The 55,155-nt window shown below is 70.0% G+C and carries 59 protein-coding genes, 1 tRNA gene and 1 pseudogene (1 of these 61 only partly in view); 19 read left to right on the top strand and 42 right to left on the bottom strand.

Annotation, left to right across the window (positions count from 1 at the left end):
• From HFP15_RS30805 to HFP15_RS30780, 6 genes are all read right to left on the bottom strand, one after another.
• Positions 1-118: the beginning of a helix-turn-helix domain-containing protein gene (locus HFP15_RS30805; RefSeq protein WP_168520293.1), read on the bottom strand. Its footprint begins 359 nt before the window's first position; only the first 118 of its 477 coding nucleotides appear in the window; its start codon is at positions 116-118; its stop codon lies beyond the left edge, outside the window.
• Between the two features lie 126 nt (positions 119-244).
• Entirely contained in the window at positions 245-1,207 is a 963-nt protein-coding gene (locus HFP15_RS30800) for a bifunctional riboflavin kinase/FAD synthetase (RefSeq protein ID WP_168520292.1), read from the bottom strand.
• Between the two features lie 10 nt (positions 1,208-1,217).
• Positions 1,218-2,060: a tRNA pseudouridine(55) synthase TruB gene (gene truB / locus HFP15_RS30795; RefSeq protein ID WP_246272188.1), complete on the bottom strand. Its 843-nt coding sequence runs from the start codon at positions 2,058-2,060 to the stop codon at positions 1,218-1,220.
• 116 nt (positions 2,061-2,176) lie between these two features.
• A complete protein-coding gene (locus HFP15_RS30790) occupies positions 2,177-3,496 on the bottom strand; it encodes an MFS transporter (protein ID WP_168520312.1) in 1,320 nt (439 codons plus the stop codon).
• 150 nt (positions 3,497-3,646) lie between these two features.
• Entirely contained in the window at positions 3,647-4,957 is a 1,311-nt protein-coding gene (locus HFP15_RS30785; protein ID WP_168520290.1) for an MATE family efflux transporter, read from the bottom strand.
• 114 nt (positions 4,958-5,071) lie between these two features.
• Complete coding sequence (locus tag HFP15_RS30780) at positions 5,072-6,040, bottom strand: DHH family phosphoesterase (RefSeq protein WP_168520289.1); 969 nt, start codon at positions 6,038-6,040, stop codon at positions 5,072-5,074.
• A 25-nt stretch (positions 6,041-6,065) separates the two neighbouring features.
• On the opposite strand from HFP15_RS30780, the gene HFP15_RS30775 reads away from it, so the two are divergent.
• Both HFP15_RS30775 and HFP15_RS30770 read left to right on the top strand, forming a co-directional pair.
• Entirely contained in the window at positions 6,066-7,088 is a 1,023-nt protein-coding gene (locus tag HFP15_RS30775; RefSeq protein ID WP_168520288.1) for a TRM11 family SAM-dependent methyltransferase, read from the top strand.
• A 96-nt stretch (positions 7,089-7,184) separates the two neighbouring features.
• Positions 7,185-7,694 (top strand): nitroreductase family protein, encoded by a 510-nt coding sequence (locus HFP15_RS30770; protein ID WP_168520287.1) that lies wholly within the window; start codon positions 7,185-7,187, stop codon positions 7,692-7,694.
• A 10-nt stretch (positions 7,695-7,704) separates the two neighbouring features.
• Here the strand turns inward: HFP15_RS30770 and rbfA are convergent, their stop codons facing one another.
• The 6 genes from rbfA to rimP form a co-directional block, all read right to left on the bottom strand.
• The gene (rbfA, locus tag HFP15_RS30765; RefSeq protein WP_168520286.1) at positions 7,705-8,166 is read right to left on the bottom strand and encodes a 30S ribosome-binding factor RbfA; all 462 of its coding nucleotides are present in this window, start codon (positions 8,164-8,166) and stop codon (positions 7,705-7,707) included.
• Between the two features lie 25 nt (positions 8,167-8,191).
• Positions 8,192-8,485, bottom strand: coding sequence for a DUF503 domain-containing protein (locus HFP15_RS30760; protein WP_168520285.1), 294 nt, complete (start codon positions 8,483-8,485; stop codon positions 8,192-8,194).
• A 69-nt stretch (positions 8,486-8,554) separates the two neighbouring features.
• Entirely contained in the window at positions 8,555-11,491 is a 2,937-nt protein-coding gene (gene infB, locus HFP15_RS30755; protein ID WP_168520284.1) for a translation initiation factor IF-2, read from the bottom strand.
• A gap of 155 nt (positions 11,492-11,646) precedes the next feature.
• Positions 11,647-11,886, bottom strand: a complete 240-nt coding sequence (locus HFP15_RS30750) for a YlxR family protein (RefSeq protein ID WP_168520283.1) — start codon at positions 11,884-11,886, stop codon at positions 11,647-11,649.
• Positions 11,887-11,969: 83 nt separating this feature from the next.
• Positions 11,970-12,995 carry a transcription termination factor NusA gene (gene nusA, locus HFP15_RS30745; RefSeq protein ID WP_168520282.1) on the bottom strand — a complete coding sequence of 342 codons (1,026 nt, stop codon included), beginning with the start codon at positions 12,993-12,995 and terminating at the stop codon, positions 11,970-11,972.
• Entirely contained in the window at positions 12,992-13,531 is a 540-nt protein-coding gene (gene rimP / locus HFP15_RS30740) for a ribosome maturation factor RimP (RefSeq protein ID WP_168520281.1), read from the bottom strand. Before rimP ends, nusA begins: the two co-directional genes overlap by 4 nt.
• Positions 13,532-13,640: 109 nt before the next feature.
• On the opposite strand from rimP, the gene HFP15_RS30735 reads away from it, so the two are divergent.
• Positions 13,641-14,570 carry a DUF4439 domain-containing protein gene (locus HFP15_RS30735; protein WP_168520280.1) on the top strand — a complete coding sequence of 310 codons (930 nt, stop codon included), beginning with the start codon at positions 13,641-13,643 and terminating at the stop codon, positions 14,568-14,570.
• Between the two features lie 15 nt (positions 14,571-14,585).
• Here the strand turns inward: HFP15_RS30735 and HFP15_RS30730 are convergent, their stop codons facing one another.
• Entirely contained in the window at positions 14,586-15,218 is a 633-nt protein-coding gene (locus HFP15_RS30730) for a hypothetical protein (protein ID WP_312871827.1), read from the bottom strand.
• A gap of 33 nt (positions 15,219-15,251) precedes the next feature.
• The gene (locus HFP15_RS30725) at positions 15,252-16,271 is read right to left on the bottom strand and encodes an aminotransferase class V-fold PLP-dependent enzyme (protein ID WP_168520279.1); all 1,020 of its coding nucleotides are present in this window, start codon (positions 16,269-16,271) and stop codon (positions 15,252-15,254) included.
• An 81-nt stretch (positions 16,272-16,352) separates the two neighbouring features.
• On the opposite strand from HFP15_RS30725, the gene HFP15_RS30720 reads away from it, so the two are divergent.
• Together HFP15_RS30720 and HFP15_RS30715 are read left to right on the top strand one after the other, a co-directional pair.
• Positions 16,353-17,078, top strand: coding sequence for a rhomboid-like protein (locus HFP15_RS30720; RefSeq protein ID WP_312871826.1), 726 nt, complete (start codon positions 16,353-16,355; stop codon positions 17,076-17,078).
• Positions 17,079-17,089: 11 nt separating this feature from the next.
• A complete protein-coding gene (locus HFP15_RS30715; protein ID WP_168520278.1) occupies positions 17,090-17,866 on the top strand; it encodes a tyrosine-protein phosphatase in 777 nt (258 codons plus the stop codon).
• A 44-nt stretch (positions 17,867-17,910) separates the two neighbouring features.
• On the opposite strand, the gene HFP15_RS30710 is transcribed toward HFP15_RS30715, so the two are convergent.
• From HFP15_RS30710 to cysD, 3 genes are all read right to left on the bottom strand, one after another.
• Complete coding sequence (locus HFP15_RS30710; protein ID WP_168520277.1) at positions 17,911-18,414, bottom strand: pyridoxamine 5'-phosphate oxidase family protein; 504 nt, start codon at positions 18,412-18,414, stop codon at positions 17,911-17,913.
• A gap of 2 nt (positions 18,415-18,416) precedes the next feature.
• The gene (cysC, locus tag HFP15_RS30705) at positions 18,417-20,237 is read right to left on the bottom strand and encodes an adenylyl-sulfate kinase (RefSeq protein ID WP_168520309.1); all 1,821 of its coding nucleotides are present in this window, start codon (positions 20,235-20,237) and stop codon (positions 18,417-18,419) included.
• Positions 20,238-20,312: 75 nt separating this feature from the next.
• Entirely contained in the window at positions 20,313-21,224 is a 912-nt protein-coding gene (cysD, locus tag HFP15_RS30700) for a sulfate adenylyltransferase subunit CysD (protein WP_168520276.1), read from the bottom strand.
• Positions 21,225-21,284: 60 nt separating this feature from the next.
• Here cysD and HFP15_RS30695 point away from each other — a divergent pair, with 60 nt between their 5' ends.
• From HFP15_RS30695 to HFP15_RS30680, 4 genes are read left to right on the top strand one after another with little or no spacing between them, the layout of a single operon-like run.
• Positions 21,285-21,761: a nuclear transport factor 2 family protein gene (locus HFP15_RS30695; protein ID WP_168520275.1), complete on the top strand. Its 477-nt coding sequence runs from the start codon at positions 21,285-21,287 to the stop codon at positions 21,759-21,761.
• The gene (locus HFP15_RS30690; protein ID WP_168520274.1) at positions 21,758-22,915 is read left to right on the top strand and encodes a hypothetical protein; all 1,158 of its coding nucleotides are present in this window, start codon (positions 21,758-21,760) and stop codon (positions 22,913-22,915) included. The genes HFP15_RS30695 and HFP15_RS30690 overlap by 4 nt, the downstream gene beginning before the upstream one ends.
• Entirely contained in the window at positions 22,915-23,691 is a 777-nt protein-coding gene (locus HFP15_RS30685; protein ID WP_168520273.1) for an SDR family oxidoreductase, read from the top strand. Before HFP15_RS30690 ends, HFP15_RS30685 begins: the two co-directional genes overlap by 1 nt.
• The gene (locus tag HFP15_RS30680) at positions 23,688-24,851 is read left to right on the top strand and encodes a sulfotransferase family protein (RefSeq protein ID WP_168520272.1); all 1,164 of its coding nucleotides are present in this window, start codon (positions 23,688-23,690) and stop codon (positions 24,849-24,851) included. Before HFP15_RS30685 ends, HFP15_RS30680 begins: the two co-directional genes overlap by 4 nt.
• On the opposite strand, the gene HFP15_RS30675 is transcribed toward HFP15_RS30680, so the two are convergent.
• From HFP15_RS30675 to HFP15_RS30650, 6 genes are all read right to left on the bottom strand, one after another.
• Complete coding sequence (locus tag HFP15_RS30675; RefSeq protein ID WP_168520271.1) at positions 24,821-25,399, bottom strand: hypothetical protein; 579 nt, start codon at positions 25,397-25,399, stop codon at positions 24,821-24,823. The two genes, HFP15_RS30680 and HFP15_RS30675, sit on opposite strands and share 31 nt — an antisense overlap.
• 325 nt (positions 25,400-25,724) lie before the next feature.
• Positions 25,725-26,435, bottom strand: a complete 711-nt coding sequence (locus tag HFP15_RS30670) for an SDR family NAD(P)-dependent oxidoreductase (protein WP_168520270.1) — start codon at positions 26,433-26,435, stop codon at positions 25,725-25,727.
• A gap of 10 nt (positions 26,436-26,445) precedes the next feature.
• Positions 26,446-27,201 (bottom strand): SDR family NAD(P)-dependent oxidoreductase, encoded by a 756-nt coding sequence (locus tag HFP15_RS30665; protein WP_168520269.1) that lies wholly within the window; start codon positions 27,199-27,201, stop codon positions 26,446-26,448.
• On the bottom strand, positions 27,201-28,520 hold the full coding sequence (locus HFP15_RS30660; protein WP_168520268.1) for an MFS transporter: 1,320 nt from the start codon (positions 28,518-28,520) through the stop codon (positions 27,201-27,203). Before HFP15_RS30660 ends, HFP15_RS30665 begins: the two co-directional genes overlap by 1 nt.
• Positions 28,521-28,588: 68 nt before the next feature.
• Positions 28,589-29,467 carry a polysaccharide deacetylase family protein gene (locus tag HFP15_RS30655; protein ID WP_168520267.1) on the bottom strand — a complete coding sequence of 293 codons (879 nt, stop codon included), beginning with the start codon at positions 29,465-29,467 and terminating at the stop codon, positions 28,589-28,591.
• Between the two features lies 1 nt (position 29,468).
• Positions 29,469-30,494, bottom strand: coding sequence for an asparaginase (locus tag HFP15_RS30650; RefSeq protein ID WP_168520266.1), 1,026 nt, complete (start codon positions 30,492-30,494; stop codon positions 29,469-29,471).
• 154 nt (positions 30,495-30,648) lie between these two features.
• On the opposite strand from HFP15_RS30650, the gene HFP15_RS30645 reads away from it, so the two are divergent.
• From HFP15_RS30645 to HFP15_RS30635, 3 genes are read left to right on the top strand one after another with little or no spacing between them, the layout of a single operon-like run.
• Positions 30,649-31,674 carry a LacI family DNA-binding transcriptional regulator gene (locus HFP15_RS30645; protein ID WP_168520265.1) on the top strand — a complete coding sequence of 342 codons (1,026 nt, stop codon included), beginning with the start codon at positions 30,649-30,651 and terminating at the stop codon, positions 31,672-31,674.
• The gene (locus HFP15_RS30640; RefSeq protein WP_168520264.1) at positions 31,671-32,447 is read left to right on the top strand and encodes a class I SAM-dependent methyltransferase; all 777 of its coding nucleotides are present in this window, start codon (positions 31,671-31,673) and stop codon (positions 32,445-32,447) included. Before HFP15_RS30645 ends, HFP15_RS30640 begins: the two co-directional genes overlap by 4 nt.
• 60 nt (positions 32,448-32,507) lie before the next feature.
• Positions 32,508-33,542: an AI-2E family transporter gene (locus HFP15_RS30635; protein ID WP_168520263.1), complete on the top strand. Its 1,035-nt coding sequence runs from the start codon at positions 32,508-32,510 to the stop codon at positions 33,540-33,542.
• Here the strand turns inward: HFP15_RS30635 and HFP15_RS30630 are convergent.
• A protein-coding gene (locus HFP15_RS30630; RefSeq protein WP_376768907.1) for an IS5 family transposase occupies positions 33,539-34,436 on the bottom strand; the annotation gives its coding sequence in 2 pieces (ribosomal slippage) (positions 33,539-34,088 and positions 34,087-34,436; 900 coding nt in all). The two genes, HFP15_RS30635 and HFP15_RS30630, sit on opposite strands and share 4 nt — an antisense overlap.
• A 156-nt stretch (positions 34,437-34,592) precedes the next feature.
• On the opposite strand from HFP15_RS30630, the gene HFP15_RS30625 reads away from it, so the two are divergent.
• Positions 34,593-34,666: transfer RNA gene (locus HFP15_RS30625), tRNA-Ile, on the top strand.
• 436 nt (positions 34,667-35,102) lie between these two features.
• Here HFP15_RS30625 and HFP15_RS30620 read toward each other — a convergent pair.
• From HFP15_RS30620 to HFP15_RS30540, 17 genes are all read right to left on the bottom strand, one after another.
• Positions 35,103-35,318, bottom strand: coding sequence for a ferredoxin (locus HFP15_RS30620; protein ID WP_312871825.1), 216 nt, complete (start codon positions 35,316-35,318; stop codon positions 35,103-35,105).
• Complete coding sequence (locus tag HFP15_RS30615; protein ID WP_168520262.1) at positions 35,315-35,845, bottom strand: VOC family protein; 531 nt, start codon at positions 35,843-35,845, stop codon at positions 35,315-35,317. Before HFP15_RS30615 ends, HFP15_RS30620 begins: the two co-directional genes overlap by 4 nt.
• A gap of 77 nt (positions 35,846-35,922) precedes the next feature.
• On the bottom strand, positions 35,923-36,630 hold the full coding sequence (locus HFP15_RS30610) for a TetR/AcrR family transcriptional regulator (protein WP_168520261.1): 708 nt from the start codon (positions 36,628-36,630) through the stop codon (positions 35,923-35,925).
• Between the two features lie 48 nt (positions 36,631-36,678).
• Positions 36,679-37,839: an acyl-CoA dehydrogenase family protein gene (locus tag HFP15_RS30605; protein ID WP_168520260.1), complete on the bottom strand. Its 1,161-nt coding sequence runs from the start codon at positions 37,837-37,839 to the stop codon at positions 36,679-36,681.
• A gap of 25 nt (positions 37,840-37,864) precedes the next feature.
• Entirely contained in the window at positions 37,865-39,016 is a 1,152-nt protein-coding gene (locus HFP15_RS30600; protein ID WP_168520259.1) for an acetyl-CoA C-acyltransferase, read from the bottom strand.
• Positions 39,009-39,773: an LLM class flavin-dependent oxidoreductase gene (locus HFP15_RS30595; RefSeq protein ID WP_168520258.1), complete on the bottom strand. Its 765-nt coding sequence runs from the start codon at positions 39,771-39,773 to the stop codon at positions 39,009-39,011. The genes HFP15_RS30600 and HFP15_RS30595 overlap by 8 nt, the downstream gene beginning before the upstream one ends.
• The gene (locus HFP15_RS30590) at positions 39,770-40,729 is read right to left on the bottom strand and encodes an LLM class flavin-dependent oxidoreductase (protein ID WP_168520257.1); all 960 of its coding nucleotides are present in this window, start codon (positions 40,727-40,729) and stop codon (positions 39,770-39,772) included. Before HFP15_RS30590 ends, HFP15_RS30595 begins: the two co-directional genes overlap by 4 nt.
• A gap of 3 nt (positions 40,730-40,732) precedes the next feature.
• Positions 40,733-41,167 (bottom strand): MaoC family dehydratase, encoded by a 435-nt coding sequence (locus HFP15_RS30585; RefSeq protein ID WP_312871824.1) that lies wholly within the window; start codon positions 41,165-41,167, stop codon positions 40,733-40,735.
• Positions 41,164-41,628, bottom strand: coding sequence for a hypothetical protein (locus tag HFP15_RS30580; RefSeq protein WP_168520256.1), 465 nt, complete (start codon positions 41,626-41,628; stop codon positions 41,164-41,166). The genes HFP15_RS30585 and HFP15_RS30580 overlap by 4 nt, the downstream gene beginning before the upstream one ends.
• Entirely contained in the window at positions 41,625-42,386 is a 762-nt protein-coding gene (locus HFP15_RS30575; protein ID WP_168520255.1) for an SDR family NAD(P)-dependent oxidoreductase, read from the bottom strand. Before HFP15_RS30575 ends, HFP15_RS30580 begins: the two co-directional genes overlap by 4 nt.
• The gene (locus HFP15_RS30570; protein ID WP_168520254.1) at positions 42,383-43,618 is read right to left on the bottom strand and encodes a cytochrome P450; all 1,236 of its coding nucleotides are present in this window, start codon (positions 43,616-43,618) and stop codon (positions 42,383-42,385) included. Before HFP15_RS30570 ends, HFP15_RS30575 begins: the two co-directional genes overlap by 4 nt.
• Entirely contained in the window at positions 43,611-44,741 is a 1,131-nt protein-coding gene (locus HFP15_RS44000) for a thiolase family protein (protein WP_168520253.1), read from the bottom strand. Before HFP15_RS44000 ends, HFP15_RS30570 begins: the two co-directional genes overlap by 8 nt.
• Positions 44,738-45,121, bottom strand: coding sequence for a Zn-ribbon domain-containing OB-fold protein (locus HFP15_RS30560; protein WP_168520252.1), 384 nt, complete (start codon positions 45,119-45,121; stop codon positions 44,738-44,740). Before HFP15_RS30560 ends, HFP15_RS44000 begins: the two co-directional genes overlap by 4 nt.
• A gap of 17 nt (positions 45,122-45,138) precedes the next feature.
• The gene (locus HFP15_RS30555) at positions 45,139-45,717 is read right to left on the bottom strand and encodes a nuclear transport factor 2 family protein (RefSeq protein WP_168520251.1); all 579 of its coding nucleotides are present in this window, start codon (positions 45,715-45,717) and stop codon (positions 45,139-45,141) included.
• Positions 45,714-47,177, bottom strand: coding sequence for an aldehyde dehydrogenase family protein (locus tag HFP15_RS30550; protein WP_168520250.1), 1,464 nt, complete (start codon positions 47,175-47,177; stop codon positions 45,714-45,716). Before HFP15_RS30550 ends, HFP15_RS30555 begins: the two co-directional genes overlap by 4 nt.
• Positions 47,178-47,203: 26 nt before the next feature.
• On the bottom strand, positions 47,204-48,784 hold the full coding sequence (locus HFP15_RS30545; RefSeq protein WP_168520249.1) for a class I adenylate-forming enzyme family protein: 1,581 nt from the start codon (positions 48,782-48,784) through the stop codon (positions 47,204-47,206).
• 148 nt (positions 48,785-48,932) lie between these two features.
• Positions 48,933-49,439, bottom strand: coding sequence for a nuclear transport factor 2 family protein (locus HFP15_RS30540; RefSeq protein ID WP_168520248.1), 507 nt, complete (start codon positions 49,437-49,439; stop codon positions 48,933-48,935).
• Positions 49,440-49,622: 183 nt separating this feature from the next.
• Here HFP15_RS30540 and HFP15_RS30535 point away from each other — a divergent pair, with 183 nt between their 5' ends.
• The 6 genes from HFP15_RS30535 to HFP15_RS30510 all read left to right on the top strand — a co-directional run bounded on the left by HFP15_RS30535 (position 49,623) and on the right by HFP15_RS30510 (position 54,801).
• Positions 49,623-51,011 (top strand): MFS transporter, encoded by a 1,389-nt coding sequence (locus HFP15_RS30535; RefSeq protein WP_168520247.1) that lies wholly within the window; start codon positions 49,623-49,625, stop codon positions 51,009-51,011.
• On the top strand, positions 51,008-51,463 hold the full coding sequence (locus HFP15_RS30530) for a MaoC/PaaZ C-terminal domain-containing protein (protein WP_210718085.1): 456 nt from the start codon (positions 51,008-51,010) through the stop codon (positions 51,461-51,463). The genes HFP15_RS30535 and HFP15_RS30530 overlap by 4 nt, the downstream gene beginning before the upstream one ends.
• Entirely contained in the window at positions 51,460-52,215 is a 756-nt protein-coding gene (locus HFP15_RS30525) for an SDR family NAD(P)-dependent oxidoreductase (RefSeq protein WP_168520245.1), read from the top strand. Before HFP15_RS30530 ends, HFP15_RS30525 begins: the two co-directional genes overlap by 4 nt.
• Before the next feature lie 20 nt (positions 52,216-52,235).
• Complete coding sequence (locus HFP15_RS30520; RefSeq protein WP_168520244.1) at positions 52,236-53,375, top strand: NDMA-dependent alcohol dehydrogenase; 1,140 nt, start codon at positions 52,236-52,238, stop codon at positions 53,373-53,375.
• The gene (locus HFP15_RS30515; protein WP_168520243.1) at positions 53,368-54,138 is read left to right on the top strand and encodes an SDR family NAD(P)-dependent oxidoreductase; all 771 of its coding nucleotides are present in this window, start codon (positions 53,368-53,370) and stop codon (positions 54,136-54,138) included. The genes HFP15_RS30520 and HFP15_RS30515 overlap by 8 nt, the downstream gene beginning before the upstream one ends.
• Before the next feature lie 432 nt (positions 54,139-54,570).
• Positions 54,571-54,801 (top strand): hypothetical protein, encoded by a 231-nt coding sequence (locus tag HFP15_RS30510; protein WP_168520242.1) that lies wholly within the window; start codon positions 54,571-54,573, stop codon positions 54,799-54,801.
• A 23-nt stretch (positions 54,802-54,824) separates the two neighbouring features.
• On the opposite strand, the pseudogene HFP15_RS30505 reads toward HFP15_RS30510, so the two are convergent.
• Positions 54,825-55,046 (bottom strand): annotated as a pseudogene (locus HFP15_RS30505) (IS3 family transposase); the annotation flags it as partial.
• Between the last annotated feature and the right edge of the window lie 109 nt (positions 55,047-55,155).

Below are 55,155 nucleotides of genomic sequence, written 5' to 3'. Positions count from 1 at the left end.
GGTAGGCCTGCGACACGTCGAACGCGACCACGAGCCGGCGCACCCTGTCCCCCAGGGGCTCGCCGTACCACTCGCGCTGCAACGCGATGTTGCGCTGGACGATCTTGTGGTCCTCCACGTCTGTCCGCTCTCCCCTGTCCTTCACTCCCCGGTCAGGCCCCGCCACTGCGGGTGCTCTGCCATCTTGCCAGGCGGGACCGGACGAACGGGTTCGATTCACCCAGTGATTCGCAATCGCACTCGTTCAGCGGACGACGCCGAGGATTTCCCTGGTCCTGGCCACATCGTCGTCGATCTGCTCGACCAGTTCGCCCGGCGAGGAGAACCGGATCTGGTCACGCAGCTTGCTCACGAAATCGAGCGCGACGTGCTGGCCGTAGAAGTCCTCGTCCACATCGAGCACGAACGCCTCGACGGTGCGCTCGCGCCCGGAGAACGTCGGGTTGGTGCCGACCGAGACCGCCGAGGGCAGCCGTTTGTGCGGATCGGAGGCCTTGACGAACCAGCACGCGTACACCCCGTCGGCCGGCACCGCCGCGTACCGCGTGGTGGACAGGTTCGCCGTCGGATAGCCCAGGTCGTGGCCGCGGCCGTCGCCGCGCACGACGATGCCCTCCAGGCGGTGCGGCCTGCCCAGCGCCTCGGCCGCCGCGCTCATGTCGCCGGCGTCGATGCAGGAACGCACGTAGGTGGAGGAGAAGGTGAACTCGGCGTTGTCGGCGCCGCTCTCGCCGTGACCCTGAAGTTCCGCGCCGTAGGTGACGAACCCGAAGCGGCGCCCCAGGTCCTGCAGCAGCGCCACGTCACCGGCCGCATGCGCGCCGAAGGTGAAGTTCTGGCCCACCACGACGGCGGCCGCGTGCAGCCGGTCGATAAGGATCTCGTGCACGAACTCGTGTGCCGTCAGCCGCATCAGCTCCGGGGTGAACGGCAGCACCGCGAACACGTCGATGCCCAGCTCCTCGACCAGCTCGGCCTTGCGGCGCAACGTGGTCAGCTGCGCGGGGTGACTGCCCGGCCGGATGACCTCGGAGGGGTGCGGGTCGAAGGTCAGCATCACGCTGGGCAGGTTCCGCTGCTTGGCGATCTCCGCGGTCTTCGCGATCAGCGCCTGATGCCCGCGATGCACGCCGTCGAACACGCCGATGGTGACCACGCACCGGCCCCACCCGCTCGGGAGATCTTCCAGACCACGCCACCTCTGCACGTGCCCCACCTTATGCCGGATCCAGCACGACGACCGAACGGGCCACGCCGCCGGCGTCGACCGCGAGCGCGATCACCCGCCCGTCCGGATCGAACACGCCGAACGTGCCCTCGATGCCCGACGCCCGGACCTGTTGTCCATATTGGACGGCCTTGGCGGTCGCGGCGTCCACGTCGTAGCGGGGAAACGCCTTGGCCACGGCGGAGCTCAGGTCGTGCGAGAGCTCCGGCTTGTCCTCCAGCTGCTCCAGCGTGCGCGCGACGGCGAGCGTGAACGGGCCCACGGTGGTGCGCCGCAGCGCCGCGAGATGCCCGCCGATACCGGTCGCGGCGCCGAGATCCCGTGCCAGCGCACGGACATACGTGCCCGAGGAACACTCGATCACCGCGTCGAGTTCGATGCGGTCCTTTTCGCGCCGGGTGGCCAGCAGGTCGAACCGGTACACGCTCACCTTGCGCGGCGGCAGCGCCACGTCCTCGCCGGCGCGCACCCGCGCGTAGGCCCGCTTGCCCGCCACCTTGACCGCGCTGACGGCGCTGGGCACCTGGTCGATTTCCCCGGTGAGCGCCGCGATCCCGCCCGCGATGTCCTCGTCGGACACCGCGGCGACGGCGGCCGGGTCCGCGGTGGACAGCGGCTCGCCCTCGACGTCGTCGGTGCTCGTGCTCGCGCCGAGGCACAGCGTCGCCAGGTAGGTCTTGCGGTCCAGCGCGAGATGCCCGAGCAGTTTCGTCGCACGCTCGATGCCGAGCACGAGCACACCCGTCGCCATCGGATCGAGCGTGCCGGCGTGGCCGACCTTACGGGTGCCCATGATGCGGCGCACCCGGGCGACCACGTCGTGCGAGGTCATCCCCGGCGGCTTGTCGACGACGAGAAGTCCGGGCGGTGGTGACGTTTTCTGCACCCGGGCACTCTAGACGGACGCGGGCGTGGCCCGGTGAAGCGACCACGCCCGCGGGAACTTCACTAGGCGGCCGCGGGAATCCGCGCGGGTTCGGGCATCGGCGCGTCCCACGGGCGCCGCCGCACCTGCACCGGGATCTGCTCGCCGCGGGCCTGTGCCACGAACAGCGCCACGCGCGCGCGGCGCCACCACACCAGCATCCGGAACGTGCCCAGCGCCAGCACGCCCACCACGGACAGCAGCGCGAGCCGGAAGTCGCCGCCGCTCACCTGCAGCAGCACGCCCACCGCGAGCGCGGTGATCGTCGTGGCGACGAAGCCACCGCAGTTGACCACCCCCGTCGCCGTGCCGACCCGCTGCAGCGGGTTGTAGTCGCGGGCAAGCGCGAACCCGATCATCGACGCCGGGCCGCCCATCGAGAGGAAGGCGAAGGCCGGGATCAGCACCGCCAGCGGGATGTGGCCGGGCCAGCCCAGCAGCACCGCCCACACGGCCGCCGCGCCACCGAGGTATCCGCCGACCATCGGCATCCGCCAGCCGGGGTGCCGCGAGATCAGGCTACCCACCAGCGGGCCACCCGCCATCGACCCGAACACGAACACCGTCAGCAGCGCGCTCGCCGTCTCGGCCGCGATGCCCTGTCCCTGCACCAGGAACGGCACACCCCACAGCAGGGTCAGCACGTTGGGCGCGAACATCGTCGTGAAGTGCACCCAGAAGCCCAGGCGGGTGCCGGGCACGCGCCAGGCGGAGGCGATCTGCGTGAGCAGTTCGCGCTTGCGCACCGCCGGGGCCTTCGGGGCGGGGCCGGCGGGCGTGTCCTTGACGCGGGCGGCGACCACGGTCACGTAGACCGTGGTCATCAGGCCGGCCACGAGGAACGTCGGCGTCCAGCCCGGTCCCCGCAGCAGCAGGGCGAGCGGAACGGTCGCGGCGAGGTTGCCGAGGAAGCCGATCGCCGAGGTGAACGACATGACCAGGGCGTACTGGCGGCCCGGGAAGTGCGCGGCGATCAGGCGCAGGACGCTGACGAAGGTGAGCGCGTCACCGAAGCCGAGCACACCGCGGGCGACGAGGCCGAGCGGATAGGACTGCGCCACCGCGAGCAGCATCTGGCCGGTGCCGAGGAACACCAGGGCGGTGATCAGGACCCGGCGCGGACCGAAGCGGTCCACGAGCACGCCGGTGGGAATCTGCATCGCGGCGTACACGCCGACCTGCAGGACGGTGAAGGTGGACAGTGCGGCGGCACCGATGCCGAACCGGCTGGCGGCTTCCAGCCCGGCCACTCCGAACGAGGCGCGGTGGAAGACGGAGAGTAGGTAGACGATGACGGCTGCGGACCAGATGAACCACGACCGGCGACTGGCTTTCGCGATCATGGGTGCCTGCGCGGGCGGCACGAAGGAAGCCTCCTTGAGACAGGTGGGCGGATCAGGGCACACGGGAACGCCACCATCGCCGCCCCCGGTATTTGTATCGTCAACGTAACGAGAAAACTTACCGATGATCGCCGTGCTCTTGCCCACACGTCAGCGGACAGCGCCGACCACGGCCCACGCGCCCGAGCGCCAGCGCGCCACCACCGCGACCAGGCGCAGCAGCATGAACAGCGACAGCCCCGTCCAGATCCCGGCCAGGCCCCAGCCCAGCGCGAGCGAGATCCAGATCAGCGGCAGGAACCCGATCGCCGCGCAGGCCAGCGTCGCGGTGCGCAGGAAGGCCGCGTCACCGGCGCCGAGCAGCACCCCGTCGAGTGCGAACACGACTCCGGCGACCGGTTGCAGTGCGACGAAGAACCACCAGGCGTGCGGTACCTCGCCGAGCACGCCCGGGTCGGAGGTGAACGCGTGGGGCAGCACCTGCGACACGGCGGCGAACACCACGCACAGCACGCAGCCGAAGATCAGCCCGTAGCCGGTGATCTGCGCGGCCACCCCGCGAGCCTGCCGCCGCTCCCCCGCGCCCAGTGCCGCGCCGACGAGCGACTGCGCCGCGATCGCGACCGAGTCGAGCACCAGCGACAGGAACGTCCACAGCTGCAGCACGATCTGGTGCGCACCGACCGCCGTGGTCGACGTGCGGGCGGCGACGGCGGCCGCGGAGACGAAGCACGCCTGGAACGCGAGGCTGCGCAACACCAGGTCACGGCCGAGGCCGAGCTGGGCGCGCATCACCGGGGGCCGGGGCCGCAACGGCACCTTCTCGGCGACCAGCGCCCTGAGGAACAGACTCGCCGACACGACCTGCGCGACGACGTTCGCGGCCGCCGAGCCTTCCAGCCCCCAGCCGGCCCCGTACACCAGCACCGGGCACGCCACCGCCGAGATTCCGTTGCCCAGCAGGACATAACGCAGTGGGCGGACCGCGTCCTGCACGCCGCGCATCCAGCCGTTGCCCGCCATCGTGACGAGGATCAGCGGCGCCCCGAACAACGCGATCCGCAACCAGGACACGGCCGCCGCCGCGATGTCGTCGCTGCCGGACAGCGCCCGCGCGATGGGCCCGGCGAGCAGCTGTCCCGCGACGAGGATGACGAACCCGACGGCCAGCGCGAGCCACGTCGCCTGCACGCCCTCGCTCACCGCCTCGTCGCGGCGCCCGGCACCGTGCAGGCGGGCCGTGCGGGACGTCGTGCCGTAGGACAGGAACGTCAGCTGGGTGGAGATCTGCGACAGCACCACCCCGCCCAGCGCGAGCCCCGCCAGCGGCAACGCGCCGAGATGCCCGACCACGGCGGTGTCGACGAGCACGTACAGCGGTTCGGCCGCGAGCACCCCCAGCGCGGGCACCGCCAGCCCGAACACCCTCTTGGCGGGCACCCGGTCGGAGACGATCTGCACCTCAGCAGGCTATCGGCCCGGGGAGGGACCCGACGGCGAAGCCGAGCAAACAGCAGACCTCCCCCACCCCGATCCCCAGCCGAACAACGTCCGGCGCCGGTGCCGCCAATGTCCCTACAGCAGCGGCGCCTCGCGCAGGGCCGCGCGCACCGCGGCCAGGCCTTCCTCGGCGGTGCCGGTGACCGTGCAGCCTGCGGCCAGGCGGTGTCCGCCGCCGCCGAGGCTGCGGGCCGCGACCGAGACGTCGATCTTGCCGACGGCCCGCAGCGACACCGTCCACTCCCGCGGTCCCTGCTGCTTGAGCACGGCGGCGACCTCGGCCTCGCGAGTGGTCCTGATGACATCGACCACGCCCTCCACCTCCTCCAGCCGCACGTCGGCGGCGGCCTCGAGGGTCACCACGGCGTGCACGAGCCCGAAGCCCTGCGCCTCGTCCGGTTCGAGCCGCGCGGTGCCCAGCACCTGCGCGAGCATCGGCAGCCACGCGAACGGGCGGTCGTCCATGACCTCGCGGGCCAGTTTGTCCGGATCGACCCCGGCTTCCAGCAGCCGCGCCGCCGCCTGGTGCGTCGACGGCCGCGCCCGGCGGAAACCGCTGGTGTCGGTGACCAGCCCGGCGTAGAGACACCGCGCGATGGGCTCGTCCAGCGGGGCACCCAGCTCGTCCAGCACGCGCAGCACCAGCACCGCGGTCGCCTCGGCCGTGTCGTCGACGAGGTTGTGCGTGCCGTAGCGGGTGTTGGAGGCGTGGTGGTCGATCACCAGCACCGCGTCCGCGCCGTCCAGCCTGGCGGCGAGCGCACCGAGCCGCGCCGGGGCCGGTGTGTCGAGGCAGATCACCAGCCCGGCCCGCTCGGGAACCTGGTCGGCGGGCACGACCAGGTTGCCCGCGTCCAGGCCGCGCAGGCTTTCCGGGATCTCGTCGGGAATCGCGAACGACACCCGCACGGTCGCGCCGCGCTGGTGCAGGGCGCGGCCGAGCGCGAGTGCGCTGCCCAATGCGTCGGCGTCGGGACGGACGTGCGCGAGCAGGGTGACATCGCGCGCGTCACGCAACAGGTCTAGCGGCGAGGAAGGGCTCATAGGTGGCAAGCTACGCTTTTGCGCGATGTTCGACTATGGAATCCTCCTCTACCCGTCGGCCAACCGCGTTTATGCCGACACCGCGCCCGCTCTGCTGCGCGCCGAGCTGGCGGTGTTCGCGCACGCGCTGAGCACGGCGCCGACCGGTGTCGAGGAGCGGCGGCTGGGTGGCGTGCCGTACCTGACGTTCACCACCGAGGCCCGGCTGTCCGAAAAGGACATCGCACTGCTGTCCAACCTCTCCTCGCTCTACGCGCTGTTCGAGCTGGCCGGGGATGCGCTGCGGCCGCTGGAAGTCGCCCCGCTGGAGAAGTTCGACTCCGACCTGCTCACGATCCAGAAGTACGCGGGCAAGACCAACGAGCTGTTCACCAAGCTCCTGCTCAACGTCACCCTGCTGTCCACTTCGGACCCGGCCGCGTTCCTGACGCGGCCGCTGCACGTGCTGGATCCCCTGTGCGGCAGGGGAACCACGCTCAACCAGGCGATGATCTACGGCCTGGACGCCACCGGGGTGGAGCGCGACGGCCGCGACTTCGAGGCCTACGAGCGGTTCATCAAGACGTGGCTGCGCGGCAAGCGGATCAAGCACACCGCCGAATCGGGCCAGCTGCGCCGCAACAAGGTGAAACTCGGTCAGCGACTCGAACTCGGGTTCGGGGTGACCAAGGAGCAGTACAAGGCCGGCGATATCCGCCGCGTCAGCTACCTCAACTGCGACACCGTGACCGGCACCGAACTGCTGAAGACCTCCTCGGTCGACGCGATCGTCACCGACGCGCCCTACGGGGTGCAGCACGGCAGCCACCGCAGCGAGGACCTCTCGCGCAGCCCGCTGGACCTGCTGGACGAGGCGATGCCGCACTGGGTGCGCACGCTGCGCTCCGGTGGCGCCCTGGGCATCGCGTGGAACACGCACGTCGCGAAGCGGGACGAAATGGCCGCCGTGCTCGGCGCCGCCGGCCTCGAGGTGATCGAGACGCCGGACTTCGCCCACCGCGTGGACCAGGCGATCCTGCGCGATCTGATGGTGGCCCGCAAGCCCTGACCCGCGCACCGGTCGCCGCGACACCTGACGGCGCCACCTCGGCCATCCGCTCGACGGCTTCTGCAGGCGATGCTGCGCGGGCGTACGGTCGAGGCCGTGGAGTTCTGGAACGTACTCACCGCGCGGCGCAATGTCCGCTCCTACGAGGATCGCCCGGTTCCCCAGGAGGATCTGGACCGGATAGTGGAGGCCGGCAGGCGCGCGCCGTCCTCGCGGAACACACAGCCGTGGGACTTCGTCGTGGTGACCGACCGCGATCAGCTGAGCAGGCTGGCCAAGGTGTGGCAGGGCGCCCAGCACGTCGCCCACTCCGCGGCGACGATCGCGCTGATCGCCCCCGCCGTCGAGAGCGAGGGCGAGCGGGTGCAGTTCGACCTCGGCCAGGCGACGGCGAACATGATGCTCACCGCCGCGGACCTCGGTGTCGGAAGCGGCCATTCAGCGGTTCTCGACCAGGTTCTCGCGCGGGAACTGCTCGGCTTTCCCGAAGACCGGGTGTGCGCCTACCTCATCGCGCTCGGCTACCCGGCCGACCGTCCGCTCAAGCCCGTCCGCAACCCGGACCGGCGCCCCTTCGACGAGGTCATGCACCGCGGGCGCTGGTAGCCGCCGCGGCTCAGTCCTCGTCTTCGTCGTCCTCTTCGGACTCACGAGGCGCGCGATAGGGGTCCGGGTCGCCGGCATGCGTGGCACCGGCCGATCGCCGGGCCACCTCCGCATCGGCCTCGCGGGCCTTCGCCAGCAGATCCTCGATGTGCCGCGCGGTGTCGGGCACGGTGTCCGCGACGAACGTCAGGGTCGGGGTGAACCGCACGCCCGTGCCCTGGCCGACCTTCGTGCGCAGCACCCCGCGCGCCGACTCCAGCGCCGCGGCCGCGCCGGCGAAATCCGGTGCCGCGTCGAGGTTTTCACCGAGCACGGTGTAGTACACCGTCGCGTCGTGCAGGTCCGCGGTCACCTTCGTGTCGGTGATCGTGACGTAGGTCAGCCTCGGGTCCTTGATCTCGTGCTCGATCGCGGACGCCACGATCTGCGAGATCCGCTTGGACAGCCTCCGCGCGCGTGCCGGATCGGCCATCGCTTCGCACCCCTTACTTTCTTTTCTAGTCTTCCGGTCCGAGCAGCCTGCGGTGCGCGGACAGCAATTCCAGCTCCGGCCTGCCCGCGACGAGGCGCTCGCACTCGTCGAGCACGTCACGAACGTGCGCGCCGTCGGCCGCCACGACCGCGACCCCGATCAGGGCACGCCGGTGCAGATCCAGGTGCCCGGCCTCGGCCACCGACACCTCGAAACGCTTGCGCAGGTCCGCGAGCAGCGGCCGCACCACCGAGCGTTTCTGCTTCAGCGACCGGACGTCGCCGAGCAGCACGTCGAACTCCAGCGCACCAACGAACATGTGTGTCCTTGCGGAAAGAGCGAGGCCGGGGCCAGCCCAGAAGGGCTGGCCCCGGAACGTTACCCGCTGTCAGACGCGAGGCTTCTCGCGCTGCTCGTAGGTTTCGATGACGTCGCCGACCTTGATGTCGCTGTAGGAGCCGAGCGTCAAACCACACTCGTACCCGTCGCGAACCTCGACCACGTCGTCCTTGAACCGCCGCAGCGAGGACACCGGCAGGTTCTCCGCGACCACGACATTGTCACGCAGCAGGCGCGCCCTGGCGTTGCGCCGGATCTCGCCCGAGGTGACCAGGCAACCGGCGATGGTGCCGAACTTCGAGGACTTGAAGACCTCGCGGACCTCCGCCTTGCCGAGCTCGACCTCTTCGTACTCCGGCTTGAGCATGCCCTTGAGGGCCTGCTCGATCTCCTCGATCGCCTGGTAGATCACGGTGTAGTACCGGACGTCGACGCCCTCGCGGGTGGCCCGCTCGGTCGCCTTGCCCTGCGCCCGCACGTTGAACCCGAGCACGATCGCGTCCGACGCGGTGGCCAGGTCGATGTCGGACTCGGTGACGCCACCGACACCGCGGTGCACCACGTTGAGCTCGACCTCTTCGCCCACATCCAGCTGCAGCAAGGCCGCCTCGAGCGCCTCGACGGTACCCGAGTTGTCGCCCTTGATGATCAGGTTGAGGGTCGAGGTCTCCTTCAGCGCGGAGTCCAGGTCCTCCAGGCTGACCCGCTTCCGCCGCGCCGCGTTCTGGGCGTTGCGAATCCGGGCCTGCCGCCGCTCGGCGATCTGCCGTGCGACCCGGTCCTCCTCGACGACCAGGAACGTGTCGCCCGCGCCTGGCACCGACGTGAAGCCGATGACCTGCACCGGACGCGAGGGCAGCGCCTCGGTGACGTCCTCGTTGTACTCGTCGACCATCCGGCGCACGCGGCCGTAGGCGTCGCCCGCCACGACCGAATCGCCGATCCGCAGCGTGCCGCGCTGCACCAGCACCGTGGCCACCGGGCCGCGGCCGCGGTCCAGGTGCGCCTCGATCGCGACGCCCTGGGCCTCCATGTCGGGGTTGGCCCGCAGGTCCAGCGCCGCGTCCGCGGTCAGCAGGATCGCCTCGAGCAGCCCCTCGATGTTGATGTTCTCGCGGGCGGAGATGTCGACGAACATCGTGTCGCCGCCGTACTCCTCGGCGACCAGCCCGTACTCGGTGAGCTGCTGCCGGATCTTCTGCGGGTTCGCGCCTTCCTTGTCGATCTTGTTGACCGCCACCACGATCGGCGTCTTCGCCGCCTGCGCGTGGTTGATCGCCTCGACCGTCTGGGGCATGACGCCGTCGTCGGCCGCGACCACGAGCACCGCGATGTCACTGGACTGCGCACCGCGAGCACGCATGGCGGTGAACGATTCGTGGCCGGGGGTGTCGATGAAGGTGATCGGCCGTTCGACGCCCTCCAGCTCGGTGACCACCTGGTAGGCACCGATGTGCTGGGTGATGCCGCCGGCCTCACCCTCGCGCACCCGCGTCTTGCGGATGGTGTCCAGCAGGCGCGTCTTACCGTGGTCGACGTGACCCATGACGGTCACGACCGGCGGCCGCACCTGGAGGTCCTCCTCGTCACCGGCGTCCTCGCCGTAGGTGATGTCGAAGGTCTCCAGCAGTTCGCGGTCCTCCTCCTCGGGGCTGACCACCTGCACGTTGTAGTTCATCTCGGAGCCGAGCAGCTCCAGGATCTCGTCGGACACCGACTGCGTGGCCGTGACCATCTCGCCGAGGTGGAACAGCACCTGCACCAGCGAAGCCGGGTTGGCGTCGATCTTCTCCGCGAAGTCGGTCAGCGAGGCACCGCGCGGGAGCCGGATGGTCTCGCCGCTGCCCTTGGGCAGCCGCACCCCACCGACGCTCGGCGCCTGCATGTTGTCCATGTACTCCTGGCGCTTCTGCCGCTTCGACTTGCGGCCCTTGCGCGAGGGGCCACCGGGACGGCCGAAGGCACCGGCCGTGCCGCCGCGGCCACCGCCGCCGCGCGGGCCGCCACCACGGAAACCGCCGCCACCGGCCGGGGCACCGCCACCGGGACCGCCGCGGAAGCCACCGCCGCCGCCACCGCCACCGGGGCCGCCGCGGAAACCGCCGCCGCCGCCACCACCGGGACGACCGCCACCGCCGGGACCGCCACGACCGGGCGCGCCGGTACGGCCACCGCCGCCACCGGGACGACCGCCACCGGGCGCGGGCCGCTGCGTGCGGCCGGGCATCATGCCCGGGTTCGGCCGCGGCGGCATGTTGCCCGGGCTCGGCCGGTTGCCGCCGCCGGGACGCGGAGCCTGCGCCGGACGCTCGCCACCGCCGGAACGCTCGCCACCGGAGGGGCGCTCGCTGCCGGGACGCGGGCCGCGGTCACCGGGCGGGCCGGGACGCGGCGCGGGCGGACGCGGCGCCGGAGAACCGGAGCCGACGCCGAACGGGTTGTTGCCGACGCGCGGCGTACGCGGGCCGGGCTTGGGACCGCCGGGCTTGGGGCCCTGCGGCTTGGGCGGTACGACCGAACCGCCGCCGCCCGGCGCGGCGGGCCCCGGCTTCGGGGCCTGCTGCTGGGGCTTCGGCTCCGCCTTGGCCGCGGGCACCTCGGGCCGCGACTGCGGCTGTGCGGGCTGCTGCTCCGGCTCCGCCGGAGGCTGCTGCTGCGGAGGCGCCGACGGCGCGGGGCGCGGTCCCGGCTTCGGGCCGGGCACGGCGCTGGGACGCGGCCGGTTCTGGCCGGCGTCGCCGGGCTTGGGTGCGGCCGGAGCCGCTCCGTTGCCGGGGCCGGGAACCGGCTTGCGGCCGCCGGAACGTCCGCCGGACCTGCCGTCCTTGGCGGAGAAGGCGTCACGCAGCCGCCGGGCAACGGGTGCCTCGACGGTGGATGACGCGGACTTCACGAACTCGCCCTGCTCCTTGAGCTTGGCGAGAACTTCTTTACTCGTGACACCGAGCTCTTTCGCGAGCTCGTGCACGCGGGCCTTGCCTGCCACTGCTCTCCTCAACTGGTGAGGCCAGCCAGGCTAGGCACCCGCTGACCTCGTCCTATCGTCGCGCGTTCATGGCTTCAGCTTCACGGCTGACTCATGACGGGTCGACCTGCTTCCTTCATTCCGGCTCAGGCGGAGGGGGATCCCCCGCCTGTAGTTCACCCGGCGTGCTGCTCGAGGTGCCGCCGCAACGCCGTGACGTCCAGTGTTCCAGGCGCCCGTAACGCTCTGGAAAACGCCCGCCGTCGTTCGGCCTTGGTGAGACACTCCGGTTCGGGATGCAACCACGCACCCCGGCCCGGCAGCCGTCGACGTTCATCGACGACCACGTGCCCCTCCTTCGCGACCACCCGCACCAACTCACCGTGCGAAGCTCGCCTCCGGCATCCCACGCACATCCGGACCGGTGCCTCCCGGTGTCCGGTACGCGTGTCATCCCGACGCGGGCCTCGAACCACGTTCGAGTTTAACCCGTCGCCTGTCACTCAGACGAACCGGTTGTTGCCGCGCGTGGCGACTCCTCGTGCTCGGCCACCGCGGCGTCGCTGCGGATGTCGATCCGCCACCCGGTGAGCCGGGCGGCGAGCCGCGCATTCTGGCCTTCCTTGCCGATGGCCAGGGAAAGCTGGAAGTCCGGCACCACCACGCGGGCGGTCTTCGCGCGCTCGTCCACCACCCGTACGGACACAACCTTCGCCGGGGACAGCGCATTCCCCACGAACCGGGCCGGATCGTCCGAGTAGTCGATGATGTCGATCTTCTCGCCGGCCAGCTCGCTCATCACGTTGCGCACTCGCGCGCCCATCGGGCCGATGCAGGCGCCCTTGGCGTTGACGCCGGGCACCGTCGAGCGGACCGCGATCTTGGAGCGGTGCCCCGCCTCGCGGGCGACCGCGGCGATCTCCACCGTGCCGTCGGCGATCTCGGGCACCTCGAGCGCGAACAGCTTGCGCACGAGGTTGGGATGCGAACGCGAGAGCGTGATCTGCGGGCCGCGCGCGCCGCGGGAGACCGTCACGACGTAGGCCTTGATCCGGCTGCCGTGCTGGTAGCTCTCCCCGGCCACCTGCTCGGCGGCGGGCAGGACGCCCTCCGAGTCGCCGACCTGCACGACGACCATCCCGCGCGCGTTGGCGCGGGCGTCGCGCTGGATGACGCCCGCGACGATCTCGCCCTCCTTGGTGGAGAACTCGCCGTAGGTCTTCTCGTGCTCGGCGTCGCGCAGGCGCTGCAGGATGACCTGGCGGGCGGTGGTCGCGGCGATGCGGCCGAACCCCTCCGGCGTGTCGTCCCACTCCTCGTCGACCTCGCCGTTCTCGTCCAGCGTGTGCGCGAGCACCCGGACGACCCCGGTCTTGCGGTCGATGTCGATCTTCGCGTGCGGCTGATGGCCGTCGGTGTGCTTGTAGGCGGTCAGCAGTGCCGACTCGATGGCCTGCAGCACCGTCTCGAAGGGGATGTCCTTGTCCCGCTCGATCGCACGCAGTGCGGCGATGTCGACGTTCACTTCGGCTCCTCCTCCGCGGTCCCGGCGGCGTCGATCTTCCCCGAAGCGTCGGATTCCAGCAGCTTCAGGTCCTCCGTCGGAGGTTGCTTGAACTCGATTTCGATCACGGCCTTGGCGACGTCGGCGTAGCGGACGTCGCGGATCTCGCCGTCGGTGAGCACCCGTACGGACTTCTCCCCCGCGTGCCCGACCCTGCCGACGAAGCCGGCGCCTTCGTGCGGGCTGATCCGGACCAGGCGGTAGCGGGCCCGGCGCCAGTGTCTCGGCATGGTCAGCGGGCGGTCCACCCCTGGCGACGTGACCTCGAGTGTGTAGGCGCCCGCGATGAGGTGCTCGTGCCGGTCGAGCGCGGCGGACACCGCGCGGCTGATCTCGGCCACCTCGTCGAGCCCCACGCCGTCGTCGGAGTCGACGACGACCTTCACCAGCTTCCGGCGCCCGGCCTGCTGGACGTCGAGGGCGTCGAGGTCGAAACCCGCGCCGGCGACCGCCTCGGCCACGACGGGCTCGAGTTTGCCGGCGAGTTCTCCTGGCACCTTGGCGCTCTCCTGTTTGTGTTGTCTTTCCTCTGGTGAGGGTCAAGCTTATCTTGTTCGCCCCCGTCACCGCCCGTGGTCACTCCCCCGCCTGGCAGGATGGCGCGACGTGACATCCCGTACTCGCCGTGAGGTCCTCCGGATGGGCGCGCTGGCGGCACTGGCCGTCCCGCTCGCCGCGTGCGACACCGGCTACTCCGACGAGCCCGATCCGCTGGCCCCGCTCGCCGAGCAGGCACGGGCCGACGCCGAAGCCGCGAACACCACCGCGGGCAGCGCCTCGGGAACACAGGCGGACATCGCGCGGCAGGTCGCCACGGCCCGCACCGCGCACGCGCAGGCGCTGCAGGCCGAGGTCGACCGGCTGAACCGGCCGAAGTCGCAGGCGCAGGCCACCAATCCGGCGCAGACCGGATTCGCCGGGCTGAAGGCGCGCCTGGCCACGGCGCGCGAACAGGCCGAGAAACTGGTCCCGCAACTGGAGCCCTACCGCGCCGGGCTCGTCGCGGCCGTGGCCGCGGGCTGCGCCGGGCTGCAGGAGGTCGGCGACCAGCTGGGGCCGGGCGCCGATCCCGCGCCGGTGGCGGCGACGAGTTCGGTGATCCCCTCGGACGCGGTCGAGCCGCTGCAGAAGGCGCTGGATGCCGAGCACGCCGCGGTGTGGATCTACTCGCTGGTGAGCGCCTTCCTGCCGGGCAACTACACCGCGGGCGTGAACGAAGGCGCGACCGAGCACAAGGACCGCCGCGACGCGTGCGTGCGGATGCTGACCGCCGCGGGCGCGACACCCGACGGCGCGGAACCCGCCTACGTCACGCCGAAGCCGGTCACGGACGCGACGTCGGCGAAGAGCGTCGTCGCGACGGCGGAGTCGGACGCGGCCGCGGCCTGGCGCGGCGTGCTCGACCGCACCACCGGCACCGACCTGCGCCAGGTCGCGCTCAACGCGTTGCTCGGCTCGGCCCGCCGGGGCACCCGCTGGCGCGAGGCCGCGGGCGAAACCCCCACCACCATCGCGTTGCCCGGCTCCAGCGCCTGAGCCCGCGGGTGGTGGCTACTTGCCGGGCTGAGCCGGAAGCTCCAGTGCTTCGCCGGCGACCCGGGTGAGGGTGGGCGGGTCGGTGTGGCCGCCGTAGAACCCGGCCAGCACGATCGTCACCTGTGAGCCGGTGACCCGTGAGGCGTATTCGCCGCCCGGGAGCTTGGGCGCGTCCGGCAGTTTCGCGGTGCCGTCGGCGACCAGATCGCTCACGTTGCCGGTGCCGTCGGTGTCGACGAGCTTCTTCAGCTCCTGCGCGTCGGCCTCGCTCGGCATCGTGACCACGGCGACCGACACCAGCGCCCGCGCGCTGCCCGCCGACGTGGCGTAGAGCGACCGCGACAGCCGCTGGCACGGGTGCGAGCCGAACCACCGCTTGACCGAGTCGGAGGATTTGGCCGCGCAGTCACCGCTCACCACGGGGCCCGCGGTCGCGACGAAGGAGAACTCCTTGGCCGGCGCCTGCGCCACCGGGGCATCGCCGGAATCGTGGCGCACGAGCCACCAGACCAGCCCGGCCACGACCGCGACGGCGACCAGGCCGAGTCCCTTGAACACGGCGGCACGGCCACCGTGACTGGGCGCGGACGCGATCCGGGGCAGCGGCGCGGTGTCGCCGCGCCCCGGCGGATATTGGGCACCAACCACGGGGAAACACCGTACTGGACCACCGGATCGCACTCACTCCAATGCGTGAAGAATCCGTTCGACATCACTCGCGGTGTTGTAGACGAAGAAGCCGGTGCGCGCCTTGCCCGCCCTGGCTGCGGCCCTGATCCCGGCCGCCGCGAGCCGCTCCACGTCGGCGTCGAACGAGACGATCGCGCTGTTCGCCTCGGGCAGCCCGAGGCCGCGGCGCAGGGAGTTGGCGAGCCCGACGCAGTGCGCGTGCACCGCCTCGAGGTCGAGTTCGCCGAGATAGGACAGTGCGGCCGCGGCGCCGACCTGAGCCAGCCAGACCGGGGACAGATCGAACCGTCGCGCGCTGTCCGCCAGCCGCAGCGGCAGCCCGTAGGTGGCCTCCCACGGATCCTGCGCGCCGTACCAGTTCGCGGCGACGGGCACCGTGCGCTCCAGCGCGCGCGGGTGCACCGCCATCCACGCGGCCCCGCGCGGCGCGAGCAGCCATTTGTATCCGGCCGCGACGACCCAGTCCGCCCAGTCCAGGCGCAGCGGCAGCCATCCGGCGGCCTGGGTCGCGTCGAGCAGGACGGGCACACCCGCGGCGCGCAGCGCGTCGAGGTCGGCCAGCGCACCGTCGGCGGACTGCGCCACGCTGACCGCGACGAGGTCGTATCCGGGCGCTTCGGCGGGCAGATCGGCGAGAGCGGTCTCGGTGACCGTGATCCCGCGGTGCGCCTGTGCCGCGAACGGGAACACCACACTGGTGAAGTCGTTCTTCGCGGTCAGCACCCGCGCGCCGTCCGGCAGGCCGGCGGCGACCATGCCGATGAGCGAGGACGCGGTGGCTCCGATCGCGACGGTGCCGGCCGGGACGCCGACCATCCGGGCGAAGCCGTCGCGGCCGAGGTGCACGGCCTCGTCGAATTCCGGCGCCCCGTTCGCCCCGGTGCGCCAGCGCTCGACCGCACGGCCGACGGCCTCGGCGGCGTGCGCGGGCGGGATTCCGATGCTCGGCGTGTTGAGGTAGGTGCCGGACACCTCGAAAACGCCGCTCCCCCACGATCTTTCCGTTGTCATGGCTCCAGCCTTACCCGGATTCTCAGAGGATTCACAGCAGAAGAATGGTTGGCTGACAGGGTGAGACCGGAGACTGGGGGCGTGCCCCAGGAAGCCCTACGCCCCAGCTGGCGGGTTCGCGCCGCGGTACTACTGCCCAGTCCCACGCTCACCCCGTTCACGTTCTGGTATCTCGCGTTGCTGCTCGTCACCACCGTCGTGCAGCGGCTGGTGGGCCAGACCGTCTCGGCGAAGCTGCTGGCGATGGCCAGCACCGACGCGCAGAACCTGTGGCACCGGCCGGTGCTCAGCCTGATCAGCAGTGCACTGTGGATCGAGGACTCGGGCTGGCTGGTCTACGTGCTGATCTTCGCGCTCGCGGTCGCCCCGCTGGAGCGGCGGATCGGCGCGGGCTGGACCTTCCTGGTGTTCGCCAGCGGGCACGTGCTCGCGACGCTGGCGACCGAACTTCCGGTGATGTGGGCGCTCTCGATGGGTCTGCTGCCGCATTCCGACGCGCGGTGGCTCGACATCGGGGTGAGCTACGGGTTCTTCGCCACGGCGGGCGCGATGGTGCCGGTGCTCGCACCGCGGCTGCGGCTGTGGGCGGTGGCCGCGATCGAGGCCTGCATCGCCGTGATCTATGTCACGGACGACCCGGGCTCGCTCGACGCGCTGGTGACTGTCGCGGGACACCTGATCGCCGCGCACATCGGGATGGTGGGCTGGCTGGGATGGTTGCGGCGCCGCGGGCTCGTGGGCACACTGCGGCTGCCCGATCGCCGGCCGCGCGAACCCGCGCCCTTGGCGCGTTCCGTCACGCCGTGAACTATGGGGGCATGCGATGGCTCGAACTCGAAGGGGCGGTCAACGCCCGTGACGTGGGTGGGCTTCCCACCGAAGACGGCAAGCAGATCGCGGACCGGAGGCTGTTGCGCTCCGACAACCTGCAAGGCCTGACTCCGGCGGACGTCAAGCTCCTGATCGAGGACTTCGGGCTGAGCACGGTGGTCGATCTGCGCGGCACGCCGGAGGTCACCTCCGAGGGCCCGGGCCCGCTGGCCGCCGTCGAGTCGGTGCGCCACGTGCACCATTCGGTCCTGCCGGAGCGCGGCAACGCCACCGACGCCGCCGCGGACGCACTCTTCCTCAGCGGCCGCCGCCGCGACCGCATGGCGCAGTTCCCGGAAGACCCGATGTGCGCGCTGTATCTGGGATATCTGGAAGACCGGCCGGAAAGCGTCGTCGGAGCGCTGCGCTCGATCACCGATGCGCCCGGCACGGTGCTCGTGCATTGCGCCGCGGGCAAGGACCGCACCGGGGTCGTGGTCGCGATGAGCCTCACGGTGGCGGGCGTGCGGCGTGACGCGGTGATCGCGGACTACGCGGCCAGCGGCAACCGGATCGGCGCGATCCTGGCCCGCCTGCGCGCGTCGCCGACCTACGCGCGAGACCTGGAGAAACGCCCCGACGACGACAACCGCCCCCGCGCGGAGACGATGGCGCACTTCCTGGAGCAGGTCGACACCCGGCACGGCGGGGTGCTGCCCTGGCTGTCGGAACACGGGTTCGGGGACCACGAGGCCAAGGCGCTACGGGAGAAGCTGGTGCTGTGAGGTGCTGGGCGGGACGAGCGGCTCCGCTCGTCCCGCCCGGCGCCTTAGCTTTCCAGGTACTGAGCGGTGGTGCCCGCCAGCGGCACCGGGCCCATGCCGAGCTTGCGGTGATCCCAGGTCCGCACGCGCTTCGGGTCGACGCGGACCACCACGCGCTTGTTCATCATCATCTCCACCGCGGGCTTGACGTCCTCGGTGTACGGGCCGTTGTAGCGCTCCCACACACTCACCCCGACGCGCCAGATCTCGTCCGCGTCGTCGCTGATCACGGCGTGGCCCTCGACCGACACGCCACGCAGCTGGTCATAGGTGTGCCCGGCCTCGATCAGCACCGTGATGCGGTCGTCGCGGCGCAGGTTGACGACCTTCTGCGATTTGACCTTCGTCTCGAACCAGATCTTGCCGTCCACCACCGCGTACCACATCGCGACCAGATGCGGCATGCCGTCGGGGCCGAGCGTGGCCATCGTGGCCGTGCGGCTCCGCTCCACGAACGTCGCGATCTCGTCGTCGGTCATGCGGATCTGCGCCCGCTGGTTCACACCCATGATCACCGGTCCAACAGGTTGAGGATGGCCGAGGCCATCGCGGCGGGGTCCCCGTCGCCCGGCCGGAGCACGAGGTCCGGCGCTTCCGGCGGCTCATACGGATCGTCGATGCCCGTGAACCCGCGGATCTCACCGGCGCGCGCCTTGGCGTACATGCCTTTCGGGTCACGTGCCTCGCACACCTGAAGCGGTGTGTCCACGTAAACCTCCACAAAGGCCAGCCCGGCCGCCTCGTGCGCGGCTCGCACCTTCTCGCGATCCGCACGATAGGGACTGATCAGCGATGCTACCGCCACGATCCCGGCGTCCGCGAACAGCCGTGCGACCTCCCCGGTGCGCCGCACGTTCTCGGCCCGGTCCTCGGCGCCGAAGCCGAGGCCGGCGTTGATCCCGTGCCGCAGGTTGTCGCCGTCGAGCAGGTAGGCGGGCCGTCCCGCCGCGATCAGCCGCCGCTCCAGCTCCACCGCGACCGTGGACTTGCCCGACGCGGACAGCCCGGTCAGCCACACCGTCAGACCGCGCGTCGGACGCTCGTCACGGGTGACCGCCGCGGAGTGCCACACCACGCGCGACGCGACACCGGTGATCATGCCCGCGGCGACCGTGTTGTTCGTGGCATCGTCGACCAGGATGAAGCTGCCCGTGGCCCGGTTGCGCCGGTACGGGTCGAACATCAACGGCTGCCGGGTGCGCAGCCGCACGCGGCCGATCTCGTTGAGCGACAAGGATTCCGCGGTCTCGTCCCGGTGCAGGGTGTTGACGTCCAGGCGGTATTCCAGGCCACGCACTTCGGCCGTGGTGGCGCGCGTGGTGTGCCGCAGCGTGTACGTCGAGCCCGGCGTCAGCGCTGTGGCGGCGTCGAACCAGCACACCATCGCGTCCAGGTCGCCGTTGCTCTGCGGCCGGTTTCCCGGGCGGCACAGCAGATCCCCGCGGGCCACGTCGAGATCGTCGGTCAGCTCGACCGTCACCGCCTGCGGCGCGAACGCCTCCTCGACCGGTTTCCCGCCGGGGCCCCAGATCGCGCGCACACTAGACCGGAACCCCGAGGGCAGCACGAGCACCTCGTCCCCCGGCTTGAACACGCCGCCGGACACGGTTCCCGCGTAGCCGCGGAAGTCCCGCGCGTGCTGCCGGATCACGTACTGCACCGGAAACCGCGCGTCGATGAGGTTGCGGTCGGAGGCCACGTGCACCTGTTCCAGGTGGTGCAGCAGCGGGGCGCCCTCGTACCACGGCATGCTCGCCGAGCGGTGCACGATGTTGTCCCCGTGCAGCGCCGAAACCGGGATGAACGTCAGGTCCGGCACGTCGAGTTTCATCGCGAAGCGCCGGAACTCCTCGCGGATCTCCTCGAACCGTTCGGCCGACCAGTCCACCAGGTCCATCTTGTTGACGCACAGCACGAGGTGCGGGATGCCGAGCAGGCTCGCCAGGAACGCGTGCCGCCGCGACTGTTCGAGCACGCCCTTGCGCGCGTCGACGAGCACGAGCGCGAGGTCGGCGGTGGAGGCGCCGGTGACCATGTTGCGGGTGTACTGGATGTGGCCCGGCGTGTCGGCGATGATGAACTTCCGGCGTGGGGTGGCGAAATACCGGTGCGCCACGTCGATCGTGATGCCCTGTTCGCGCTCGGCGCGCAGGCCGTCGGTCAGCAGCGCGAGGTTCGGATACTCCTCGCCGCGGTCCCGGCTCGCCCGCTCCACCGCGGCGAGCTGGTCGGTGAACAGGGTCTTGGAGTCGAACAGCAGACGGCCGATGAGGGTGGATTTGCCGTCGTCCACGCTGCCTGCCGTGGCGAGGCGGAGAAGCTGCTGCGCCATCTGTGTTTCGCGGGACACCCGCCCCCGCTCGGCCCGCACGATCGGGGCTCCGCCATCGTCGATCATGCCGGCCTCCTAGAAGTAGCCTTCCCGCTTGCGGTCTTCCATTCCCGACTCGGAAATCCGGTCGTCGGCGCGGGTCGCGCCACGCTCCGTGAGCCGGGTGGCGGCCACCTCGGCGACCACGTCCCGCGGGGTGGCGGCGGTGGACTCGACGCAGCCGGTACAGGTCGCATCGCCCACGGTCCGGAAGCGAACCGTTGCCTCGTAGGGACTTTCGCCCTCGAGCAGGGTCAGGAAACGGGTGCGGGCGAGCAGCATCCCGTCACGCTGCACGACCTGCCGCCGGTGCGCGTAGTAGATGGAGGGCAGCTCGATGCCCTCGGCCAGGATGTAGGACCAGATGTCCAGCTCGGTCCAGTTCGACAGCGGGAAGACCCGGATGTGCTCACCCTTGCGATGCCTGCCGTTGTACAGGTTCCACAGCTCGGGCCGCTGATTACGCGGATCCCACTGGCCGAACTCGTCGCGGAAGCTGAAGACGCGTTCCTTGGCCCTGGCCTTCTCCTCGTCGCGCCGGGCGCCGCCGAAGACCGCGTCGAACCCGTGCTCGCGGATCGACCGCAGCAAGGTGACCGTCTGCAACCTGTTCCTGGACGCACGCGGACCGGTCTCCTCGCTCACCCGGCCCGCGTCGATGTCGTCCTGCACGCTCCCGACGAGCAGCCGCACGCCGAGCTCACGCACGGCCCGGTCGCGGAAGGCGATCACCTCGTCGAAGTTGTGCCCGGTGTCCACATGCAACACCGGGAAGGGCAATGCGGCGGGCCAGAACGCCTTCGCCGCCAGATGCAACATCACCACCGAGTCCTTGCCGCCGGAGAACAGCAGCGCGGGTCGCTCGAAGGTCGCCGCCACCTCCCGCAGGACGTGCACGGACTCGGCTTCGAGCGTCTCGAGGTGAGACAGCTCGTACACGCTGGTCACCCGAAGAAAATTAGAACACGTTCTTGCTATCGGTCAACCGATGAGAGCATTCTGATGGGCATGGACCTCGTCGCGCTCGAAGAGATCAAACGCGTGAAGCACGCCTACCTGCGGTGTGTGGACCTGAAGTTGTGGGACGAGCTGGCCGACACGCTCGCCCCCGAGGCCACCGCGCACTACGGCACGCCCACCTACGGCGATCCGCTCAGCCTCACCGGCCGTGAGGAGATCATCGGGTTCCTGCGCGAGCGGCTGGGCCCCGGCCTCATCACGACCCACTTCGCGACCCAGCCGGAGATCGACATCGACGGCGGCACCGCGACCGGGACCTGGGCCTTCGAGGACAAGGTGATCGCCACCGAGCACCAGGTGGTGATCGCGGGCGCGGCCTTCTACGAGGACACCTACCGCCGCTGCGAGGACGGCCGCTGGCGCATCACGCACACCGGCTACACCCGCACCTACGAGGTCATGTACTCGCTCAAGGACGTGCCGTCGCTGAAGATCACCTCGAACCGCTGGACGGCCGCCACATGATCACCGAGTCCTTCGCCGAAGCCGTCCGGGAAGCCGAGAAGGTCATCGAGGGCGCCGAGTTCATCGCCGGGGAGCAGGACCTCGTCGAGGGCTACGACTACCTCGCGGGCAGCATCCGCGGCTCGCTGCAGCTGGCCTGGGCCTACGAGCGCGACTTCCCGTATTTCGTGGCCTCCACCGGCCCGTACACCAAGATGGGCCTGGACAACCCCGACACGCTCTACTTCCACTCCTACCTGCGCCCGGACGCGGAGTACGTGGTGACCGGAACGCGCGGCACCACACGGGATCTGAGCTTCCAGATCCTCGACGGCGACTACTCCCCCGTCGACGTCCCGGACAGCCTCACCGCGTTCGACGACCGCGAGTTCGAGATCGCCCCGGACGGCAGCTACGAGATCAGGTTCGGCCCCGGCAAGGCGGGGCCGAACTACTTCACGCTCGGCCCCGGTTCGGCGATGCTGGTCGTCCGTGAGGTCTACAGCGACTGGGCCCGCGAGCAGCGCGGCACGATCCGTATCCGCCGCGCGGACCGGGCCGGCCAGGCGCCGCCGCCCCTGGCGCGGGACACGCTGGAGAAACGCTACGGCGTCGCGGGCAAGATCCTGCTGTCGCGGCTGAAGACGTTCCTGGCGTTCCCGAAGTGGTTCTATCTCGATCTTCCGGTGAACACGATGACCGAGCCGCGTTCGACACCGGGCGGGCTGTCCACGCAGTTCTCCTCGGTGGGGCACTACGACCTCGACGACGACCAGGCGATGATCATCACGGTCCCGAAGTCCGACGCGCCGTACCAGGGCATCCAGCTCGGCAGCATGTGGTACGTCTCGCTGGACTATCTCAACCACCAGACCAGCCTCACCGCCGACCAGGCGCACACCGACCCCGACGGCAAGATCCGGTTCGTGGTCAGCGAGCGCGATCCCGGCGTGACGAACTGGCTGGAACGCACCGGGCACCGGCGCGGGATCCTGCAGATCCGCTGGCAGCGTCTCTCGCGTGACCTCAAACCGGACGACGGTCCCGAAGTCGAGATCGTGCCGGTCTCCGAGGTCGCCGCCCGGCTGCCCTACGACCAGACGATCACGCGCGAGGAGTTCGCGAACCGGATCGCGGCCCGGCAGGCCGCCGTGGCGACGAGGATGCTCGGCTGATGTTGTTGCGCGACAAGGTGGTCGTGGTATCCGGCATCGGGCCCGGGCTGGGCCGCGCGCTCGCGGTGCGCAGCGCGCACGCGGGCGCGGACGTGGTGCTCGCCGCGCGCACCGAATCGCGGCTGACCGCGGTGGCCAAGGAAATCGCCGAACTGGGCCGGCGCGCGGTCGTGGTGCCCACCGACATCAACGACGACGCCGCGGCGCAGCGGCTCGTGGAGTCCACTCTGGACGCTTTCGGCCGGGTGGACGCGGTGGTGAACAACGCGTTCGCGATGCCGCCGATGACCGATCTGGTGGACGTCGACCTGGACGCGGTGCGCGCGGCGTTCGAGACGAACGTGCTCGCCGCGCTGCGGCTGAGCAGGTTGTTCGTGCCGTCGCTGGAAAAGACGCGTGGCTCCGTCGTGATGATCAATTCAGCGGTGCTGCGGCATTCGCGGCGCCTGTTCGGGCCGTACAAGATGGCGAAATCGAGCCTGCTCGCGCTCGCCCAGAGCCTCGCCACCGAGATCGGGCCGCGCGGGATCCGGGTCAATTCGGTCGCACCGGGCTACATCTGGGCCGACAATCTCAAGTTCTACTTCGCGTACCTGGCCAAGGAACGCGGCGTGACGCCGGAAGAGGTGTACGCCGAGACCGCGGCCACGATCGACCTGCGCAAGCTGCCCGAACCGGACGAGATCGCCGACGCCGCGGTGTTCCTCGCCTCCGACATGGCGCGCGCGATCACCGGGCAGTGCCTCGACGTCAACGGCGGGGAGTACCACGTATGAGCGAGCGGGAAAACGTTGGCACGGTGGAGGATCTGCACGCCTCCGCGACCAGGTTCACCGGGCTGGACGACTTCGGTGACGACGACTACCGCGAGGGCCTGGCGGTGCTGCTGGAGTCCTACCAACGCGACGCCGGACTGACGCCGTTCGGCCGCAAGGTCAAACGCGCGTTCCTGCGGGGTGCGCTCGTGGCGCGGCTGCTGAGCGAGACGGCGTGGAAGAGCTTCCCCGAGCACGCCGACGTGCCGATCGAGCGGCCGGTGTTCGTGACCGGCCTGCCGAGGACGGGCACGACGGCCCTGCACCGGCTGCTGGCCGCCGACCCGGCGCATCAGGGCCTGGAGGTGTGGCTCACCGAGGTCCCGCAGCCGCGTCCGCCGCGCGAGACGTGGGCGGACAACCCGGTGTTCCAGCGGATCCAGGCCGGATACGAGCAGCACCACATCGAGAATCCCGAGTTCATGGGCGTGCACCATTCCTCGGCCGAGCAGGTCGAGGAATGCTGGCAGCTGCTGCGGCAGTCGGCGATGTCGGTGTCCTACGAGTGCCTCGCGCACCTGCCGGCGTACTCGGACTGGCTGGCGCGCCAGGACTGGACCGGCGCGTACCGCCGGCACCGGCGGAACCTGCAGCTCATCGGCCTGCCGGACAAGGACAAGCGATGGGTGCTGAAGAACCCGAGTCACCTCTTCGCCCTCGACGCGCTGCTCGCGGTGTACCCGGACGCGCTGGTGATCCAGACGCATCGCGCGCCGCGCACGATCACCGCGTCGGTGTGCAGCCTCAACGCGCAGGCCTCGGCGGACTGGTCGACGGTGTTCCGCGGCTCCGTCGTCGGGCAGGATCAGCTGGAGCTGTGGGCACGCGGCGCCGAGACGTTCCTCGACGCGCGCGCCCGCTACGACCAGGCGCAGTTCTGCGACGTGTACTACGAGGACTTCGTCGCCGACCCGATCGGCACGGTCGAGTCGGTGTACCGGCACTTCGGGATGCCGCTCTCGGACGAGGCCCGTACGGCGATGACCTCACTGCACGCGCAGAGCACGTCCGGCGCGGCCCGCCCGTCGCACCGCTACACGCTGGAGGACTTCGGGCTCACCGCGCAGGCGGTCGACGAGCGGTTCGCGCGTTACCTGCAGGCGCACGCCCGCACGACGTGACCGTCGCGGATCTCGACGTCCAGGTGCCACGTGGCGTCGAGCGGGCAGCGCGCGGTGAGGGCGCTGGGCCGGGCGAGTTGCAGCCACACCAGCAGATCCGCCGCCGAGCCCGGTTCCGGCACGGACAGCTGAGCCGGGCCGGACGGCGCGAGGTAGTGGCGCAGCGACCACGGTGGGCGGCTGAGCTGCTCGTACACGCGGCGCGCCGTATCGGCGTCGGGCACCACGACCTCGTCGCCGAGCCATCGCTTGGGCACGTTCGGATCGATCCGTATCCGCACGCCGCGCCGGGCGTCGGGCTCCGGCACCCTCACGGTTCCGGAGCCGCGCGGCACGAACTCCCCGGGCTCGGCCAGCCAGGGCCGGGCGGCGGCGGCGAGTTCGGTGAGACCGTCGCAAGCGAAGGTGCGGCCGGTCGGTGCCGTGACCAGCCAGCCTCCCCCGTGGACGTTCACCCGCAAACCCGGTCGTGCGAACGGTTTCACCGCGGTCGCGACCGCGTTCCGGGCGGGCAGGCTCGCGAGGAAGGGGCGCGCCCAGTCCGCCACGCTCCGTTCCCCGCACGCCCCGCACATCAGACGGCCTCGTTGCCGTCGGCCGGCTCGCCGGGCGGTGCAGCTGACCCGCGTGCCGACCCCGACACCACACATGCCGACACCGACACCAGGCGCCTCGGCACCGACCGCCCACCATGCGCTGGGCCGAACACGGAACACCCCGACGCGAATCGCCCACCGCGCACTGACCCCGACCCCGGACACACCGACGCACGCCGCCCACCGCAACCAACCCCGAACTCGCCCACCCACAACGCCCGACTCGGCCGCGCGGAACCGGCGACTCGCGCACGTGGAACGCCCGACTCGCGGGGCATCAGGGCATCACGTCGCCGGAGTTGGGGCCCAGCGTCTGGCCGACGAAGAGGTTCCCGCCGGGGTCGCTGGCCAGCAGGACCGCCGTCGGGGCGACCTCCTCCGCGCGGCCGAACCGTCCCAGCGGCAGTTCGGCACGCTTGGCCTTCTTCCAGTCCTCGGTGATGCCCTCGACCATCGGCGTCTCGATGGGCCCGGGCGCGATCGCGTTGACCAGCACACCGTGCTCGGCGACCTCGAGCGCGAGCGATTTGGTCAGCCCGATCACACCCGCTTTCGCGGCGGAGTAGTGCGAAAGCGCTTTCCCACCCTTGATGCCCAGCTGCGACGCGATGTTGATGACGCGGCCGCTCCGGCGCTCCACCATGCCCGGCACGACATGGCGGCAGCACAGGAACACCCCGGTCAGGTCCACCGCCAGCGTCCGCGACCACGTGCCGAGGTCCATCTCGATCAGTGGCGCCTCGGTCAGGATGCCCGCCGAGTTGACCAGGATGTCGATCGCGCCGAGCGTCGCGGTGGCCACCGCGACGGCGGCGGTCACCGAGGACTCGTCGGCGACGTCGACGCGGACCGAGTCGAAGCCCGCAGCCTCTGCCCGGTCCGCCACCACCACCCGCGCGCCTTCCTTGACGTACGCGGCGGCGATGGCGTGCCCGATGCCGCTCGCACCGCCGACGACGAGGGCGGTCCGGTTTTCCAGTGACGACAACGCGTTCTCCTTACGCGGGCATCCGGACGGTGAGCCCGCCGTCGACGACGATCGACTGCCCCGTCAGGTACGAAGCCTCCGCCGAGGTCAGGAACCGGATCACCGCGGCGATCTCCTCGGGGCGGGCGCAGCGGCCGAGCGGAATGTCCTGGCCCGCCCGTTCCAGCCCGTCCGGGCCGAGCGAGTTGACCGGGTCGAGCGACTGCGGCGTCACGACGTAGCCCGGCACGACGGTGTTGACCCGGATGCCGCGCGGTGCGAGTTCCACCGCGACGCTGCGCACGAGCCCGAACACGCCGGCCTTGGCCGCACCGTAGTGCGCGTGCTCGCCCCAGCCGTACACCCCGCCCGCGATCGAGGACACCGCCACCATCGCACCCGGTCCGCTCATCCGCCCCGACGCCGCACGCAGAACCCGCAGCACACCGGTCAGATCGACCTGCAGCAGGTCGTCCCAGGCGGCGTCGTCCAGTTCGGACAGTGCCGCCTTGCGGAGCACGCCCGCGTTGGCGACCGCGATGTCCAGGCGGCCCCACTCGTCCAGTGCCCGCTGGGCGAAGGAGTCCACTTGGGACGACTCGCGCACATCGACCTCGTGCACGACACAGTCGCCACCGACGGCCTTGACCGCGGCGGCCGTCTCGTAGGGATCGTGCGGGTCACCGGGAAAAGTGCCCACCACCGAACGGATCCCGCGCTCGGCGTAGGACACCGCCAGCGCCCGGCCGATGCCGCTCGCGGCACCGCTGATGATCGCGACCTCCATCACGCCTCCAGGGTCTTCACGCGACGGGCGGCGAACATGACGAGGCCGGACACGAACGTGCCGACCGCACCGACGATCAGCGCCGCCGAGTTCCAGGTCGCGCCCGAGGCGAGCATCGCCGTGGTGATGACGCCCGCGAGGATCGCGCCCGGCTGGGACAGCGCGTTGAGGAACGCCGTGCCGGTGGCACGACACCGCGTGTCGTAGCACTCGCCCATGTAGAACAGCAGCGCCGCGTACGGGCCGATCAGGAAGAACATCCCGAACGAGTACAGCGTCACCACCGCGAACGTACCGCTGGCCACGGTCAGCGTCAGCGCGAACAGCACGCCCGAGATCAGCCAGCCCACCGCGATCACGTTCCGGCGGCCGAAGCGGTCGCCGATCCAGCCGTGGAACACGTAGCCGAGGTAGCCGATCGCGTTGATCACGATGAGCATGACCAGCGAGCCGGTGAAGCTGACGCCCTTGCCTTCGGTGAGCACGGTCGTGCCGAGCACGCTGAACACCTGGATGCCGAACCAGTTGACCAGCCACGCGAAACCGAGCACGAGCGTGTTGCGCAGCGCGCCGCCCTTGAAGATCGCGGCGAGCGGCGCCGACGGCTCGTCGCTCACGCCGTACTCGCGCGCCAGCGTGCTCGCCTCGGCCGCCTTGCCCTCCTTACGTAGCGCGCGCAGGCGCTTCTCGAGTGCGAACTGCGGGCTTTCCTTGAGGCCGCGGCGGGCGAGCGCGATCACGACCGCGGGAAACACGGCCAGCAGGAAGCAGCCCCGCCAGCCGACCAGCGGCAGGAAGATCGCGACGAACGCCGAGGCCACCAGCACGCCCAGCGGCCAGCCGCCCTGCACGAGGCTGTACACGAGCCCGCGGTGCTTCTTGATCTTCTCGTCCTCGGTGACCGCGTAGATCTCGTTGAGATAGGTCGCGTTGACGGCCTGCTCGGACAGCCCGAGCCCGCCGAAGGCGCGGACGCCGACGAGATATCCGGCGCCCGGCGTCGCGGCCGAGAGCGCCGACGCGACCGCCGTGCCCGAAACCGTGAGGATCATGCCGCGGCGGCGGCCGATCCGGTCCACGACGGGCCCGACGGCCAGCGCGACGATCGCGGTGCCGACGGAGACCAAAGTGGACACCAGCGACGCCGTCGCCTCGGTCCAGCCGAACTGGTCGGCGATCCGCGGCAGCAGCGTGCCGAACAGGATGTAGTCGTAGACGGCGAACAGCCACGCGAAGAACGCGATGATCGTCGCCTTGCGGGTGGCCTTGACGCCGATCCGCTCGAACTTGCGCATACCGGTGGGGACCGTGGTGGACATGGGCGGGACCTTTCTGCCGCGCGAAGCGCGTCCGTTGAGGGCGGTGGCGAGCCGGCGAGCGGGGCGTTTCAGGAGCGTGGGAAACGCGCGAGGAAGTCGTCGGCGATCTCGTCGAAAGTGGACCACCGCACGCCGTCGTGGCAGTTGATGTGGTCGATGAGCCGCTGCAGCATGAGCAAGGTCTGCGGGCGGCCGGAGACGTCCGGGTGAATCGTCATGGTGAACGCGGCGTAGTCCATTTCCTGGTACACCCAGTCGAACTGGTCACGCCACAACTGTTCGAGGTCGCGCGGGTTCACGAACCCGTGGCTGTTCGCGCTGGCCTTGACGAACATCAGCGGAGGCAGGTCGTCGAGGTACCAGTTCGCCGGGATCTCGACCAGTCCGGTCTCCTCACCACGTACGAGCGGCTTCATCCACTCGTCGGCGGGTTTCGCGTAGTCGATCTTCGTCCAGCTGTCGCCCACGCGCACGTAGTAGGGTGTGAAGTCGTTGTGCATCAGGGAGTGGTCGTACTTGATGCCGCGTTCGAGCAGGAGTTCGTTGGTCACCGGCGAGAACTCCCACCACGGCGCGACGTAACCGGTCGGCGCGCTGCCGGTGATCTTCTCGATCAGCTCGATGCTGCGGTCGAGGATCGCGCTTTCCTGGTCGCGGGTCATCGCGATCGGGTTCTCATGGGAGTAGCCGTGCGCGCCGACCTCGTGCCCGGCGTCGACGACCATCCGGGTCTGATCGGGGAAGGTCTCCAGCGAATGCCCCGGGATGAACCACGTGGTGCGCACGTCGTTGCGCTCGAACAGTTTCAGCAGCCGCGGTACGCCGACCTCGCCGGCGAACAGGCCACGCGAGATGTCACACGGCGAGTCCTCGCCGCCGTAGGAGCCCAGCCAGCCGGCGACGGCGTCCACGTCGACCCCGAAGGCGACACGAATTTCCTTGGCCACGTCAGTACTTCCTTCCATTGAGCGAGAGGGGGATCCGGGCGCCGAAGGGGTTTTCGGTGCGCCGTGCCAGCTCCTCGGCCACGCGCACCGGGTCGCGGTAGCGGGCCAGCAGGGTGGTCAGCAGGATCCGGGCTTGCGACGGGCGCAGCATCCCGGTGGGGATCGCGCCCGCCTCGATGAGGTCCGCCCCGCCACCGTTGCCGTAGAGCCCGGCGACGGGTCCGGAATGGACACGGGTGGACAGTGCGATGACGACACCGGCCGCGCTCAGCCGGGCGACCGCGTCGCGAATGCGGGGGTTGGCGTTGCCCGAGCCGGTCGCCTCGAGCACGACACCGGTGGCACCCGCCTCGACGACCGCATCGAGTGCCGCGGCGTCGGCGCCGGGGTAGAACGCGACGATGTCGACCCGGATGCCACCGAGCTCGGCCGGTTCGACCGGCGGGAACCGGACCGGCAGCGCGGTGTAGGCGAGCACGCCCTCGCGGACCTGGCCGAGCGGGCCCGCGTCCGGCGCGGCGAACGCGGCCGCCGCGAGCGTTTGCGTCTTGCGGGTGCCGCGCGCGCCGAACACGGCCCCGTCGAACGTGATCAGCACGCCCCGCTCGCGGGAGCGCGGATCGGCCGCGACCGTGATCGCGTCGGCGAGGTTGCGCGGACCGTCGGTGTCCGGCGCGTCGGCCGGGCGCTGGGCACCGGTGAACACGACCGGGCGCGGATCGTCGTGCCCGAGTTCGGTCAGGAACGCGGTTTCCTCCATCGTGTCGGTGCCGTGCGTGACGACGACCCCGAGCACCGTGTCGTCGGCGAGTGCCGCGCGGACCTCCCGCGCGATCACCGCCATGTCCGCGGGTGCGAGCAGGTAGCTGCCGACGCACAGCACGTCCCTGCCCTCGACCGGTACCGCCACGTCGACCGGCAGGCGCTCCAGCAGCGCACCCACGTTGTCGCTGGCCAGGTTCACCCCTCGCGCGTCGTGACGCGAGGCGATGGTCCCGCCCGTGGACAGAACGACGACCTTACCCACCAAAACCTCCTTAGAGTGATCTATGAGTCACTCTTCGCTACCCAATCGTTTGGCCCAAACGTTTGGGTAGTCTGCACATGACAGACCGCCGGAGTCAATTAACTCGCTGTTACGATCGGAAACGAGCAGGCAAACCGCCGGAGGGCCGGGCTAAGTGGGCACGCAGAACTCATCACCAGTCACGCTGCGCACGCTCGCGGACCGGCTCGGGCTCAGTGTTTCCACCGTCTCGCGGGTCCTGCACGCCAAACCGGACGAGAGCGTGCGCGCCGCCTCCGGCGCGACCGTCGAGCGCATCCGCAAACTGGCCGACGAACTCGGCTACCGGCCCAATCCGCACGCGACGAGCCTGCGCACACGGCGCAGCAACTTGGTGGGCGTACTCGTGCCGCGGCTGTCGGACATCGTGCTGGCCACCATCTACGAGGGCATCGAGGAGGCCGCGGCCGAGAACGGGTTGTCCACGTTCGTCACGAACACCCGCGACGTTCCGGACGTACAGCGGGCGCGCACGGACATGGTGCTCGGCCGTCGCGTCGACGGGCTGATCTTCGGCGACGCCTACATCGACGCGAAGTTCCTCGCCGGGATCGCGGCGCGCGGCGTGCCGTTCGTGCTGGTCAGCCGGCGCGCGGGGGAGCACCCGTCGGTCACCTGCGACGACTACCTCGGGGGGCGGCTCGCTGCCGAGCACCTGCTGTCGCTGGGCCATCGCGACGTCGCGGTGATCGCGGGCGAGCCGTACGCGAGCACCGGGATCGACCGCACCGCCGGGTTCGTGAACACCTACCGAGAGGCGGGAGCCGAGATCCCGGCGACGCGGATCGTCGAGTCCCGCTTCGACGCGGCCGGCGGCCGCACCGCCGCGGAATGCCTGCTGGCACAAGGCAAAGCTCCGTCCGCGATCTTCGCTGTGAACGACTTCGCCGCGATCGGCGCGATCGGTGCCGCGCGCGACCACGGGCTGATCGTGGGCGATGACATCGCGATCGTCGGGTTCAACGACACGCCGCTGGCGGCGGAACTGCCGGTACCGCTGACCACCATCCGCTCCCCCATGCACGAGATGGGCTACCGCGGGCTAACCAAACTCGTCGCGTTGATGCGCGGCGAACAGGTCGAGTCCGAACGCCTGCCGCCGACATTGATGGTGCGCGCTTCGACCACAGGACAGGCATGAACGACTACCTCCTGGACAACCAGCAGGCCGAGGCCGGTGAGCGTTTCGGCTCGCTGGCCGAGCTGTTCGACCCGGGGACGTTCCGGCATTTCGAGACGATCGGCGTCACGAGCGGCTGGCGTTGCTGGGAGGTCGGCGCCGGCGGGCTGTCGGTGCCCCGGTGGCTGGCCGCGCGCACCAGCCACGTGCTCGCGACCGACATCGACGTGTCCTGGCTGCGCGCCGAAGCGCCGATCGAGGTACGCGAGCACGACGTCGCGCGGGACGAGCCGCCCCCGGGCGGTTTCGATCTCGTGCATGCGCGGCTGGTGCTCGTGCACGTCGCGGAGCGCGAGCGCGCGCTGCGGTCGATGGTCGCGGCGCTGCGGCCCGGCGGCTGGCTGGTGATCGAGGACGCCGACACGGCGCTGCAGCCGCTCGCCTGTCCCGAGGAGACCGGTCCCGCGGAGCGGCTGGCGAACAAGATCCGCCGCAGTTTCCGGCAGTTGCTCGCCGAGCGGGGCGCGGACTTGTCCTTCGGCCGCACGCTGCCCCGGCTGTTGCGCTCGGCAGGGCTGACCGGCGTCTGCGCCGACGCCTACTTCCCCATCGCCTCCCCGGCCTGCCGCGCACTGGAGGCCGCGACCATCCGGCAGGTGCGCGGCGGCCTGGTCGCGGCGGGTCTGGCCACCGAGGAGGAGATCGAGACCCATCTGGCCGCGCTCGCCGGCGGTGCCCTCGACCTCGCGACCGCGCCGATGATCTCGGCCTGGGGTCGGCGGCCGGTGGCCTGAACGGCAGGCGACCCGGTGGGACGGCGGGCGCGGCCTGATCGCTGGCAATACCATCCGCATATGGCCGATGTCCCCGGGCAACGTCGTTCGCCGTTCGTGATCGGGCTCGTGGGCGCGGCCGGTGTCGCCGTGACCTACGGGGTCGTGCAGCTGGTTCTGGCCGCGCTCAACGTGCTGATCCTGATCGGGGTGGCGGGATTCGTCGCCGTCGGCCTGGATCCGGCGGTCGGCAGGCTACTGCGGATGCGCACGCCGCGGTGGGCCGCCGTGACGGTCGTGTCACTGGCCGCGCTCGGGCTGTTCGGCGGGTTCCTCGCCGCGGCGATCCCACCACTGGTCGCGGAGGCGACGCAGTTCGTGGACCAGCTGCCCGAGCTGGCGCGGCAGCTGCAGGACCACAGCTCGTTTCTGGGGCACCTCAACGACCGGTTCCACATTCAGCAACGGGTGAGCGACCTGATCGCGCAGCAGGGGTCGAACCTGTTCCAGGGCTTGCTCGGGGCCGGGAAGTTCGTGTTCAGCGCGGTGGTCTCGACGCTCACCGTGATCGTGCTGAGCCTGTACTTCCTGGCCGACCTGCCGCGGATCCGGAGTTTCCTGTACCGCTTCGTGCCCCGCACCCGCCGCCCGCGCGCGACCGAACTGGGCGACGAGATCCTGGCCAAGGTCGGCGCGTTCGTGCTGGGCAACCTGCTGACGTCACTGATCGCCGGGCTCGCGATCTTCGCGTGGTGCCTGCCGTGGGGCATCCCGTATGCCGTGCTGCTGTCGTTGCTCGTCGCGATACTGGACCTGATCCCGATCGTGGGCTGGCTGAGCGCGGGTGTCGTGGTCACGCTGGTCGCGCTGTCGGTGTCGCCGGTGTGCGCGATCGCCACGATCGCCTACATCCTGGTCTACCGGTTCCTGGAGGACTACATCATCGTGCCGAAGGTGATCGGCCGCGTCGTGCGCGTGCCGGCCGTCGTGACGGTCGTGTCCACACTGATCGGGGGCGTGATGCTCGGCCTGGTCGGTGTGCTGGTAGCCATCCCGGTCGCCGCGGCGATCAAACTCGTGCTGGAGCAGGTCGTGTTCCCCCGGCTCGACCGCTAGGTCATGTCTGACAATGTGTTGGTCCAGGTGATCACGGCGTGGAGTACGACGGCCGCGCGGTAAACGGTGGCGAGTTTGTCGAAGCGGGTGGCGATGCCGCGCCAGTGTTTGAGCTGGTTGAAGTAGCGTTCGATGACGTTGCGGCCGCGGTAGTCGACTTCGTCGAAGGCGGGCGGACGGCCGCCGCGGGAACCGCGGCGTTTGCGGTGACCTTGCTGGTCGGCCGGTTCGGGGATCACCGCACCGATCTTGCGGGTACGCAGATGGGTTCGGATCGCACGGGAGGAATACGCCTTGTCGCCACGGACCCGATCCGGTCGGGTCCGTACCGGTCCTCCGGTGGGGCGGGGCACGGACAGGTGACGCATGAGAGGCAGGAACAACGGCGAGTCCCCGGCCTGCCCCGCGGTCAGCAACACCACCAGTGGCCGCCCGTTCCCGTCAACAAGCTCATGAATCTTGGTGGACAGCCCGCCCCGTGAACGGCCCAGCGCGTGATCAGGCGGCTCGATCCGAGGATTCGTGTAGTTCGACGAAGCCCCCTGTGACACGGGTGATGTTGGTGGCGTGCTGATGCGCTCGGGCAATGGTGGAGTCCACCGAGATAGCCCAGTCGATCTCACCCGCAGCCTCCGCCGCCGCGAGCAGCCGCTGCAGCACACGATCCCACGTACCCTCTGCCGACAACCGCCGATGCCAGGTCCAGATCGTCTGCCACGGCCCGAATACCGCCGGCACATCCCGCCACGCGATCCCGCACCGATACCGGTAAATGATCCCCTCGACCATCGCCCGCGCATCCGAAAACGGCCGCCCCGGCCTACCCGTCCGCACCGGCAACAAATCCTCGATCAACGCCCACTGCTCATCCGACAACAACCGAAACCGCGACACGACCAACAGCATCCCAGCCGACAACCAAGATCTTTGTCAGACACGCCCTAGCCCCGTGCCGGTTGGTGAGGGCTTGGTGCGCTATCTTGACCTGCACCGTCGGACGCAGCACCGTCGACGGTGAAGGCGCACGCGGCTCGGCCTGGGGCGCCTTCGGGGCCGGTAGCTCAGTTGGTTAGAGCAGGGGACTCATAATCCCTTGGCCGCGGGTTCGAGCCCCGCCCGGCCCACCTGTTCTGAACTGGGAAAACCACTTCAACGCTTGATCGACTTTACACGGCTGGTCCATGAGTTGCGCCATCCTCGACGCGTTCGATGACCTGGGAAGACAGTCCCGGGAACACAAAACTCAGAAGTTGATCAAACTCGCGCTGCCAAGACCGTCCTCACCACCCGTCGCCTCGGCCGCCGAGTCGGCCGCCGTGCCTGTCTCCGTCAGCCTCGACCCCTCCCAACAGGAGCACCCGACCCAGCGTGGTCAAGATCACCCAACACCCACAAGATCACGGACACTTTCTGTCCCGGCGATGCCGCCGTCCGGCCCAATCCACGGGCTCCCCGCGAAGCAGGTCAATCAGGTAGCCGGATCTCCGTTGCACGTTGCCGTGCAGGGCCGCTCCCTGCAGCAGGAGCGGCCCTCCTCGAGACCGGACAGCCTCCACTTGCTCACATGCCGCTCGCGCCGACTCGGGTCAGCTTGATCGCCTGTACCGGACACGCCGACTGTGCCGCCAGCACCTCCGGCTCACGTGTGTCATCGACCTGTATCGCGTAGGTCAGGCCGTCGTCGCCCAAGTCGAAGATGTCCGGGGCCGCGAAGACGCACTGCCCGTGCTCTTCACAGATATCGGCGTCGACATGAACTCGCACACCCACGGTCACACCGAGAACTGCTTGGTGAGCTGCTCGTGCAATTCAGTGTTCTCCGCGTTGCCCGGGTGCGGCAGCCACCGGTCGCGGCCGGCCTGGTAGCGGGTGGCGAGCTCGATCAGGACGCCGTGACACTTGTCCTGCGGCACGAAGTTCCACGCCAGCCACGGCATGGTGTCGGGCGAGCTGTTCTCCTCGAGCACCAGCGGGATACCCGCCTCCCGGCACTGCTGCACCGTGTGGCCGAAGTCATCCGACAGGAACGCGATGTGGTGCACGAACTCGCCGCGCTTGGCGAGCATCCGATGCACCCATGAGTCTCTGTCGCCTGGTGCCCACAGCTGGATCGAAACCCCGGTGGGATCCGGGTTCTGGAAAGTCGCCCAGATCATGGACGTTCCGTCCGAGGTCCCCTCGCCGCGCGTCATGTGCGCGGCGTGCCCGGGAGCGAGTACCTCCAGTACGTCTTTCCAGTCCGCGATGGCCACGTCGAGGTCCTTGACGCACATGGCCACGTGATCGATGTGCACGTTCGGCATCGTGATTCCTTCTTTCGACCAATCGCTTGGTGTAATTACGGTGATATACGGCGCCCGCGCCCAACCGGCTGCGCGAATCAGCGACCTGGAGTGAACGAGGCTCGCAGCGACGCGGGCCCTCCCGCTTCGGCACTTCGCCGGTCCGACACCACCGAGGAGACGATCATCCCGACGAATGCCGCCACGAGCTCGTCGATCGAAAGCCTTCCCGGGTTCCGGTACCACTGAGTCATGGCGTTGAGCTGGCCCAGGATGCTCCAGCTCGCCAGCGGCAGGTCGATGTCGGCGCCGATGGTCCCCTCCTCGACCCCGCGCTGGAGCAGGTCACGCAGCAGCGCGGTGTACTTGTCGCCCTCGGCGGTGATCTCCGCACGCCGCGCCTCCGACAGGGTGCGCAGCTCGCGGAACTGGATGCTCACCGCGGCGAAGTTCGCGATCGTGAACCGGATGTGCGTTTCGACGAAAGCCGCCAGCAGCTCCAGCGCGTCGGCACCTGCCCGTTCCTCGAGCACCCGGCGCATCTCGCTCAGCGCCGCCGCGTATGTCCGTTGGAGGATCACGTACAACAGATCCTCCTTCGTACGAACGTAGTGGTAGAGGCTGCCTTTGAGCATGCCCACGGTGTCGGCGACCTGCTGGATCGTCGAAGCGTCGTACCCACGGGCGAGGAACACTTCCGCGGCCCCCGCGAGGATCTCCGCGAACCGCTCGGGGTCGGGCTGGTCTTTGCGCGGACGGCCGGGCCGGCGACGTGGCGCGGCCTCGGCTCGACTGTCGGAACTCATGGTCGTCAAGCCTACGGTCGGCTTTGGCGCCGTGGTGCCGGTCATGGCTTAGAACGACCTCGGCAGCCCGTAGGACTCCGCGATCGTGTTACGAGCCATCTCACTGGTGATCGGACCGATCCGGTAAAGGCGCACATCCCGCCAGTACCGCTGCATGTTGGTCTCGAGCGCGTAGCCCATCCCGCCGAGAATCTGGATTCCCAGATCGGCGGCCTTGCCGGCGAGTTCGGAGGCGACCACCTTCGCCATGGTCGACTCCGTGCCGCAGGGAAGCCCCTGCTGCTGGCGCCACGCGGCGTACCAGGTCATGAGCTCGGCCTGCTTCTGCCACATCGCGATGTCCGCGATGAAGTGCTGCAACGCCTGGAAACGGCCGATGGGGCCGCCGAAGGCCTCACGTTCCATCACGTACGCGAGCGCGTCCTCCAACACCCCGTCGAGCACGCCGGTGCACAGCGCCCCGACCATGATCCGCTCGTTGTTCAGGGTTTCGAGCATCTGGTACCAGCCGCGGTGCGGTTCACCGACGACCAGCCGGTCGGGTACGAACACGTCGTCGAGAAAGACCTCGCACGAACCGACGGCCTTCATCCCGACCTTCGGGATCTGCCGGGTGGAGACTCCGTCGCTGGCGGTCGGCACGAGGAAGATGGTCACCCCGCGACTGGCTTTTTTCGCGTCGGGATCGCTCTTCGCGACCAGCATCAGGTAGTCGGAGGCATGTGCTGCGGTGGACCAGATCTTCTGCCCGGTAATCCGCCAGCCGCCCTCCGCCTTGGTCGCGACAGTGCGCATCGACCCGAGGACATCAGTGCCGCCCGATGGCTCGGTGAGGGCGATCGCCATGCGGATCCTGCCTTCGGCCAGTTTGGGCAGCAGCTCCTGCTTGATCTCCGCCGAGCCGTGCAACGCCACGGATTTCGCGCAGAACGAGGACACGCCCCAGATCCAGGTGAGACCGCCGAGCGTCCGGGCCAGCTCCCTCGCGACGATCATCTGGGTGGACACGTCGCCGCCCTGCCCGCCGTACTCCTCCGGCAGTCCGATGCCGTGCAGGCCCTGAGCAGACATCTTGTCCCACAGGTCGTAGGGGTAGTCGAACTCCCGGCTTTCCCAGTCCCGTGAGGTGTTCTTGTCGAGCTCGTTGTCGATCCAAGCGCGCAGAGACTTGCGGAAAGCCTCCTGCTCCTCGGTGAGCGCGAAGTCCATGACGATTCGTCCTTTCGATGAGGGGTTAGAGGCGCTCGATGACGGTGCCGTTGCCCAGCCCGCCGCCTTCGCACATGGTCTGGAGGCCGTAGCTGCCCCCGGACCGTTCCAGCTCGTGCAGCAGCGTGGTCATCAGCCGGGCGCCGCTGGCGCCGAGCGGGTGCCCGAGTGCCATGGCACCGCCGTTGACGTTGGTGCGGGCCAGGTCCGCGCCGGTTTCCTTGGCCCACGCGAGGACGACTCCGGCGAACGCCTCGTTGCACTCGAAGAGGTCGATGTCGTCGATCTTCAGCCCGGCCTTGTCCAGCACCCGGTTCGTCGCCGGGATCGGGCCGGTCAGGATCATGACCGGGTCGCTGCCCACCACCGAGGTGGCGCGCATCCGGGCGCGTGGCGTCAGGCCGTGCCTGCGCACGGCGTCCTCGGACGCCAGCAGGAGCGCGGCGGCGCCGTCCGCGATCTGGCTGGCCAGCGCCGCTGTGTGCCTGCCGCCTTCGCGGATGGGCGCGAGCGCCGCCAGCTTCTCCTTGGTGCTGCCGCGCCGGACGCCCTCGTCCCGGGTCACGTCGCCCCACGGCGCGACCTCGCGGTCGAACCGGCCTTCGGCCCACGCGCGGTCCGCGCGGGCATGGCTGTCGAGCGCGAGCTGGTGCATCTCGTCGTCGGTGATGCCCCAGTGCTCCACGATCAGGTCGCCACCGCGGAACTGGTGGATCTCCTGGTCCCCGTAACGCTTTCGCCAGCCGTCACCGTCGAACGGGTAGCGCATGCCCAGCTCGGGCCCCACCGTGCCGGAACTGTTCAGCGTGACCAGGCTCATCACCTCGACACCCGCCGCGATCGCCAGGTCGTACTCGCCGGCGCGGATCCCGTGCGCCGCGAAGTGCACTGCTTGCTGCGACGACCCGCACTGCCGGTCGATCGTCACCGCCGGAACCTGCTCGGGCAGGCCGGCGGAAAGCCAGGCGTTGCGGCCGAGATTCCATGCCTGCGCGCCGATCTGGCCGACACACCCCATGATCACGTCGTCCACGCGGGCGGGATCGATCCCCGTGCGGTCGACGAGGGCGCTCAGGACGTGCGCCCCGAGGTCGGCGGGGTGTGCCCGGGACAGGCCGCCGCCGCGTCTGCCCGTCGGAGTGCGCACCGCGTCGACGATGTAGACGTGCTCAGACATGAAACTCCTCTCGTGTGGCCCGTTCCCAGAACTCGTCGAGTCCCGGCGGCAGCTGTGCCAGCTGGGTACGGGGCCGGACATCGCGGGCCAGCGTCGTGATCATGTCTCGGCTCTCCCGGTGGCCGGCTTCACTGGGCAGCCGGAACAGCACGGTGTCCGCACCGGCCTGCGCGGCCGCACGCACCGCCCGCACCATGACCGCGGCGTCCGGATCGGCATCCGCCCGCACGGGACCCGGTGCCCGGCCGAAGAACGGTGTCGCGAAGTGGGCCGCCACAGCTGGGTCGCCGTCGATCCAGACCGCTGCCGGTGCGTGTGGGCGCGTCGGCAGCACTCGCACTTCGGCAGGCACGTCGCCGTGTGCGCGCAGGTTGGCCGGCGTCGGCCACCGAGGGCCCGGGTGCCGGAACGGCCGCGGACCGGCTGCCGCGAAGACCAGCCGCACGGCCTCGGCGAAATCCGGTTCGGCACCGCGGCTCGGCGTGAGCGTCGGTACGAGGCGCCCTTGCAGCACCTGGTCCGCGACGGCGATTTCCTCCGCGACGTGGAGCGGATGGGTGTCCCCCAGCGGCACCTCCACCCCGACCCGCACAGCGCGCGTGCGCGCCGCGGCCGCGGTGGCGGCGACCAGCGAAGCGGCCGGTCGTTCACGATCCGCGGCCAGCCACACGAGGTCCAGACCGCTGTGGTCGGCATGGCACACGGCGTCCGCGCGTTGCCGCGGCGAGCCCCCGGCGATCAGAACTCCGATTCTCATGACACCTCCCGCAGGACCGGCAGGACCTCTTCGGTGAACAACCGGGCGGTCCGGGCGAGCTCGTCGGGGGGCATGAAATCAAACTGCATCCGCACCACGACGGTGTCCACACCGGCACCAGGCAGCTCGAGCAGGGCCGAAAGGACCTCGTCCGGATCGCCGACGAGCGCGGTTCCGGTGGCCCGGTCCAGCTGCTCGTCGAGCCGCTCGCGGGCACGGAAACCGTTGGTGGGCCCGTCCGGGCCCGTCATGACCCACCACGCCCCCGCCTCTTCCTCGTAGTGCCGGCGATAACGCGGGCCGAACCATTCGCGGGCCGCCGCGCCGTCCTTCGCCAGATAGACATCGCGCAACGCACCGGTGCGTCCGCGCGGCACTGTCCCGGCTGCGGCGTCGATGATCTCCTGGGCCTTCCGGATCCGGGCCGGGCCGAGGGTTTGCGGAAGAAGCACCGACAGCCCGCGACGCCCGATCCGGTGCAGTGCGGCGGGTGCCATCCCGCCGGCCCAGATCCTGGCGGGGTCGAAGCGACCAGGACCGCACAGCACGTCGAGGGTCTCGTCCATCCTCTTGCCACGGCGGTCCCGCCGGACGCCGAAGGCGTCGAACTCGGCGTCGCGATGGCCGAGCCCGAGACCGAGCTCGAGACGCCCACCGGACTGCAGTTCGAGTTCGGCAGCCTGCGCGGCGAGCCGATCGGCGTCGTGCAGCGGGGCAAGCGTCATCGCCGTGCCCACCCGAAGGGAATCGGTGACGCCCGCGGCACCGGCCGCGGCGACCAGCGGTGCGGGGCAGTACCCGTCGTACCAGAGGTGGTGCTCGGCGAACCACATGGAATCCACGCCGAGCGAGTCCAGCAACCGTGCCTCGTCCAGCATTCGCGCGTAGAGCGCGGGCCACGCCGCCGGTGCTGCCGCCGTTGCCTGCATGGTCCACAGACCGATCCCGACATGCACGACTCAGGCCCCCGCAACGTCCGCGGCCAGCCGGACGCGCGCGGTGCCGGTGAGCGCCGCGGTGTCGCCGTCCGGGCGGACGATGTCCAGGCGCACATCGCACTCCGCCACCAGATCCGGGCCGTCCCCGTGCAGACCGGTGACCACCCCGCGCGCCACGACGCGGTCGCCGGCGAGGACGTTCGCTCGGAACCGCACGGCGAGCCGCTCCACGGCGGTGGTGCACCCGGCCCACGCGGCCAGCATGTTCAGGACGTAGCCCATGTTGCTGGGCCCCTGGTTCACCGGACGGTCGCCCATTCCGAGTGCCTCGACCGCGGACACGTCGAAGTGGATCGGATTGGGGTCAGCGAGCAGGGCCGCCATCGTCTTCATCTTCTCGGCGCTGACCTCGCGCACCTCCCATTCGGGCAGCAGAGAGCCGACCTGCACGCTCACGACTTCCTCCTCGGGTAGACGATCGAGTTGCGGCTCACCGCGACCATGCGGTCGCGGTGCAGCACATCGAGCCGGAAGCCGACGATGTCGAACACACCGGTCCGTTTGCCCTCCTTGCGGTCGGCCGAGTCGAACTCGCCGCGGACCACGTACTCGGTCCCGACCCGCAGGGGGGTGTGCACGACCGTCTCGCTCTCGCCGAACATGGGGCCGTCCGCCGCGGTCGCTCCGCAGCACGCGAACAGCTCGTCCCAGGTCAGCCCCATCGCTCCGGTCGAGGCGACGTAGACGAACAACGGGTGGACGATTCCGGGCGGTGTCGCTGCAGGGTCGGCCTGCACCACGTCCGCGAGCAGCCACGCCTGCCAGGGTTCGATGGTGAACCGGCCACCCGGCAGCGGCGTGCCGGGCAGTGCGGCGAGCCGGCCGGGCGAGAACCCGGTCCCGATGCCGGTGCTCATGCCGTCGCCCCTCCGTCCACTGTCAACGCCGCGCCCGTGACGTACGCGGCGGCTTCCGAGGCCAGGAACACCACGGGGCCGGCGACGTCCCTGGCCCGGCCCCACCGGCCGAGCGGGATCACGTGGTCGGTCTTCAGCGCCGCCATCGCGTCCTGGCCCTCGTAGGCGGCCCAGCCCTCGGTCTCGATCAGGCCCGGCACCACGGCGTTGGCCCGGATCCCGCGCGGTCCCCACTCCTTGGCCATGGAGCGGGTGAGCATCAGCAGCCCGCTCTTGGCGGCCGAGTAGAAGGCCATGCCCTCCTGCGCACGGAGACCAACGAGGGAACCGATGTTGACCACGCTCCCCCGGCCGCGCCGGATCATGCCGGGTACCGCGGCCTTGGCCACCAGATAGGGAGCGGTCAGGTTGAGCGCCACCGTCTTGTCCCAGCCCCGGCGCTCGGTCTCCAGCAACGGTGCCAAGAATCGCGCTCCACCGGCGTTGTTGACCACGACGTCGATTCCGTCCAGCTCCTTCTCGACGAGCTCGACGGCGGCGAGCACCTGGTCTTCGTCCGTCACGTCGGCGACGGCGACCGCGGCCCGCCTGCCCAGCCCGCGGACGGTCTCGGCGGTCTCCCGCAGAGCGGTTTCCCGGCGTGCGACCAGCCCGACATCGGCACCCGCCTCGGCCAGTGCCACTGCGATCTCCCGCCCGATGTCGCCGCTGGCTCCGGTCACGAGCGCGCTGCACCCGGCCAGCGTGCCGGCGCTCATCGCCGCACTCCGAGGTGGTGCATGCCGCGGCTGATCAGCGTGGCGTGCCAGGACTCGGGAACGTCCGGATCCAGCTCGAGTTCGGGCACGTTTCGGATCAGCGTGCCCAGAGCGACGGACGCCTCCAGCCGCGCGAGGAAGTTCCCAATGCAGTGGTGGATGCCGAAGCCGAAGCTCACGTGCCTGTTGGGCGTGCGGTCGAGGATCAGCTCGTCGGCCCGCTCGAACGCGTCCGCGTCCCGGTTGGCCGACGCTTGCACCAGATAGACCTGTTCACCCGGGCGCAGCGTCCGCCCGCCGAGCTCGGTATCGGCCGCCACTCGCCGGACCTCCATTTTGGACGGACCGTCGTAGCGCAGCAGCTCCTCGACGGCCTTGCGCATCAGGTCCGGCTCGGCCCGCAGCCGTGCCAGCTGTCCGGGGTTGCGGCACAGCGACCGGAAGCCGTTGGCGATCAGGTTGGTCGTGGTCTCGTGCCCCCCGAAGACGAGCAGCACGCAAGTGGCGACCAGCTCGTCGTCGGTCAGTGGCGGATCGGTCTCGGTGGAATTGAGCATCCGGCTGATCAGGTTGTCGCCGGGATCGGCGCGGAACCTCGCGACCAGGCCCCGCAGGTAGTCGGCCAGCTCCACCAGACCGCGCTGGGCCTCACTCCGCCGCTCGGCGTTGCCCGCCGCGCCGAACACCAACACGAGGATCTGGTCCGACCACGCCTTGAACAGGTCCCGGTCCGCCGGCGGGACACCCATCAGCTCGGCGATCACCACCGCCGGGATCGGATAGGCGAAGTCGGTCACGAGATCGAATCGGGACCGGTCGGCCAAAGCATCCACAGTGGACTTGACGACGGACTCGACCCGCGGCCGCATCCGCTCGACCGACCCCGCGGAGAACGCGGGCAGCACCAGCTTCCGCAGCCGGGTGTGCTCCGGCGGGTCGAGGAAGACCATCCAGTCGCCCAGGATGTCGAAAGTGGGCTTGCGCTCGGCCTGCTCCTGGGCGGACAGCTTGCTCTCATAGATCGGCCGGACGCGGTCGGAGGACAGCGCCGGGTCGCGAAGCGCCTTGATGACGTCGGCGTGCCGGTAGGCGAACCACGCCCGGTATTGCGGGTTCCAGTGCACCGGGTCGTTGTCGCGCATGTGCGCGAAGTACGGGAACGGATCGGCCACCCGGTCCGGCCGCAGGATGTCGTGGTCCGCGTCCGCGGGCAGGGAAGTCGTCTCAGCCACCGAGCACCGCCACGACGCATCCGTTGCCGTCGATGCCCGCGGTGCCGCCGCCCATCGTCTCGACGACCGCGGTACGCGCTCCGGCAACCTGACGGGCGCCAGCCTCGTCCCTCAGCTGCCACACGGCTTCGGCGATCTGAGCCAGGCCCGTCGCCCCCAGGGGGTGTCCCCTGCTCAGCAGTCCTCCGGACGGATTCACGGGTTGGGCTCCTCCCAGATCGGTGTGTCCTTTGCGGAGGAGGACCGTGCCCTCCCCCTCGGCCGCGATTCCCAGGGCCTCGCTGGTCACGATCTCGCCGATGGTGAAGGCGTCGTGTATCTCGAACAGGTCGACGTCGGCCGGCCCCAGACCGGCCTGCTCGTAGGCTTCCGCCGCGGTGTCACGGACGAGGCCGTGCCCCCAGTGGCTGGTCGCCCGCTGGTCCCACAGCGCACCCGACCGCAGAGCCGTGGCGCGCAGCGGGACATCCCTCGTGCCCGGCCGCCAAGGACCGAGCACCGCCGCGGCCGCGGCGTCGGAGAGGTCGCAGCATTGCAACAGGGTCAGCGGGTCGGCGATCATCCGGGAGGCGAGCACCTCCTCCAGCGTCACCACCTTGCCGTGTTGTGCGCGTGGGTTGAGCGCACCGTGCCGGCGGTTCTTGACCGCTACCAGCGCGAGGTCCTCCAGTGTGACTCCGGGGTGGGTGGCCAGGTACCGGCTCGCGACCGCGGCGTAGACCGACGGCAAAGCCATCCCGGCCCGTCCTTCGATGTCAGAGGGCTCCGGGGTGATCGGGCCGGCGAAGTGCGCTGTCATTGTCTCGATACCGAGGCAGAGCACGTTCTCGTAGCGGCCGCTGTCCACCGCCCAGCGCGCCTCGTGCAGGGCCGTGGTGCCGGTCGCGCACGCGTTTTCGACCGTGACGATCGGAACCCCGGTGATCCCGAGCGTCTGCAACGCGCGCTGGGCAGTGCCTGGCGCGCCGAAAACAGTACCCGCGTACACCGCGTCGACCCGGTCCCGTCCCAGTTCCGCATCGCGCAACGCCTCCACGACGGCCGCTTGCGCGAGCGCGGGTGCGGACAACTGTGGCTGCCTGCCGAAGTGCGAGGTCCCGACCCCGCGGACTCCCGCCGTCACGACGCCTCCTCCGCGCGGACCCGGAGATCGCCCTGCGCCGAAACCCCGGTCAGCACGACCCTGGTGCCGACCGGCAGCGGGGACACGTCGGCGGACACCTCGGCGAGGACGCGCGGCCCTTCGTCGAGGTCCACGTAGCTCAGACCGCGCGGGCTGGGCCTGCCCGGCACGCGGACCCGCAGGCAGGTCGAGGCGAACACGGTTCCCGACGGGCCGAAGGTGGCCTCCGCCAGTGCCCCGCCGCAGACCGGGCAATCCGGCATCGGCTGGAAAGCCGGGTAGCCACAGGCGCCGCACCGGAACCCCGCCACGACTGGTTCGTCCCGCGACGCCAGCCTCGGCCGCGGATCCGGCGTGCCGATCGTTTCCACGTTCACCATGACACCTCCCGCGCTCATTATATACTACCAATCGCTTGGTCAAAATAATTACGGAGAACTCCGTACGACTCGTCGAAACGGTCCCGGGTGCTCCGCGCCCCCGGCGCTTCGGGATTGTTCGGCCTGATCAGCGGTTTGCCGGGCACTGCGGGAACCGGGTCGGTCCGCGCCCAGTCACGCACCGCGACGCGGTGCTGGATCGCCCACGCGCCGGCCCGCCGCTCGAAGCGATCCAGGTAGCGACCGCCCGAAAGCGAGTCAATCGCGCCATCCCCGGAAGGTATCCGCAGCGTCAGCGTCCAGTACGTCTCCACTCCCGCCTCGTTCCCCGCCAGATCGATGATCGTGTTGGTGACGACGTGCCGCGTGCAGAGCATCGCGGCGTGCACCGGCCACAGCCAGTCGACGAAACCCGCCGCGGTGCCCTTGTAGAGCGGCGCGTGGTCGTCGGTTCCACCGGGATGCCAGCAGGAAAGCGTGAGCGCGCGGTCCATCCGGTCGAGCCCGCGGCTGTAGCGGTGGATCACGTCCGTGATCGCCAGACGGTCGGCGCATTCCGTGGCGCTCGGCGGGACCGCGCCGTGGAGCGCGCTCACGAGAGCTTCACCGACTTGACGCGGAGGAACTCGGCGATGCCTTCGGCGCCGTTCTCCCGCCCGAACCCCGATTGGCGGGTCCCGCCGAACGGGGCGAACAGCGACACCCCCGCGGTGTTGATCGACACGGTGCCCGAATCCAGCCGAGCCGCAACGTCCGCGGCGACGTCCTCGTCGTCGGCGTAGACCGACGCCGCGAGCCCGTACCTCGTGCCATTAGCCAGTGCGATCGCGTCCGCCAGGTCCTCGCCCTCGTCGTCGCCGTAGGTGAGCACGCACAGCACCGGTCCGAAGATCTCTTCCTGGGCGATGCGCATGTGCGGCTCGACATCCACGAACACCGTCGGCGAGACATAGTGCCCCGGGCGCGGGTCCTCCGTCTGCCCACCGAGCACCGGCGTGGCGCCTTCGGCGATCCCGATGGCGATGTACTCCCGGACGCGCTCGTACTGCCGCAGTGAGGACAGCGGGCCGAGATCGGACGCGGGGTCGCCCGGATCGCCGACCCTCATCTCCGACAGCGCCCCGACGACAGCTTCCACGAACTCGCCTCGGCGCCGCTTCGGGACGATGAGCCTGGTCAGCGCGGCACAGATCTGCCCTTGATAGGCGATGAAACCGGGCACGAAAGACGGCAGCACCTTGTCGACCGCTATGTCGCCGACGACGATCGCGGGCGATTTGCCACCGAGCTCCAGGGTGAGCCCGGTCAGGTGAGGAGCGCAGGCCGCCATGACTTGACGGCCTGCCGCGACAGAACCGGTGAGGCTCACCTTGTCCACCCGCGGATCCGCCACGAGGCGCTCACTGACGCCGGTCGGTGCGGCGAGGATGCTCAGGACACCGGCGGGCAGCCCGGCCTCCCCCGCGCACTCGGCGATCAGCCTGCTGGTGAGCTGCGACTCGACGGCGGTCTTCACCACCACGGTGCAGCCTGCGAGGAGCGCGGGTACAACCTTCATCGCGAAATAGAGCGCGGGGCCGTTCCACGTCGTCACCACGACCGCCACGCCGACCGGTTCGCGCAGGACCCGGACCCTGCCGTCCGGCAGATCGCGGACCTCGCGCGTGACCAGCGCACGAGCGTGCGCGACCTGGTCCCGCCACATGAGCTCGACCGCATCGTTCAGTGCGGCGGCGTGTGCGGCCGTCGGTCCCGACTCCTGAACCCATGCCCGGTCGATCTCCCGGCGGCGGCGCGCGAACGCCGCCCCGAACGCCTCGACCAGGTCGGCGCGCCGGGACGCCGGGAGGCGGGACCAGCGACCGTCGTCGAAAGCCGCACGAGCGCGCGCCAACGACTCGTCGGCGTCCTCGGCGGACGGAAGCAGCACCCTGGCGACGGGCTCTCCGGTAGCCGGAGAGAGCACATCGTACGGTTCCCCGTGGGCGCGTTCCCAAGTCCCGCCCACGAAAACGCGCTCGGTCGCCGCGAACCGAGCCGTCGATGAGTTCGTCATGAAAGTCCTTTCGGTGCTTTCGCCGGTCATTCGGAAAGCCCGAGCTCGACGCAGAGCTCGTCGCGCAGGCGGAACTTCTGGATCTTGGTGGCGGACATCGGCCAGCTCGTCCGGAGGACGAGGTAACGCGGAACCTTGTAGCGGGCGAGCGCGTGACGGCAGTGCTCGAGGAGCTCTTCGGGCGTGACGGCCGCGCCGGGTCTGAGCTCCACGGCCGCCGCAGGCACCTCGACCAGCCTGGCGTCGGGCACTCCCACCACGGCAACCTGGACGACGGCCGGGTGTGCCACCAGCACGCTCTCGATCTCGAGCGCTGCCACGTTCTCCCCGCCGACCTTGATCATGTCCTTGTACCGGCCGCGGTAGCTGATCGTCCCGTCGGCGGCCACCGAACCGCGGTCACCGGTGCGCAACCAGCCGTCCGCGGTCACCGACTCACCGTGGTCCCCCGCGTGCCAGTAGCCACCGAAGACGCTCCAGCCCCGGATGACGAGCTCGCCGACCTCGCCGGCACCGAGGATCTCGCCGCTGAACGGATCCCTGGCCGCGACACGCATACCGGGAAAAGGCTTTCCCTGCGTGGACACCCGGGAACCGAGGGCGTCGGCCATCAGGTTCATCGCGCTCACCCCGCCGGCCTCGCTGCAGCCGTACGCGCTCAGCTGCACAGTCTTCGGCGTCCGTTCCTGCAGCTTCCGCAAGGCCTCCGGGGGCGCGACGTTCAGCATCACGCGTATCCGGGCCAGCGACTCCGGCGTGTGGTCGGGGTGGTCGAGCAGCGCCTCGGTGATCGCCGGGAAGGCGGGCCAGGCCGCGGTCACCTGTTCCCGGCGGATCTGGGCAAGCGCCGCTCCGGCGGCGAAGGTGGACTGGGTGACGAACGCGGCCCCTGCGTCGATGCAAGCAATCAACGGCAGCAGGAAGCTCAGGTGGAAGATCGGCAGCGGATCCCACAGGCGGTCGGCCGCGGTGAGCTCGAAGCGGTACCTGCCGATGCTGATTCCGTTGCCCAATAAGGCTTCGTGGTTCAACGGGCAGCCCTTGGGCATCGACGTCGTACCCGAGGTGTAGATCATCAACGCGAGGTCGGACAGGGCGATCGGCTGGGCGGGCAACTCGGGCACGGGCTCGATGTCCTCGAGCCTCCGCGCCCGGAGGCTCGAGGAGGCTCCGATGACCAGGATCTCGCGCAGCGTCGGCACTTCCCGAGCACGGAGTCGACCGTTGCTGTCCAGTCCCAGGCCGGGAATCGCGGCTCGCAGCCTGCCCTCGAAGTCGACCCGGTCGGTGTGCACGTCCGAGACCAGCAGCACCTCGAGCTCGGCGTCAGCCACCGCGTGCGCGAGTTCGCGAGGAGCGAACCGAGTGTTGAGCACGACCGCCACCGCGCCGAGCAGGCCGCACGCGAAAACAGCCTGCACCGCTTCCGCCGAATTGGGGAGCAACAGGCCGACTCGCCCACCGTGGCCGACGCCGAGCGCGGCCAGCCTGGCCGCGGTGAGCTTCACCCGCTCGGCCATCTCCGCGTAGCTGCAGGCGACGTCGTCGACCACGAGCAGGGTCGACGAGGGGTGCTCACGTGCCCGATCCAGGAGCAGATGTCCCATCGGAGGGGTGTCAACCGGGCTACGCGCGGTGCGGTCGTCCAACTGGGTCACGGCGCCGACCTCCAGCATCGTTGCGACAGGATCAGCAGGAACGCTAGCCCACTTCTTTTATTAAGCCAACCGATTGTTCGAACTAATTCTGCGCACCTCACACATCGGCCTCGACGCCCGGCGCCAACGGACGCGCAGCCTCGCCCCTGAGCGCGACACCCCGTTCGAGCGCGAGCGGCATGATCGCGGCGTCACCATGAACCCAGCGGACGACGAGCCGGGTCGCTGTCAGGCGCCACCGTCCGTCCCGGCGACGGTAGGCGTCCTCATAGCGGCCGCCGATGGTGAAGCGACAACCGTCGAGGAGGTGCTCGGCGGTCATCGCCATCGTGCTCCCCGCCGCGTCGCCAGCGAGCTCCACAACGGGGTTCGACAAGGAGTGCTGCGTCGCGTCGAAGCCGGGAAACAACGTGGCCAGATAGGCAATCCACTCCTCAGCCGGAACTCGCCCCGGAACTCGCTCCGAAGCGTAGGACGAGTAGTCCAGCTCGACCTGCGTGTCGACGACCGCGCGAGCCAAGTCCCAGTCGCGCCCGTCAATGGCGGCGGCGAGCCGGTACCGCGTCTGGCAGATCTCGATCCAGTCGACCTCAGTACTTATCATGCTGATAAGCCTCTCACCTGTGGTTAATTATTTCAAACTACCGATTGGTTGCCCTTCTGGGTGTGTGCTGTTAGATTCCGATCCCGTCGGCTGTACCGGTGATTACAGCGCGGAGCTACCGCGATTCCCGGTCACGCCGACCCGGCCGAGTGGTGCTATCTCCCCAACGAAGAGGACACACCCATGAGACAAGCTCAGCAGGTCGATGTCGCGGCGGTCATCGACGCCGCGCCCCTGTCGAGGCTCCAGGTGCGCACCATCGCCCTGTGCATAGCGATCGCCGTCCTGGACGGGTTCGACGCGCAGGCGATCGGGTTCGCCGCCCCCGCGATCTCGACCGAATGGCACATTCCCGTCGCCGGATTCGGCCTGGTCTTCGCAGCCGGCCTGTTCGGGATGATGGTGGGCGGCATGGTCTTCGGGCCGGTGGCCGACCGTCTCGGGCGCCGGCGGGTCGTACTGGTCTCCACCGCGACCTTCTCCGTCTTCGCTCTGGCGCACACACTGGCACCGAACACCGACGTGCTGCTCGTTCTGAGGTTCTTGTGCGGAATCGGGCTGGGCGGCATCACGCCGAACCTGATCGCACTGGCCTCCGAGTACTCGCCCGCCCGCCGGCGCGGCACCATCGTGACGCTGGTGGTCGCGGCGATGTCGCTCGGCGGCTTCCTCGGCGGCTTCCTCGCCACCGCGTTGATCCCGAGCTTCGGCTGGCAATCGGTGTTCGTGGTCGGTGGCACGTTGCCGCTGATCTTGCTCGCCGTCGGGAGCCGAGCACTCCCCGAGTCGATCCGCTTCCTCGTGACGACTGGACGGTCGGAACGTGCGGCCACTCTGCTCAGCAGGATCTCGCCTGCCACCGAAATCGACGAGCGCACCGAACTCTTGCTCCCCGAGACCACGGCGCGCCGGTCACCGGTCCGGACCTTGTTCGTCCAGCACCGAGGCCTCATCACCGTTCTGCTGTGGACGGTGTTCTTCATGAACCTGCTGGTCATCTACTTCCTGCTGAACTGGATGCCCTCGCTGTTCAAACAGGCGGGGCTCAGCGCATCGCTCGCCCTGATCGCGACGTCGCTCTACAACCTCGGGGGTGTGATCGGCAGCATCGGCATCGGCTACCTGGCCGACCGGAGCCGGTCGACGTTCCGCCTGCTCGCCATCGGCTACGTCGCCGCCGCCGTGCTGATCGGTCTCACCGCCGCCGTCGCGGGCAACGCCCCGCTCATGTTGACCGCGGTTTTCCTCGTGGGTGTGGGGATCTCAGGCAACCAGACCGGGATCAGCGCAGTGGCCGCGGACGTGTACCCAACGGTCGCGCGGGCCACGGGCGTCGGCTGGGCCTACGGCATCGGCCGCATTGGCTCGATCATCGGGCCGGTGGTGGGTGGACTGCTCATCGCGGCCGGGCTGGCCGCGATCACCATCTTCAGCCTGACCATCGTGCCGACGATCGTCGCCGCGCTGGGCATCGTCGCGCTCGCGGCCGCCGTACGCCGGCGCCGGACCGTCGAGTCTGCCGAGTCCCCCGCGACCGAGGTCGCCGGTCCCGCCACGCAGAGCAGCACGTGACGCTGCATCTGGACGATCTCCCCGTGGGAAGCCGGTTCGCACTGGACGACCTGGTGCTCTCCGAGGCCCAGATCATCGATTTCGCCCGCCGGTTCGATGCGCAGCCCTTCCACGTCGATCCGGCAGCCGCAGCGGCCGGTCCCTTCGGTGGCCTGGTCGCGAGCGGGTTGCAGACGGTGTCGGAACTCGTCAGCCGGTGGGTGAGCGCTGTGATGGTGAGAGCGGCGGGCCTCGGCTCGCCGGCCATCGAGGCGATCCGGTTCCTGCAGCCGGTACGGCCCAGCCGTCGCTACACCGCGCGAGCCGAAGTCATCGGCAGCCGGCGGTCTCGGCGCGACCCCACCCAGGGAGTACTCACCGTCTTGCTGGAGCTCGCGGACAGCGGCACGCCCGTGCTCACCGTGGAACCGATCATCCTGATCGCGACCCGACCCGGAAGGACCGAGAAATGATCTTGGAAGGCGGCGTGGCCCTGGTGACCGGGGGCGCCTCGGGGCTGGGTGCCGCGACGGTCGAACGCCTGCGGCGCGACGGCGCCCAGGTGGTGCTGCTCGATCTCCCGGATGCGCCGGGCGCCCTCGTCGCGGAGCGGACCGGCTCGGTGTTCGCGCCGGCCGACGTGCGCGACACGGACGCGGTCGCCGCCGCCGTAGCGGCTGCGACCGGGCTCGGTCCGTTGCGCGTGGTGGTGAACTGTGCAGGCGTGGGAGACCCGGCCCGCACGCTCGGCCGCGACGGTCCGCTGGATCTCGAGCGGTTCCGCCGGATCGTGGAGATCAACCTGATCGGGACCTTCAACGTGCTCAGACTGGGCGCCGCGGCCATGGCCGGCACGCCCTCGGTAAACGGTGAGCGCGGCGTGGTGGTCAACACGGCTTCGGCCGCTGCTTTCGACGGGCAGATCGGGCAGGCGTCCTATTCCGCCTCGAAGGCCGCGATCGCGGGCATGACGCTGCCGATCGCGCGGGACCTCGCCCGGTCGCTCATCAGGGTCGTCTCCATCGCCCCCGGCATGTTCGAGACGCCCATCCTGGACGCACTCTCCGCCGAAGCGCGGGCGTCCATCGCGGCACAGGTCCCGCACCCGTCGCGGCTCGGCAGGCCGGCCGAGTTCGCCGATCTCGTCGCGCACGTGATCGCCAACCCCATGCTCAACGGCGAGACCATCCGGCTCGACGGGGCCATCCGGCTCGCTCCCCGCTGACATCCAAGGAAGGAACCAGAGTGCGAACCCGAGCATCGATCCTGCGTTCGGCCCCCGGCTTGTTCGAGCCCGCCGTGGTCGAACTCGAAGAGCCACGCACCGGGGAGATCACGGTCAGGCTCACCGCAGCAGGTCTCTGCCACTCCGACGACCACTACGCGACCGGCGACATCCCGGCAGGGATCTATCCGCTCTGCGGCGGGCACGAGGGCTCCGGCGTGGTGGTCGACGTCGGACCGCACACAGCGGGCTGGGCGGTCGGCGATCACGTGGTGTTCGCCTTCGTCCCGGCTTGCGGGCGATGCCGGTGGTGCGCCGAAGGCAAACAGAACCTCTGCGATCTCGGTGCGACGATGCTGTCCGGAGCCCGTTTCGAAGATCCGGACAGCTACCGGATGAGCCTGGACGGCGCGCCGGTCGGCCAGGTTTGCGGAGTGTCGACCTTCAGCGAGCTGACCACGGTCAGCGTCAACTCCGCGGTGAAGGTCGATCCCGGCGTGCCGCTCGCTCCGCTGGCGCTACTCGGCTGCTGTGTCGGCACGGGCTGGGGCTCGTCCGTCAACGCCGCCGAGGTGGCACCCGGGCAAACGGTGATCGTCATGGGCACCGGCGGCATCGGCATGAGTGCGGTCCAGGGAGCCGCGCACGCGGGCGCCGCCGACATCATCGCGGTCGATCCCGCTGGCCTCAAACGTGAGGTGGCCATGAAACTGGGGGCGACGCACGCGGTCGCCGGCATCGAAGAAGCAGCTGAAATCGCCCGCTCGCTCACCAACGGTCAGGGCGCGGACGCCGCGGTCGTCACCGTGGGCATCACCACCGGGGAGCACGTCGGGCAAGCGCTGGGCAGCATCCGCAAGGACGGCGTGGTCGTGGTGACGGGGGCGGGACCGGCGGCGGTCGGTTCGCTTCCGGTGAACCTCCTCGACCTCACCATGTCGCAGAAGAGGGTGGTCGGCGCGCTCTACGGCAAGAGCAGTCCGTTTTCCATGGTGCCGAAGCTGGTCGAGCTCTACGGCTCGGGAAAGCTGAAACTGGACGAGATGGTCACCCGTCGGTACCGCCTCGACCAAGTGGCCGAAGGCTACGCGGACATGCACGCGGGCCGGATTGTGCGCGGCATGGTCGCGTTCGACGAGGAGGGACCGAAGAGTGCCTGAAGCGCAGCCGGATACAGGCGTCGCGCTCGTCGTCGGCGGCAGCGGGGCCATCGGCCGCGCCACCGCCGTACGACTGGCCCGGCTCGGCCGGGACGTCGTCATCGGCTTCCACGGCCGGAAACCGGAGGCGGAGACCACCGCCGGACTCGTGCGGGCCGAGGGCAGACAGGCATTCGTCCAGCGCCTGGACCTGGCCGATCCTGGCTCGGTCCGCGCCGCCATCGGGGAGATCCTGGAGCGCGCCGGCCGCCTCGACACGCTCGTCCAGGCCGCCTCCCCGCTGAACTCGCAGATCTGGGCCAGTGCGATCACTCCCGAGCGATACCGGGACCAGCTGGTCGCCGACTCCTCGGGCACCTTCTCCGTGATCTCCGCGGCCCTGCCCGCACTGCGCCGGTCCGCCGGATGCGTCGTCGTGGTCAGTACAGTCGCGAACCGCCGCTACGTCCTGCGGGACGTCCTGTCCAGCGCTCCGAAGGCGGCGAACGAGGCGTTGGTCAAGGCAATAGCGGCCGAGGAAGGAAGATTCGGGGTCCGGGCCAACGCGGTCGGCGTCGGCATTCTCGACGAGGGGATGACCCAGGCGCTGCTCGCCAGCGGTGACATCAAGCCCGGCGAGCTCGACGTGGCTCTGGGGCGCATTCCTCTGCGCGCACTCGGCAAAGCGTCGGACATCGCCGATGCGGTGGCATTCCTGGCCTCGCCTCAAGCGCACTACATCACAGGCCAATGGCTCGACGTGGACGGCGGCTACAGCCTCTAGCAGCGCCTCACCCACGACCGCACATCCATTGAGGACCGATTGAACCGATGCCTTCACCGACTTAGACGATCCCACCTGCGGAGCCGCCAAGCGGATGATCCCGATACCACGGCGTGTGTGGTGGCGTACCTTTCGTTGAAGCGACGCAAATCCCGCAGCCCCGGCGGCGCACTCCGATGCTGGACGTCGTCGATCTTGGCGCATGCGCCGGGGATGTGGAGGCGGGTGAAGGGTTCGGGCAAGCGGCGGATGAGATCGAAACAGCCGCCGCGTCCGACCCGACACACGACAACGTCCCGCCACATACCTCACCGGGGTGGGCGAAGCCGTGCGGCGGCAATCAGGGGCCATCTACGTCGCCATGACCGGATTCGTCCCAACGACCGACATCGAATCGGCGCCGGTGACGCATTCAGTGCGCTCGGCGACCTCATGCTCAACGGCCTGAGCGCGCCCAAGCCACAGCCCCTCCAGGACGGTGGTCGCACGCTCTGCCTCGGCGTCAATCTCCCGGTTGCGCTCGTCGGTGGCACCACGCCACTGGCGATGACCTCCCTGACCGAGGTGGCGTCGTCTCCCGCACTCGGTGGGACGCTGTGGTGGATCGCCGGCGCCCTGCTCGCGTTCGTCGCCTTCCTCACCGTGCGGCGGAAAGTCGCGTAGCGACGATTGATGTCGACCCCGTTTCACGGACTCGTCGGCGAGGAGATCGGGTCCGACGGAGGGTCGTTGGTTTCGAACTGTACGGGGCTGAGCCAGTCCAGTGCGGAGTGGCGGCGCCGGCGGTTGTAGAAGCCTTCGATGTATTCGAAGATCGCGTTGGCCAACTCGACGCGGGCGCGCCAGCGTTGGCGGTCGAGTAGCTCGGTCTGCATACGGCCCCAGAAGGATTCGATGACGGCGTTGTCGTAGGGTTATCCGGCTAATGATCTTGGATTCTGGCTATTGGCCGGCTAATGTCGTCAGCCTTTCGGGGGTTGGAGTTTCCGGAGTTTTTCTTCGTGGCGGCGGACTCGG

It is taken from the genome of Amycolatopsis acididurans (assembly GCF_012328925.1).
Classification (GTDB): Bacteria; Actinomycetota; Actinomycetes; order Mycobacteriales; family Pseudonocardiaceae; genus Amycolatopsis_E; species Amycolatopsis_E acididurans.
The sequence above is the reverse complement of the archived record's forward strand: the minus strand, read 5'-3'. Positions and strand labels throughout refer to the sequence as shown.

What these genes read in the sequence shown, in the direction of transcription:
- HFP15_RS30750 (WP_168520283.1), bottom strand. Translation starts at nt 11,886, where the DNA reads ATGTGCGTGGGATGCCGGAGGCGAGCTTCGCACGGTGAGTTGGTGCGG.
- HFP15_RS30540 (WP_168520248.1), bottom strand. Translation starts at nt 49,439, where the DNA reads ATGATAAGTACTGAGGTCGACTGGATCGAGATCTGCCAGACGCGGTAC.
- rbfA (WP_168520286.1), bottom strand. Translation starts at nt 8,166, where the DNA reads ATGGCCGATCCGGCACGCGCGCGGAGGCTGTCCAAGCGGATCTCGCAG.
- HFP15_RS30610 (WP_168520261.1), bottom strand. Translation starts at nt 36,630, where the DNA reads ATGAGTTCCGACAGTCGAGCCGAGGCCGCGCCACGTCGCCGGCCCGGC.
- HFP15_RS30580 (WP_168520256.1), bottom strand. Translation starts at nt 41,628, where the DNA reads ATGAGCACCGGCATCGGGACCGGGTTCTCGCCCGGCCGGCTCGCCGCA.
- HFP15_RS30510 (WP_168520242.1), top strand. Translation starts at nt 54,571, where the DNA reads ATGCTCAACGGCCTGAGCGCGCCCAAGCCACAGCCCCTCCAGGACGGT.
- cysC (WP_168520309.1), bottom strand. Translation starts at nt 20,237, where the DNA reads ATGGCGCAGCAGCTTCTCCGCCTCGCCACGGCAGGCAGCGTGGACGAC.
- HFP15_RS30665 (WP_168520269.1), bottom strand. Translation starts at nt 27,201, where the DNA reads ATGGAGGTCGCGATCATCAGCGGTGCCGCGAGCGGCATCGGCCGGGCG.
- HFP15_RS30685 (WP_168520273.1), top strand. Translation starts at nt 22,915, where the DNA reads ATGTTGTTGCGCGACAAGGTGGTCGTGGTATCCGGCATCGGGCCCGGG.
- HFP15_RS30695 (WP_168520275.1), top strand. Translation starts at nt 21,285, where the DNA reads ATGGACCTCGTCGCGCTCGAAGAGATCAAACGCGTGAAGCACGCCTAC.
- HFP15_RS30760 (WP_168520285.1), bottom strand. Translation starts at nt 8,485, where the DNA reads ATGTTCGTTGGTGCGCTGGAGTTCGACGTGCTGCTCGGCGACGTCCGG.
- HFP15_RS30725 (WP_168520279.1), bottom strand. Translation starts at nt 16,271, where the DNA reads ATGACAACGGAAAGATCGTGGGGGAGCGGCGTTTTCGAGGTGTCCGGC.
- HFP15_RS30525 (WP_168520245.1), top strand. Translation starts at nt 51,460, where the DNA reads ATGATCTTGGAAGGCGGCGTGGCCCTGGTGACCGGGGGCGCCTCGGGG.
- HFP15_RS30640 (WP_168520264.1), top strand. Translation starts at nt 31,671, where the DNA reads ATGAACGACTACCTCCTGGACAACCAGCAGGCCGAGGCCGGTGAGCGT.
- HFP15_RS30715 (WP_168520278.1), top strand. Translation starts at nt 17,090, where the DNA reads ATGCGATGGCTCGAACTCGAAGGGGCGGTCAACGCCCGTGACGTGGGT.
- HFP15_RS30710 (WP_168520277.1), bottom strand. Translation starts at nt 18,414, where the DNA reads ATGGGTGTGAACCAGCGGGCGCAGATCCGCATGACCGACGACGAGATC.
- HFP15_RS30780 (WP_168520289.1), bottom strand. Translation starts at nt 6,040, where the DNA reads ATGAGCCCTTCCTCGCCGCTAGACCTGTTGCGTGACGCGCGCGATGTC.
- HFP15_RS30680 (WP_168520272.1), top strand. Translation starts at nt 23,688, where the DNA reads ATGAGCGAGCGGGAAAACGTTGGCACGGTGGAGGATCTGCACGCCTCC.
- HFP15_RS30660 (WP_168520268.1), bottom strand. Translation starts at nt 28,520, where the DNA reads ATGTCCACCACGGTCCCCACCGGTATGCGCAAGTTCGAGCGGATCGGC.
- HFP15_RS30560 (WP_168520252.1), bottom strand. Translation starts at nt 45,121, where the DNA reads ATGGTGAACGTGGAAACGATCGGCACGCCGGATCCGCGGCCGAGGCTG.
- HFP15_RS30595 (WP_168520258.1), bottom strand. Translation starts at nt 39,773, where the DNA reads ATGAGAATCGGAGTTCTGATCGCCGGGGGCTCGCCGCGGCAACGCGCG.
- truB (WP_246272188.1), bottom strand. Translation starts at nt 2,060, where the DNA reads ATGACCTCGCACGACGTGGTCGCCCGGGTGCGCCGCATCATGGGCACC.
- HFP15_RS30790 (WP_168520312.1), bottom strand. Translation starts at nt 3,496, where the DNA reads ATGATCGCGAAAGCCAGTCGCCGGTCGTGGTTCATCTGGTCCGCAGCC.
- HFP15_RS30775 (WP_168520288.1), top strand. Translation starts at nt 6,066, where the DNA reads ATGTTCGACTATGGAATCCTCCTCTACCCGTCGGCCAACCGCGTTTAT.
- HFP15_RS30545 (WP_168520249.1), bottom strand. Translation starts at nt 48,784, where the DNA reads ATGGGACATCTGCTCCTGGATCGGGCACGTGAGCACCCCTCGTCGACC.
- HFP15_RS30615 (WP_168520262.1), bottom strand. Translation starts at nt 35,845, where the DNA reads ATGCCGAACGTGCACATCGATCACGTGGCCATGTGCGTCAAGGACCTC.
- HFP15_RS30605 (WP_168520260.1), bottom strand. Translation starts at nt 37,839, where the DNA reads ATGGACTTCGCGCTCACCGAGGAGCAGGAGGCTTTCCGCAAGTCTCTG.
- HFP15_RS30690 (WP_168520274.1), top strand. Translation starts at nt 21,758, where the DNA reads ATGATCACCGAGTCCTTCGCCGAAGCCGTCCGGGAAGCCGAGAAGGTC.
- HFP15_RS30635 (WP_168520263.1), top strand. Translation starts at nt 32,508, where the DNA reads ATGGCCGATGTCCCCGGGCAACGTCGTTCGCCGTTCGTGATCGGGCTC.
- HFP15_RS30550 (WP_168520250.1), bottom strand. Translation starts at nt 47,177, where the DNA reads ATGACGAACTCATCGACGGCTCGGTTCGCGGCGACCGAGCGCGTTTTC.
- HFP15_RS30600 (WP_168520259.1), bottom strand. Translation starts at nt 39,016, where the DNA reads ATGTCTGAGCACGTCTACATCGTCGACGCGGTGCGCACTCCGACGGGC.
- HFP15_RS30575 (WP_168520255.1), bottom strand. Translation starts at nt 42,386, where the DNA reads ATGAGCGCCGGCACGCTGGCCGGGTGCAGCGCGCTCGTGACCGGAGCC.
- HFP15_RS30535 (WP_168520247.1), top strand. Translation starts at nt 49,623, where the DNA reads ATGAGACAAGCTCAGCAGGTCGATGTCGCGGCGGTCATCGACGCCGCG.